This window comes from Campylobacter porcelli (assembly GCF_002139855.1).
Taxonomy (GTDB): domain Bacteria; phylum Campylobacterota; class Campylobacteria; order Campylobacterales; family Campylobacteraceae; genus Campylobacter; species Campylobacter porcelli.
In genome coordinates this window covers 173,015-230,685 of record NZ_CP018789.1, presented here as the reverse complement: position 1 = coordinate 230,685, position 57,671 = coordinate 173,015, and the positions used below count along the sequence as shown (strand labels likewise).

The window sequence follows — 57,671 nt, the reverse complement described above, 5'->3', positions numbered from 1 at the left end:
TCTACCATATTTTATTTGCCTAGATACTCTTGTAAGCTTTTTACCTCTAGGGCTGCTTCATTTGAGCTAATTGAGCTAGCGGCGACTAAGGCTGCGTTCATATTAGTAAAATATGGAATTTTAAATCTAAGCACGGCTTGTCGGATTTTCACAGCGTCGCTAGTGCTAGATTTGTTATCACTGGTATTGACAGCTAGAGCTATATCCCCATTTTTTAGCCTGTCTTCGATATTTGGGCGACCTTCGCTAATTTTATATACCATTTCGCACTTAACTCCAGCTTGAGACAAGGCTTTATAAGTGCCACCAGTAGCCACTATCTCAAAGCCTAGCTTATCAAATTCCTTAGCTAATAAAATTCCACGCTCCTTATCTGCATCAGCTAAGCTTATAAAGACCGCACCACTACTTGGGAGTATATTTTTAGCTGATATTTGAGACTTGACAAAGCTCTTAGCAAAGCTATCGCTAATCCCCATAACCTCGCCTGTGCTCTTCATCTCTGGACCCAAAATCAGATCGGCTCCGCTTAATTTATTAAACGGAAATACGCTCTCTTTTACACAAACTACCCCATTTAAATCTGGTTTATAAATTTGCCCATCAAATTTAACCACTTTAAATTGGTCATAAAACTCAAGCGCCTCTTTTAAATTCCCTTGCCACATAACGCGCGTGGCGACTTTTGCCATCGGAAGACCTGTAGCCTTACTTACAAATGGCACCGTGCGGCTAGCTCTTGGATTAACCTCAATAATATAAAGTTTATCATTATATACCGCAAATTGTATATTCATAAGCCCTATTACGCCAAGCTTTAGGGCTATATCTTTGGTGCATTTTTCTACTTGATCTATGATTTTTTGCGATAGATTGCGTGGTGGGAGTATGCTAGCACTATCGCCACTATGGATTCCAGCCTCCTCTATATGCTCCATAATAGCACCGATATAGACATCTTTGCCATCGCTAATTGCATCCACATCAAGCTCGGTAGCATCTTGTAGGAATTTATCTAAAAGCACTGGTGAGTTATTACTTACTTTAACTGCCTCCCCCATATACTCTTTTAGCTCAATTTGATTATGAACTCTTCTCATAGCTCGCCCACCTAAGACATAGCTAGGACGCACCAAAACAGGATAGCCGATTTTATTTGCTTTTTCCAAAGCTTCAGACTCGCTAGTAGCGGTATCATTCTCAGGCTGAGCCACATCGATTAAGCGTATAAACTCACTAAATTTCTTTCTATCTTCTGCTACATCGATTACTCTAGCACTTGTGCCTATTATCTTAGCTCCGATCATTGATAGGCGTTTGGAGAATTTAAGAGGGGTTTGACCACCAAAATGAACTATAACGCCATCTGGATTTTCACGCTCTATCACGGCTCTTAAATGCTCAAAATCAATTGGCTCAAAATATAAAATATCGCTAGTATCATAATCAGTTGAGACGGTTTCTGGGTTGCAATTATACATTATAGTTGTAATACCAAGGTCTTTTAGGGCATAACTCGCATGAACGCAACAATAATCAAACTCAATCCCTTGACCTATTCTATTTGCCCCCCCACCGATGATAAGAACCTTTTTATTAGCGCTATTTACTTTTAAACTTGGTAAATTTGGTGTGATATTTGTGCTACTATAAAGATATGGAGTAAGTGCTAAAAACTCGCCACCGCAAGTATCAACCTCATTATACTCTAAAGCGATATTGTGACGCATTCTAGCGTAATATATATCATTTTGACTTAATTCTAAATTATCTTTGGAGTTGATTAGATATGCTATCATCTTATCGCTAAAGCCCCAAGTTTTGGCTTTTCTTAAAAGCTCTTTATCATTTAAGATATCCATATCTACACTTTTTTCAAACTCAACTATCTCATAAATTTTATTTAAAAACCATCTATCAATCTTAGTTAATTCATAAACCTCATCAACGCTTTTGCCACTCCTAAAAGCTTGAGCGATATATAAAATTCTATTTTCATGAGCGTTTCTTAGCCCAAATACAAGCTCATCATCGCTTAGGCTTAGATGATTAAATCCGCTATAATCCTTCTCTAAGCTACAAAGGGCTTTTTGGATGCTCTCTTTAAAGCTTCTGCCAATTGCCATTACTTCACCCACGCTTTTCATCGCTGTGCCTAGATATGGATTAGAGCCTGGGAATTTCTCAAATGTAAATCTTGGAATTTTAGTAACTATATAGTCAATTACTGGCTCAAAACTAGCCGGAGTGCCTGTGATATCGTTTTTAATCTCATCAAGAGTAAAGCCCACTGCAAGCATAGTAGCAACCTTAGCTATCGGATAGCCTGTAGCCTTACTAGCTAAAGCTGAACTTCTGCTTACACGCGGATTCATCTCAATTACAGTCATTCTACCATTTTTAGGATTTATAGCAAATTGCACATTGCTTCCGCCTGTATCTACGCCAATCTCACGCAAGATTTTAAAACTCGCATCACGCATATATTGATACTCTTTATCAGTTAGAGTAAGGGCTGGGGCTATGGTTATGCTATCTCCAGTATGCACTCCCATCGGATCTAAATTCTCTATTGAGCATACGATAATGCAGTTATCAGCCCTATCTCTGATGACCTCCATCTCATACTCTTTCCACCCAAGAAGACTCTCTTCGATTAAAATTTCATTTATAGGACTAGCCTCTATCCCGCTTTCTGCAATATCTCTAAATTCATCAAGATTATATGCCACGCCACTACCAGCACCGCCTAAGGTGTAGCTAGCTCTAATTATAAGTGGAAATCCTATCTCATTAGCCGCATTTAAAGCCTCTTGCATATTATAAGCATACATTGACTTTGGCAAGTCCATACCTATCTTTATCATCGCCTCTTTAAAAGCTACTCTATCTTCGCCTTTTTTTATAGCTGCTGGATTAGCTCCTAGGAATTTAACATTGCCAAGCATATCATTCTCATATAGCTCCATAGCCACATTTAACGCTACTTGACCACCCATAGTAGGCAAGATAGCATCGACGCTCTCTTTTTTGATTATGCGACTTATGCTCTCTTTGGTAATTGGCTCTATATAGGTTGCATCGGCAAAATCTGGATCTGTCATAATCGTAGCTGGATTAGAATTAATAAGCACAACTCTATAGCCAAGCTCTTTTAGCGTTTTAGCTGCTTGAGTGCCACTATAGTCAAACTCACAGGCTTGACCGATGACTATAGGTCCGCTTCCTATAAGCAAAATTGTCTTGATATCTTCTCTTTTTGGCATACTCCACCTCTCTTATTTTCGCACTTTAAGGGATACTAAGATTACTTAATTTTTAGCAAATTTAAGTGTAATTATATTGAATAATAGATAAAAAACAGCATAAAAAAGGGATAAAATTCTGTTGTAAATTGTTGATTTATAGAAATTTGAATGAAATTTGAGTATTATTGATTTGTAACCACATATAGGTAGCTTGGAACTTGGATTTTTAGCATAGTCTCTACAACTGCACTCTTATATAACTCCTCTTCATAGACTTTAATAATTCTACCTACTGGCACTCCACCAAAAAATATCCCATCAAGTCCGCTAGTATAGACCTCATCGCCTACTTTTGGATTGAGCCATTGGGCTATAAATTTAACCGTGATATTCTTGCCATTTCCAGTAGCGATACCTGCTATACGCTGCTCTCCGATACTTACAGAAAATGTCGATTTGGGGTCAGTTTGAAGTAAGGCTAGCGGATTTCCATCTTTATTTACCACTATACCTGCCGTTTTACCTTGAGAGATTAGACCATAAATTTTATTCTCATCAAATTCATCAAAATCGATCCAAATTTTATCATGATCCCCAATATTCATATACGAAAGCGCCCTAACAAGCCTAATATCTGGGTTAAATCTAGTTGAATTTTGCTCGCTCAATAGTGTATCAAGCTTATAAGCAAACGCCGAAAGCAAGGTAGCTGAGTACTCCAGCTCAGCATTTTGCTCTCTAAGCGCTCTTATCTCATCTGCTTGGTTAAAATGCTCATCAATACTATTAACTATAAAATCCCTTGTATCTTGATATAGTGATAATATGAAATTTGTGCTATTTATCACTATACTTCTAGCATAATCGCTTAGATAAAATGATGTAAAACCCAAGCAAATAATTATTAAGATAAATTTAATTTTATTCATTTATTAATTGCTGTAATAAACCTATCTCTTCTAAGGCCTTACCAGTTCCTCTAGCCACTGCAAGAAGTGGCTCATCAGCTACATAAACTGGTAGTTTTACAATATCAGCCAAATACTTATCTAGCCCTCTAATCAGCGCTCCACCACCAGTAAGCACCACACCACGCTCTACTATATCTCCAGCTAGATCTGGTGGCATATTTTCTAAAACGGTTTTTAAAGCATCGGCAATCTCTTTTAAAGGCTCTCTCATCGCCTCTCTAATATCCTCGCTAGTAAGCTCTATACGGCTTAATAGTCCGCTTACTTGATCCCTACCTTTTACTACCATAGATAGCTCTTTAGGTAGCTGAATGGCTGAGCCAATCTTGATCTTAATATCCTCGCCATTTCTCTCGCCAATTAGCAAGTTATACTTCTCTTTTACATAGTTCATAATGCTAGCATCAAGCTTATCTCCAGCCGTTCTAATGCTTTTAGATATAACCAAACCACCCAAAGATACCACGCCAATCTCAGTTGTGCCACCACCAATATCCACTACCAAACTACCTTGAGGCTCACGGATTGGCAAATTCGCCCCAATGGCTGCAGCCATAGGCTCTTCTATCAAAAAGACCTCTCTAGCCCCAGCTGAAAGCGCACTCTCCCTAACGGCTTTTCTCTCGACTTGAGTTAAGCCATATGGGACAGAGATAATGATTCTAGGGCGTAAAAATGTCTTTCTTCTATGGGTTTTTTCGATAAAATGTCTAATCATCTTCTCAGTCATATCAAAATCTGCTATAACCCCATCTCTCATAGGCCTAATCGCCTCTATATCCCCTGGAGTTTTACCCACCATCTCCTTAGCATCATGCCCGACTGCTAGTATCTTTTGCTTACCATATTTCTCTCTTTGGACAGCTACAACACTTGGCTCATTTATCACAATGCCTTTATCTTTTACCAATACCAATGTATTTGCAGTGCCTAAGTCTATTCCCATATCGCTAGAAAATAGCCCTACTAATTGGTCTAAAATCATATATCTCCTTTACTTTGCTTTCATTAATAGTGGCTTTGCATCACCATCAATCACATTTTTTGATATTATCACATCATAGCCATTTAACTCTGGAAGATCATACATAATATCTATCATCACATCTTCCATTATACTCCTTAAACCTCTAGCTCCAGTTTTACGCTTAATGGCTTGATTTGCCACCTCTTTAATAGCCTCATCTTCAAATTTAAGCCTTGCTCCATCAATGGCAAAGAGCTTTTCATACTGCTTTAAAAGGGCGTTTTTAGGCTGGGTTAAGATATTTACCATATCATCAATTGTAATCTCATTTAGGGTTGTAATAGCGTGTAATCTGCCAATTAGCTCAGGAATTAGCCCAAAATGCACCAAATCATCAGGCTCTACAAGGCTTAGCAAATTTGACTTCTGGCTTTTACCACGCTTCTCTTGATTAAATCCTAAAACATTCTTACCAAGCCTACGCTCAATAATATCCTTAAGTCCATCAAAAGCCCCACCGCAAACAAATAAAATATTTGTAGTATCAATCTGAATAAAATCTTGATTTGGGTGCTTTCTACCGCCTTTTGGTGGGATATTTACCACGCTACCTTCTATTATCTTTAATAGTGCTTGCTGGACGCCCTCACCGCTTACATCACGAGTAATTGACCTATTCTCACCCATTCTAGCAATCTTATCTATCTCATCGACAAACACAATCCCCTGCTCAGCTCTTTTCACATCGCCACCGGCTGCATTTAATAGCTTTGTAAGGATATTTTCTACATCTTCACCTACATATCCAGCCTCAGTTAAGCTTGTAGCATCGCAAATAGCTATTGGAACATCTAAAAATCTAGCCAAAGTTTGAGCCATTAGCGTTTTACCGCTCCCTGTAGGGCCAATTAGCAAGATATTTGATTTTGAAATTTCAGTATCATCTTCAATGCTATGTTGCTTAAATATTCTTTTATAATGATTATAAACACCTACGCTAAAGACCTTTTTAGCTCTTTCTTGACCTATTACATAATCATCTAAAACAGATTTTAAAATCTTTGGAGTTATATCTTTATAATCTATAACCTTATGAGTATTTTGCCCTGTTTCATCGCCATGAACTGCACTATATGCTGCATCAACACAGAATTCACATATAAATGAACTATCACTCTCATTAGCTAAAAGTTTTCTATCATTTGCTTCGCTCTCACCGCAAAAACTACACTTTCTAGCCATTAATCTCTCCCCTTATCAAGCGGTATTCCTCTTTTTGTGTTTATGATAAATTCGCACATCTTCCTAGCCTCTAAAGTAGGATTTTGATCCAAAAGCTCTAATGCTCTATCTTTTAATCCGCCACCACTTCTAAATAGAAATTTATAAGCTTTATTGATCTGTTCTACTATCTCTTTATCAAATCTTCTGCGAATTCCAACTAAATTTAAACTTCTTATATAAGCCCTATTTCCTTCAGCTAAGCAAAATGGCACCACATCTTGACTAAGCGCTGATGCCCCAGCTATCATACAGCTCTCACCAATATGGACAAACTGATGCACAGGCGTAAGACCGCCAATCACAGCATAATCATCGATCACCACATGCCCTGCTAGCGTCACGCCATTGGCTAAAATAATCCCATCACCCAAGAGGCAATCATGAGCTATATGGGTATATGCCATTATAAAATTATTACTACCGATATTAGTGTATCCATCGCCCTTTTTGGTGCCTGAGTTTATGGTAGCAAACTCCCTGATGGTAACATTTTCTCCTACTCGAACTCCACCAGCATCCTCTATAGAGTAGCTAATATCTTGAGGGATATCGCCCACAATTGCGTAGCTATAAATTTTACTACCGCTACCAATATGCGTATCTCCGATAATCCTAGCACCTTGCTTGATTATAACATTATCACCCAAAACGCTCTTTGAGCTTATGAAAGCATATGGCTCAATAACACATCCATCACCTAAAATAGCACCATCTTCTACAACTGCTGTATTATGAATTTGCATATTTTGCTCTTAATTATTTATCTACAATCATCGCTTTTAGCTCAGCTTCAGCCACTAATTTCTCATCTACATAGGCCTTAGCACTCAAAGCCCAGATATTTCCCTTGCGCTTTAAAACCTCTAATCTATACTCTAATCTATCGCCCGGGCGAACAGGAGATCTAAATTTCGCCCCATCAATACTCATAAAATAGACTACCTTATTCTCTACGCTAATTTGCTCCTCTTCACCCAAGCTTTTAAAAGCTAAAATTCCGCCAGCTTGAGCCATTCCTTCAATAATCATAACGCCTGGATATATAGGATGACCTGGAAAATGACCTTGAAAAACCTGCTCGGCAATTGTAACATTCTTATACCCTTTAATATGCTTATTTGGCTCTAGCTCAACAACTCTATCAATAAGCAAAAATGGGTATCTGTGCGGTAATATCTTTTGAATTTCAACTACATCTATCATAAAATACCTTCTGAATACAAAGTGCTAGATTGTATCTAAAATTAGCAAAATATTAGTTGAATTTTTAAAAAATATCAATAATTTTATCTAAATTCAGATAGATATTAAATTTTTTCTACCACCTCTACGCTTGCTGGAAAGATTTGGCTATTTGCTTCTACTATGTATTTAGCCTTTTTAATCTCATCGACTACAATTATAGGGCTTAGATTAGATTTAGTAATCTTTTGACGCACCTTTAGCTCTTGCTTTAATTTTGGTGGATTATAGATTAATTCTAGGGTATTTTTATATTTAAATTTGCCAAGTTTATTAAATTTAGATAGGCTTATAAGCTTAATATCATCTTTATTTGTATTGATAAAATCTCCTTGCTTTTCAATGATAAATTTAGAGCTTAAAAGCCTAAAATGTGAGTAAAATAAAAAATAGCTAGGTATAGCGATATTATCCATCTTTACACGAGCAAATCTCAATCTATAATTTAGAATTTTCTCTCTAATTAAGCTAAATTTAATCTTTGATCTCTCAAGCTTTCTTACCTTTTTATATAGCTTTAATCTATAGCCTATGGAACCTGGCCAAATCTGCCCTCCAAGTGGCTCACAAAGCTCATCTATCACCTCTTCATTATGGCGTTGCTTAATAAGCCCATATATACAACCGCAATAATTTTGGTGATATAATTTATCATTTTTTGCTAGTTCAAACTGCTTTTGAGTGCCACCATTTTTTCTTAAATCCACAGCAACAGCTTCTAAATTCGTCCCTTTTATAGCATTATTTAAGGCATCTTCTAACTGGGTAAAATCTTTTTTAGGGCTCATTAGCAAGGTTGTAGTGATCTTTTTACACCCTAATTTTACGGCCTCTTTAGCACTATTTCCTACACGAAATTCAAAGCAATACGCACATCTTTTGCCCTTTTCAGGCTCATCTTCAAGCCCCTTAGTTCCCTTTAGCCACTCTTCATACTCATACTCACCGCAAATAACCTCTACACCAAGCTTTTTACAACTTCTTTTGACATCTTGAAATCTTAGCAAAAATTCACTATAAGGGTGGATATTTGGGTCGTAAAAATACCCTATAATACGCTCATTTGGATATAGCTTCTTAAGCTCGCCAATGAAATAGTGGCTATCAACACTACAGCATATATGAACTAGCAAATTCGCCTACTTTACAAGATCTGCTAGCACCTTAGCGGCGTGGCCAGCTGCTTTTACGCTCTTATAGACTTTTAGGATTTTTCCATCTTTATCTATGACAAATGTCGTGCGGACAATCCCTAAATACTCTTTTCCATAATTTTTTCTAACTTGCCAAACACCATAAGCTTTAGCTACCTCTTTATCTGGATCGCTAAGCAAAATATGCTTTAAATTTTGCTTATTTATAAATCCGGCGTGAGATTTAACGCTATCTGGGCTAATGCCTACAATCACGCAATCATTAGCGATAAAATCATCATAATTTTGACTAAATTCACAAGCCTCAGTCGTACAACCTGGAGTATTATCCTTTGGATAGAAGTATAAAACCACATTTTTACCCGCAAAATCTTTTAAGCTAATGCTTACTCCATCACTATTTTCTAAGGAGAAATCAGGTGCTATATCTCCAGCTGTTAAGGTAACTTTACGCTCTAAATCCTCTTGAGTGAAATTTGGATTTTTAGCCTCCATTATTTACCCTCTTTCATAGCTTGAACAGATTTAGCACCAAAATATGTCGCATCACTTCTAATCTCATCAAAATTTATAACCACACGCTCAGGCTTTTTACCTAGATCATTTACCATAATATCAGTGATTTTGACTGCGATTTCATCTAATTTTTGGCGACTTGGCATAGGGTCGGCTAGTTTAATATTTATAATTGGCATATTTTTCCTTTTAAATCAAATTAAAACCAAAATTATACTCAAATTTAAGTTAATATCATATATTTTTATATATTTACACTATTTTTCTCTCCCAAACAAGGGCTGAGGCGATGATGGTCTCTAGGCTATCTTTTTTAGGTTTCCAAGAGGTAAGACTTCTTAATTTTGATGAATCAGCGATCAACACAGCCGGATCACCTAGGCGTCTTGGTGCGTCCATAACCTCAAAATCTACCTTGCTTACCTTTTTAGCCATATCAATCACTTCAAGCACGCTAAATCCATGCCCATACCCAACATTAAATATATCACTATCACTGCTATCAAGATAATCAAGCACCGCTAAATGCGCATCTGCTAAATCCTCAATATGGATATAATCCCTTATACAAGTCCCATCTTTAGTATCATAATCCCTGCCAAAGATACTCATATTGGCTCTTTTTCCAGTTATTGTTTGCGTGGCTACTTTTATTAGATGGGTGGCGTTTGGATAGTTTTGGCCAATTAAAGAGTCGCTTGAAGCGCCTGCGACATTAAAATATCTTAAAATTCCATATTTAAAACTGCTATTTGCTGCGGCTGCATCTTTTAAAATTTGCTCGCTCATAAGCTTTGATCTTCCATATGGATTTATAGGATTTTGTGGGCTATTTTCGCACACTATGCCATTTTCAGGCTCGCCATAAGTAGCAGCTGTAGAGCTAAATATAAACTTTTTAATCCCAAATTTAATTGCTAAATTAATGAGATTTGCGGTATTTGCGGTATTGTTTAGATAATATTTTAGCGGATTTTGCATACTCTCAAATACCTCGATATAAGCCGCAAAATGTATAATCGCATCAAATTTATGCGTAGAAAAAATCTCTTCTAATAACGCAGTATCGGCTAAATCACACTTGATAAACTCAAATTTCCCCACACTCTCAAGCGCTATTAAAGCCTCTCTTGATCCGCTATAAAAATTATCAATTACGGTGATTTTATCACTATTTTTATGTAAAAGTGCCTTTAAAACATGTGAGCCTATATAACCAGCTCCACCGGTGATTAGGATATTCATTTTTACTCCTTAATTATAATCCAAATAATTTAAGCAATCTTAAAGATTTATAGCTAACATTATATTTATTTTATCGCAAGATTTTGCCTTCTTATCCCTTTAAATTTACTTAAGGTGGTAAAAATTTATGATAATAAATGCAGCTAAACAAGTTAAATTAAAAATTAATTTTTATTAATATTTAATTTACTTATGCTAGAATTGCAAAAACTATCACATAAAAAATGAGACTAATAATACCTAAAGAAAACAAGCAAGCAAAAGCAGCTAAGAGTGTGGTAGATAAACTAAAGCGCTCTAGCTCCCTCTTTGCTTACGCTATTAAAGATTTTGAGTATTTTGAGGGCAAGGTAGAGAACTACTACGCACTAAGAGAAGAAGCTTGGGAAGCTTGGCACGAATACAACAAAATAAGAAATAGGCTCATAGAAGCCATAGAACGCCTATAAAATCGCTTAAGTAGCCTAAAAAGAAATAAGAGTAGTAAATAGTATTAATAAGATTGTGTAGAAATGGCTTAAAAGGTTAAGCTAAGCTAGGGTTTAGTATAGAAATGGATTTTAGATAGCATTGCCATCCCAGAGTTAGCACTTGTCCCTTTGTGCCTAAAAGCTCACTTAACACCTTGCCACTTCTGCATATTTTATTTGAGTCATAGCCGTGAATATACGCAAATTATGTTTATTCTTTTAATTATTTTTTATTATATTTTGAAGTCTTCTCATTGCTATTTCATAGGCTCTATTTTGATAATCTGTGCTATGGAATTCCAAAGCTCTTAAAAACTCATCATAGAACCTAATTTCTGATTTATATTCACTAAAAAACTTAAAAAGTTTTTTATAGGTAATAATTTCGTATTCTTTATTAGCCACTTCTTTTTTGGCGTTATCATTTCTTAAAATATCGTGGTGATCTGGCACAAGTAAAATACATTTTACTTCTCTAGCTTCAGCACCTTTATCTTTAATCTTGGCAAAATCACGATACTTATCAAGCTGGTTTTCTATTTCTTCATTCATTTTTTCATCATATTTTTTGCCATTTACTCCAGATTTGATTTTATTTTCTATAACAATAGCATGTTTATCATCTTTTATATAAATATCTATATTTTCATCGGTTTCTCTTGTTATTACAGCCATTTTACTATCCATTTGAAATTTTGCGAATTCAAGGCAAAATTTAGCCAATAATTCTCTATCTTCATTAAGAACATAACTTATAATATTTGAAAATGCTAATTCATCATACTCTTTGCCTATCACTTCAAAAAAATTTACATCTTTTATATCTTCATTATTTTTCATTATTTCATCAACACTTTGGCAAGGTTTTTCATCCCAAAATTCTTTTTTATCTAAAAACTCTTGTAGTTTTGAGTCCTTAAGTTTTTCTTCATCTAAATACTCAATTAACGATTGTTTTGCTCTAAAATTAACATAACATTTATTATCGCTAACTTCGTTTTCATTTACAATATAAATTTTTTGTTTTGGCTTTTTAAAAGAACCAACCTTAAAAGTTACATAGACGGTATTTTCTTGTTCGTTAAATAACTCATTTAATGCTTTTCCACCATATTTTATTTTTTCTTCTTTAATGAGTTTTATTTGTTTGTCTTGTTCTTCATCCATAAGCTTATTTCTAGACCCTTTCATAAACTCATCGCTAATCAAACATTCCAAATCGCTGGCATATCCCAAAATTTCCATATGCCCTTGTCCAACACTACGCACCATAAGAACAGCAGCAGCATTTTTTGCTTTAATATTTATTTTTCCATAAGGTGTTATGTAAATATAATGCTCACCATTGTCAGCTTTAAAAAAATTTATAACTTCATGTCCTAGATTATCATTTAGATAGCCACCACTAAAAACTCTGTTTAAAATTATCATTTTTACCTCTTTTGATTTTTAAAGAATTTTTGAACTCTATCCTTAGTTTTTTAATATAATTTTATCTCACTAAAAACCGCCTATTTTAAAAGTAGGAATTTTAGTAAAACTAGCATTTTATGTTGTATTGTTAAATTTAAAAAATTTTTCAAAACAAAGGAATAAAAATGAGATTTTTACAATCAATCTACGAAAGTGAGCAAAAGATAGCGATATAAACATTGATTTAAAAGACTTTAACGAGTTTTTAGGGATTGGTAAGATATCTTTAGAGTAACTTGATGGTTGCGAGAGAGGGACTTGAACCCCCGACCCTCGGGTTATGAGCCCGATGAGCTACCACTGCTCCATCTCGCGTCATAAGAGGTGGATGGGGTAAGAGGATTCGAACCTCTGAATGACAGGACCAAAACCTGTTGCCTTACCGCTTGGCGATACCCCAATATAAAAATGAGTTGGAATTATACTATATCTTTTGCCTTTTGTCAAGCATTTTGGCAAAAATTACTCAAAATTATCAAATTTATAATAAATAAATTTGCTTAATATCATAAAAGTTTTTGATAAATGTAATTTTCATTTATTGTAAAGTTAGTTTAAGCAGACCATAAAATATGATCTGCTAAATTTTAGAATTTATAGTTATATCCTAAATATAAGCCGTAGTTTGTCTCTTTTACATCTTTTAATTCAAATTTCGATACTTTTTTGTAATCTGTTCTGTCTGTTTTGAAGCCAAACTCTAGCTCGTTATTTTTATCGATTGAGTAAATTCCACCTAGTTTTGCACCTATTATCCAGCCATTTGTGTTAGCTTTGCCTTCGCCTTCAGGTTTTAATGTCAATCTAGAATAGCCAGTATATGGACCAACTGCTAGTTTAAAATTATCTGTTATAGATGGAGTATAGTCAGCTCCAACGATAAATTTATGAGTTAGCCATTTTAGTTTAAAATTGTCTCCATCTTCATCGACTTTTGTTTTGCTAGTTTGAAAATCATAAACATAAGAGCCATAAACTCTATACATATCAAAATCATAACCGCCTTTTATGCCAATTCCAGTTTGAGCTTTTTTGAAAGTTTCTTTTTCACCATCATTTAATTTCATTTTTAAATTTGATTTAAAAGAGTAATCACTCTCAACACCGATAAATGCACCCTCAGCAAGTGCAAACGAGCAGGCCATAGAGGCAACAAGACAAATTTTTAAAGTAGAATTTATCATTCTATCTCCTTATTTTAAAATATTGAAATGTAATTATACCCCCCCCATTAATCTAAGCTTAAATTATATAAATTGCTTTAAATTTTTTACGAAAATATTAATTTTTGTATTTAAAAATTTGAAATAATCATAAATTGATTTATCTCTTCTAAATTTTAGTATTAATTATGGATTTAATTTTCTTAATATTACAAAGATGAATTTATAAAAATTGTTTATAGGTAAGATTTAGAGCGAATTTGCCCTAAATCTTTAGCGGTATTAGTGTAATTTAGACCAAATTTTGCGTTTCCAAGCCCAAGCAAATACGCTAAGAATAGCAAAATAGATCATGATATAAATACCAGTTGTCTCTCGCTCATCTTTTTTACTATCACCAGACTCTCTCATATACTCAATAACTTGCTTTTGTGCTTTCTCATTTAAGCCAACACGAGGCATAGATGTGCCCGGAAGCATTTTTTGAGTATCGTTGATAAAATTATTTAAATATAATTCATCTCTTGATCTAATATACATAGATAGATCTGGTGGGGTCATTCCTAGATAGTTTGATATGCTTTGTTTATTACCATTTGCAAATACATTTACATATTTCATATCATGGCATCTAGCACAAGACTCAACAAACACATCTCTATCGCTCATCTCTTTTGGTGCTATGCTTTTAAAGTATGCTACTAAATCGGCAACTTCTTGATTTAGATCGCCACCAGCACCATAGAATGCTGTCATAGGAAATGGATTTGTATCATTAAATTTATGCGTAACCTTTAATGTCATAGCTGGATCTTTGATAAGAGCAGCTAAGAATTTACCATCATAAAGATAACCAATATTGCTTAAATCTGGTGGAGCAACGCCATAAGCTTCACTAGCACTCTTATCATCCATAGCTGGTTCAAATCCTGCTGATTTTATACTATGGCACGCTGTACAGCCAGCTGCTACTACTAGATTTTGACCTGAAGTAGCATCGCCCTTAGCAAGATCAATGCTATTTATATCAGCCCAAAAAGAGCTATATTTTTCTAATTGAGCTTTAGCACTCTCTAAAGTCTTAGAAGCACCATCGATCGCAGTGGCATCACCGCTAGCTTGAGCAGCTTTTAAGGCGGTTTCAGCTTTTTCTACATTAGTCTTTGCTAGATTTATATCCTCTTTAGCAAAATCAAAATTTGCCGGTTCAACATGAGGGTGTAAAACTGAGTGCGCATAAGGCTCAACACCCCAATAAATAGCACCCGTAACAATGACTACAATTAAAAACGCTTTTAATTCTTTCATCTATTTGCCTTTCTTTCCTTGATTGTGATGATAGGAAGCACTACAAGTAGCAACACAAGGAAGCCAACTGATGAGAAGAATCCTATCCAAGCATTAAATCCTGTTGGAGGAAGTTTGCCATATACTGTTAGGATAATTAAATCAATTATAAGTAGCCAAAACCATACAAAAAAGCCTTTTCTTTTGTGAGCTGGCGCTACAACATCACTTCTATCATATAAAGGCATAAATAGTAGTGAAATTCCGGCAAAAGCCATAGCCAAAGCACCTATATCAGCCGCTTTTAAAGGTCCAATATCAAAGAAAAATCCACGCAAAATTTCATATTGCCATAAGAAATACCACTCAGGATAGATATGAGTTGGTGTTTTAGCTGCGTTAGCTGGATCGAAGTTGATTGGATCCATGGCAAAATTAAAATGGAAACTCACTAAATAGAAGAAGAATATCATAAATAAAGATACATAAAAGAAATCTTTACTTAAAAATCCTGGCCAAAATGGGATAACTTTTGAATTTATAGTATCGCCTTTTAGATATTTTTCAGCTTCAAGCTCAAAATCTATCTCTTCACCTTCGAGGTTATTTACATGTGGAACTCTAAGAGTATAAAAATGAAGCCCTATAACCATGATAATAACAATAGGTAATAAACATACATGAAGCATAAAAAATCTTGTAAGTGTAGGATCGCTAACTGCGTAATCCCCCCTAATCCACTCAACTAACGCACCGCCAATAAATGGAATTCCGCCAAATAGTTGAGTGATAACTTGCGCTGCCCAGTAGCTCATCTGTCCCCATGGTAGCATATATCCACTAAATGCTTCAGCAGAGAAAATCAAGAAAAGCAACATACCGCTAATCCATATCATCTCACGGCCTTTTTTATATGAACCATAGTAAATTCCAACAAATGCGTGAATATAGATAATTAAGAAAATCACAGATGCCGCAACTGCGTGAATATGTCGCCATAACCAACCATACTCAACCTCTTTCATAATAGTGTAATTCACACTATCAAATGCCAAATTCGCATCTGGTTTATAATACATTAAAAGCAATAAACCACTGATAAAAAGCAAGGTAAATAAGACGGTTAAAATCACGCCCATTGCCCAAAGAAAATTGATATTTTTAGGTATCCAGTATTGCCCTGCTAGGACATTCCATAATTTTGTAAGAGCTATACGCTGATCGAACCAATCTCTTACGCTTGTAGCTTTTGTAATATGTGCCATAGATCCTCCCTTACGCTGTAGCGACTAATTTTTTGTACTCAGGGCCTTCTTCGCCTAGTACAAGCTTAGTCCCATCAATTTTAAATGGTGGAATATCTAGTGGGCGTGGCGGCGGACCAAATACATTCATACCATCAGAATTAAACTCTCCACCATGACAGGCACACTTAAACATCTTATCACTAGCACTCCAGCTAGGTATGCATCCAAGGTGCGTACAAAGACCGATTGTAACTATATAATTCTCATTACCTACCACTACATCTCTTGAAGGATTAGCCTTCATATTCTCATCTTTTTTAATGATAAAAATAGGCTTTTTACGCCACTCTACTTGGCGGAATTCGCCAGGCTGCATAGGGCTTAGATCTACTGTGGTAAAACCCGCTGCTTTAACGCTAGGAAGTGGATCCCAAGACTTTTTCATTCCAACCAAAGCAAAAGCACCGCCCACAGCTGCGACAGCACCAAATGCCATTCCGATGAAATCGCGTCTTTCTTGCTTTTGAATAGACATTTTTTTCCTTTCTATATATTTTGATTATTGCCACTAAATTTAAGCTAACTTTTATATTATAAAAGCGAAACTAAACCCATAATTCTACCATTTTAAAGTTAAAATTTTATTTAATTAGAATTAATTTTAGTAAAGAAATTAGCTAGGCTCAAAGCTTAGCTAAATTTATGATGTTTAATAGCAATATGCAAAATATCTATGGCTGCTGGGGTGATTCCGCTGATATTTGAAGCTGCCGCAAGAGTTGGTGGAGTAAATTTAATAAGCTTTTCAACCACCTCATTACTCAACCCGCTAATTGATTTAAAATCCAAATCGCTTGGGATTTTAATATCCAAAAGCCCTTTCATCTTCTCAACTTCTATGTGTTGCTGGGCGATGTAATGGTAGTATTTTGCCTCTGTTAGAATTTGATTTATAGACTCTTTGCTTAAATTTTCAAAGAATAAATCAAGCTTTCTAAGCTTATCTTCATCAAAGCTCTTTCTAGCTACCAATTTTTGTAGCGTTATCTTCTCATTTATTGGCTCTTCGCCCATATCTGCTAAAAACTCAAGAGTATCTTTATTTGGCGTAATCTCATTAGTAAGCAAAAGCTCCATCGCTTTTTGCAATTCATCTTTTAAAGCCACAACCTCATCATAAGCCTCTTTTGGTAATAATCCTATATCAAATCCATATTTGCTAAGTCTTAAATTTGCGTTATCTTCCCTTAAAAGTAGCCTAAATTCCGCCCTACTAGTAAACATTCTATATGGCTCTTTTGTCCCTTTTGTGACTAGATCATCTATTAAAACACCTATATAGCTCTCATCTCTGCGAAGTATCAATGGCTCTTTATTTTGTAAATTTAAAGTAGCATTAATCCCAGCCATAAGCCCTTGAGCCGCAGCCTCTTCATATCCTGTAGTTCCATTTATCTGCCCGGCTAAATATAGCCCACTAATCTTTTTTGTCTCTAGTGTGTGCTTAAGCTCGGTTGGATTGACATAATCATATTCTATAGCATATCCATGACGGACAATAATCGCATTTTCAAAGCCCTTAATCGACCTTAGCATTGCTACTTGCGCATCATATGGAAGTGAGGTTGAAAAGCCGTTTATATAGTATTCAGTAGCCTCTAGAGTTTGAGGCTCTATAAATAGATGATGGCGCTCCCTATCTCCAAAGCGATTTATCTTATCTTCGATGCTTGGGCAATACCTTGGCCCTACCCCTTCTATCTGTCCTGTAAATAGCGGAGCCCTATCAAAATTGGATCTTATAATATCATGCGTGGTTTCATTGGTATAAGCTATATAGCATGGGAGCTGCTTTTTGCTCCAATTTTTACTTCTAAAGCTAAATGGCTTTGGATTGGTATCGCCATCTTGAATTTCCAAAACGCTAAAATCAATCGAATTTGCTAATACCCTTGGGCAAGTTCCAGTCTTTAATCTACCCATTTCAAGCCCAAGAGATGATAGTGAGCTTGATAGCTCTTTTGAGCTTAATTCCCCTACACGACCAGCTTCAAGCTTATTTGTGCCCACATGGATTAAGCCATTTAGAAATGTCCCTGTTGTTATGATGAGTTTATCACAGCTATACTCATTATCTAAGTGAGTTTTAACTCCTATAATTTTTGAATTTAATGTTAAAATCTCAGTAGCGATCTCTTGAGTGATCTGTAAATTTGGAGTATTTAAAAGCAAATTTCGCATATAAATTCTATATCTATCCATATCGATTTGAGCTCTACTACCACGCACGGCTGGACCTTTGCTCTCATTTAAGAGGCGAAATTGTATCCCGCACTCATCAGTAGTAAGACCCATTTGACCGCCTAAAGCATCTATCTCTTTAACCAAATGCCCCTTAGCTAATCCTCCAATAGCTGGATTACAACTAGCTGCGCCTATTTGCTCTGCTAAGATGGTTATAAGTAGGGTTTTAGCTCCCATTTTAGCCGCAGCTAAGGATGCCTCAATCCCAGCGTGTCCTCCACCAACTACGATAATATCATACTTCATAATTTGCCTTGTGATTTTTAGGGGCGATTTTACCTAATTTATAGTAAAAGATTTATAAAATTAGACTATAATTTATCAATTTAAATTTGGGGAAATTATGTTTAATGGTCTAATTCGTGAGATTGGCATTGTGCGTAGCTTTGATGGTAAAAATCTAAGCATAAAGGCTACTTATAAGCCAAATTTAGGTGATAGTATAGCTGTAAATGGCGCTTGCTTGAGCGTAACAAACATTGATAAAGATGGATTTGTAGTAGAATTAAGTAGTGAAAGTGCTAATATATTAGCCTTAGAAAATTATAAAGATAGGGTTCATATAGAACCAGCTATGAGGATTGGCGATAGGATTGATGGGCATTTAATGCAAGGGCATATAGATGCAATTGGGGTGATAAAAAGCATTAAGAGATTACAAACTGGGGTGGATTTTATCATAGAATTGCCAAATGAAATTTTACATTTAGTCGCTAATAAAGGGGCTATTGGAGTTGAGGGTGTGAGCTTAACCATTAATGATATTAGCTCAAATTTAATGCGTCTAACCCTAATCCCTATAAGTATGAAAGATACGCTATTTGGAGAGTTTAAAGTAGGTAGGAGAGTTCATATAGAAAGCGATATTTTAGCTCGTTATATTGATAGAATTTTAAACTCAAAAAGCCAAGCTCTCACTTGGCAAAAGGCTGATTTTTATGCTAGTATCTATTGATGATGATAAAATAATTGCTGGATTTACAACTAAATTTGGCGGAGTTAGCAATGGCGTTTATGGGAGTTTGAATTTAGCTTATCATGTCGGCGATAGTAGCCAAAATGTAAGGCAAAATAGAGATACTCTAGCTAGTAAAATTGGGGCTAAAAATTTAATTTTTATGGAGCAGATACACTCTGATTTTGTGATGGAGTATAGTGGATTAAATTTGCCACCTTGTGATGCGATTTTTACCCATTTAAAGGGCGTTGGGATTTGTGCTATGGTGGCTGATTGTGCTGCGGTTTTGCTCTATGATAAAAAGCTAGGTGTAGTTGCTGCTATCCACGCTGGCAGGGCTGGAGTAGTATCAAAAATAGTTAGCAAAACTATTGATAAAATTGGCTCAAACCCTAAAAATATCAAAGCCATAATCGGACCAAATATCAAAAAAAATTGCTATGAGATAGGGGATTTGGATCTTGGGGAATTTAATAAATTTAAAGATAATGCTAAATTTGATATAAATGGGGCTTTGAGAGCTGAGCTTAATACTCTTGGGGTGGTAGATTATGAATTTAGCGATATTTGTAACCATTGCAATGAGAGATTTTACTCATATAGAAGGGATAAAATCACAGGTAGATTTGCTGGATTTATAATGTTAAAGGGGTGAAAATGTATGAGAGATATACAGATATAGAGCTTTTAAAAATTTCGCAAAATGCTAGAAATTATGGATTAGAATTTGGAGAAAATATCGCACTTTTAGAGCTATTTTTCAAGGCTAAAAATTTTGAAATTCAAGGCTATGATTTAGAAAAAATCGCCCAAATATTTAACTCATTAGAAAATATAAAAGAGAAATTCCAACTCAGCAAATAATAAGTTAAATTTAGATAGAATGCCACCTTCATTTCACATATGCTAATCCTTGTTTAGTTGCAGCAAATGCCGCTGTTAAGGAGCGTAGAGGGAATAAACTAAATTTAATTTTAAGGAGAAACTCATGGTAACTATGAGAGATTTACTAGAGTGCGGTGTGCATTTTGGTCACCAAACAAGACGCTGGAATCCAAAGATGAAAAAATTCATTTTTGGCGAGAGAAAAGGCATTTATATAATAGATTTACAAAAAACTATTAGATATTTTAGATACACATATAATATAGTAAGAGACGCCGCAGCTGAAGGCAAAACTATACTATTTGTCGGCACTAAAAAACAAGCTGGTATCGCAGTAAAAGAGTATGCTGAAAAATGCGGTATGCCATATGTAAATCACAGATGGCTTGGCGGTATGATGACGAATTTTGGGACAATTAGACAATCTATAAGAAAGCTTGAAGTTATAGAAGCTATGGAAGAAGATGGCTCTATAAATTTATTAACTAAAAAAGAAGCCCTAATGCTTCGCCGTAAAAAAGAGAAATTAATCGCAACTCTAGGCGGTATTAGAAATATAAAAACACTTCCTGATATGATATTTGTAATCGATACAGTAAAAGAGAAGATCGCCGTTGCAGAAGCTAACAAATTGAAAATACCAGTTGTAGCACCAATCGATACAAACTGCGACCCAGATATTATCGACTACCCAATTCCAGGCAATGATGATGCGATAAGGAGCGTTCAACTATTCTGCCAAGAGATGGCTGAAGCGATAAATGAAGGTAAGGCTCTAAGAGATCAAGATGAGACCGCAGAAGAGATAGAAGCTCCAACTCAAGAAGAGAAAGATGAAGTATTAGCAGAAGCTATGTTTGAAAGCGAGGAAGAGTAATGGAAATTAGCGCAGGTATGGTAAAAGAGCTCCGTGAAAGCACCGGAGCTGGTATGATGGACTGCAAAAAGGCTCTTCAAGAAGCTAATGGAGATATGGAAAAAGCAGTTGATATACTAAGAGAAAAAGGTCTTGGTAAGGCTGCTAAAAAGGCTGATCGCCTAGCTAGTGAAGGTCTTGTAAGTGTGGTTGTAAGTGATGATAATAAAACAGCAACTATCACAGAGATTAACTCTGAAACTGACTTTGTGGCTAAAAATGCAACCTTTGTCGATCTAGTTAAAAATACAACTCTTCATGTACAGACAAACTCAATCACTACAGTTGATGAGCTAAAAGAGTCTAGCATAGGCGGAGTTAAATTTGAAGAGTATTTCCAAAGCCAAATCGCAACTATCGGCGAAAATTTAGTTGTAAGAAGATTTGAAACTATCAAAGCTAGTAAAAATGGGATTGTAGCTGGATATATCCACTCAAATAGCCGTGTGGGCGTTCTTATTGGTGCGGCTTGTGATTCTGAAGAGACAGCTAGTAAAATCCACGATTTCTTAAGAAATCTTTGTATGCACGCAGCTGCTATGAAGCCTCAAGTCATCAGCTATAAAGAGTTTGACCCTGAATTTATAGAAAAAGAGTATCTAGCTCTTAAAGGTGAGCTTGAAAAAGAAAACGAAGAGCTAGTTCGCCTTAAAAAGCCACTTCACAAAATACCAGAATTTGCTAGCCGTGCTCAATTAAGCGATGAAGTAATAGCTAAAGCAACTGAGAATTTAAAAGAAGAGCTAAGAAAACAAGGCAAACCTGAAGCCATCTGGGATAAAATCCTTCCAGGTCAAATCGATAGATATATAGCAGATAATACTCAATTAGACCAACGACTTACTCTTTTAGGGCAATTCTATGTAATGGATGATAAAAAAACTATTGAGCAAGTTATCACTGAAGAGGCTAAAAAACTTGGCGGTCAAATAGAAATCGTAAGCTATGTAAGATTTGAAGTAGGTGAAGGTCTAGAGAAAAAGAGCGAAGACTTTGCAGCTGAAGTAGCCGCTCAAATGGCTTAATAATGCTAAAAGCGTTGAATTTATCTCATAAATTTGACTATCAGCTTTTTAATAATATAAACTTAGATATAAAACCAGCTACCACCACCGCTATTATGGGGGTAAGTGGTAGCGGTAAATCTACAATTTTACACATTCTATCCACCCTTTTAAAACCAGTTAGCGGTGAAGTTATATACAATGATAAATCGCTTTATAATCTAACTAGCGATGAGCTTTTAAAAATTCGCAGATATGACTTTGGCATTATCTTTCAAGCACACTATCTATTTAAGGGGTTTAATGGGTTTGAAAATATCGAGCTTGCTACAATACTAAGCGGTCAAAACATAGAGACAAAACTATTAAAAGCTCTAAATATAGATAAGGTAATAAATCAAAAAATAGGCGAACTTAGCGGCGGACAGCAACAAAGAGTTAGTATCGCTAGAGTTTTAGCTAAAAAACCTAAAATAATATTTGCAGATGAGCCAACTGGAAATTTAGATCAAATAACCGCTAAAGAGGTAATGAGCGTAATATTTGACTATGTAAAGAGCAATGAAGCTGCTTTGGTATTAGTAACTCACGATGAAGATATGGCTAAATTATGCGATGATAGCTATCAATTAGCCAACTACACTCTAACTAAAATTTGATAATTATTAGGTTTATTTATAATTTTTAATAGAAATATAATGTATCCTTTATTAATTCTTAAATATATTTTTAAAATCTATATATTTTAAGTATAATTTAATATATAAATAGATAATATTGTAAAAACTATTTTTAAGGATATAAAATGGTAAGAATGACAATGCTTCAACATGCTTGTGTGCCAAAGGAGCTTCATCAAACATATGATCTATTAAAAATACTAGAAAAACAAGAGGAAGGGAAAAAAGATAATAAAGATGATAAAATCAAAGTTGAACTTAGTAGTAGTACGATAAATCAAACTACTATTAATAGCGATAATAAGCTAGATATTTTGGCTTAATATATAAATTTATAATTTATAGCGATTATCTATCTATAAATTATAAGATTTAAATTAGCAATATTATAAATTTTATTTATAAAGCTTTGTAAAAAATAGAGCTAAAAGCTTGGATTACCAAACCCAATAATCCAGCCTAAGCTACCAAATAGATTAAATCACGCATAAATTTATCTTTTTACTACCCTGCATGGATTTCCATACGCTAAGCTACCTTCTAAAATATCTTTAACTACGATACTTCCAGCACCTATGATTATATCTTGCTTTATTTTGATCCCTTGAATTACGCTACTTCCTATCCCTATCCACGATCGTTTGCCAACGCTTACAGCACCGGCTATAGCTACTCCAGGGCAGATATGAGCAAAATCATCTATTAGACAATCATGCTCTATTATAGCACCGCTATTTACGATAACTCCACTTCCAATTACGCTATTAGCATTTATTATCGCTCCTGGCATAACCACGCTTCCAACGCCGATTTGAACGCTATTAGATATGATGGCTGTAGGGTGGATTAGCGTAATTAACTCAAATCCGCTTGATAAAACCAAATTTTGTACTCTCGCTCTAGCCTCAGCATTGCCAATAGCGATTATAACTGGATATTTTGGTAGATTTGGGCTAAATTTCAACCCATCATTATCATCTAAAAATATTAAATTCCCATATCCATTTGCCATAGCAATATCAGCTACGACCTTAGCATGGCCGCCATTGCCATAGATATAAAGGCTAGTTGCAGCCATTGAATTTCTCCGTAGTTGCCATACCATCTTTATTTACCCCATCTTTTTTTATCACCTTTTTGATGGTTTGTATGGCGATTTTTATATCTAAAAATAAGCTTAAATTATCAGCATAAAATGTATCAAATTTAAATTTCTCCCCCCAGCTTATAGCGTTTCGCCCATTTACTTGAGCTAGACCTGTGATACCTGGACGGACATTATGGCGGCGTTTTTGCTCCTTTGAGTATAGCGGTAGATACTCTACTAAAAGCGGTCTAGGCCCTATAAAGCTCATATCGCCTTTTAATACATTAAAAAGTTGTGGTAGCTCATCTATGCTAAGCGCTCTAATCTTTTTGCCAAATTTGCCAAGGCGAATCTCATCGCTTAGCAAATTCCCATCACTATCTCTCTCATTACTCATTGAGCGAAATTTGTAAATTTTAAATATCTTTTCATCCTTGCCAGGACGAGACTGGGTAAATATCACAGGAGAGCCAAGCTCTCTTTTGATAGCAAAACAGGCCCATATCATCACAGGTAAGGTCAAAATAATCAAAATCAAAGCACCTAAAATATCAAATACTCTTTTAAAAAAATATCTATACACCTGCTAATGCCTTATAAAATTTAATATATTTTGTTGTTATAAGAGGTTGATTATAATTAGCCAATACTATATCTCTAGCATTTTTACCCATCTTAGTAGCTAATAAGCTATCATCTAAAAGAGTTGCTATCTTATTTGCTAAATCGACTGGATCTCTTATCTTGCAAATTAAGCCACTAACGCCATCATCTATAGCCTCTATGCAGCCATCGCAGTTGCTTACAACTGATGGTTTAGCCATACTCATAGCCTCTAAAATAGTGCGAGGAAATCCCTCTTTATAACTTGGCAAAACAAACATATAGCAAGATGCTAGCATATTTGCTATCTCATCACTCCAGCTTATGTGGGTTACATTGGTGCTAGATAAAAAGCTCTCATCAATGCTTGATGGATTATTAGGGTCGCTTGAGCCTACAAATACAAATTGACAATCATCTCTATCTTTTAATATCCTAGCTGCTTGGTAAAACTCCATAACACCTTTATCTTTTAATGCTCTAGCTACCATTAATATAATTTTTTTATCGCTGTTAAAGTTATATAGATTGAGAATTTGCGGATTAAATTTATTTGCATCCACGCCTACGCTTTTTATGCGAATGACCTTACTCTTTGGGATTAGATGATGATTTAGCATATAGTTTGGATCTGAATCATTAACAAAAATTGTAGCATTTGAGAGTCTAAAAGTGATAAAATATAGGATTTCAATAATATATCTAACAGCTATATTTTTAAATGAATTTGATGTGTAAAAGCTACCTAGCCCTTCAACTAAATTTACTATATATTTTATACCAGCTCTTTTAGCGGCTAGTGTGCCAAATATATTTGATTTGTGAGCTGAAGTTTGGATTAAATCCAAATTTAATGATTTTAATAATTTTGTTAAATTTTTTGTATCTTTAAACACCCTAAATGGATTTAAACTAGCCTTATCAATATCATAATTTATAAGCCTAAATTCCGCTTTAATCAGCTCATTATAACTACCCTTTGGCACAATAGCGATTACCTCATGCCCTAAATCTTTTAAAGCTCGCATAATAGGCAATCTAAAGTGATATATACTCATATCTGAATGGGATAAAAATCCTATTTTCATAGTGCTACCTTTTTAATTTATATACCTTAGCAGTTGGGTCTAATATCACAGGCTCAAATGGCGTTTTTTCATAATTCTCAAGCACATAAAGCTGGATAAAAGTGCTATTAAACATCTCCTTATCAAGCAAGATAAATCGCCCATAATCAACCATATAAATCAGATAAATATCAGCTAGATTATCTATATTGTGTATGCTCTTACTAAGTTTCATATTCTCATCATATTTGGTTTCTATGTAGCTATTTACTCTAAATTTTTGACCATTTAAATCGATATATGTGGCGTCATTTGAGATTATTATCCCATTATTTAGAGCAATTCCATCTTTTACTTGAGTGAAATTTGTAGCCACTACAAAGAACGGATCGGCCCACTCCTTGCCATTTAATAGATCCAAACGAGAAAATTTGCTAACTATAGGGAATATTCCTAGCATTCTATCTGGCAAAAAGTAGTATATATCACGACTTTTTTGTGGTAGATTAAATTTATCACTTTTAATATCGCTTAAAAATTTAGTTAAATCACTATAGTTATAATCTTTTAAGATTTGCTCTAAATTTTTGCCACCATAATCCTTCTCATAGCCCATTTGTGTATATTCTACCTCAAGTCTAGCCATATTGGCTGAGCTACTTGGTGGCATAGTTAGAGCATAACTAACTGCGTAATTCTCCCTGCCTAAATGCTTTCCACCATCAATTAGCGTCTTTGTATCGCTATAATATCTAATCACATATCCATAATCCCACCAAGCTAAGGTATAATCCTCCCTATCAGCTACCTTGCCTAATCTATCTAAAACGCTTACTTCTGTATTAAATAGCACACTTGATGGCTTATAATAATATATGTGTATAAGCGATGGGATTAGGGCTAAAACGCTTATAATCCCAGCTATTAAATTTAATCTTTTAACTTTTAATCTCTCAAGCATATAAAAAAGCAAAAATCCAAATCCCATAGCTATAATCGGAACCGCATAAATAGTAAATCTCAACCCACCCTTAAGAGCTAAAAAGCCAAGTCCAACCATAGGAATAGCTACTAAAAAAATCTTAAATTTCCTACAAAGAAGTATATACCCTATCACCCCAGCGATAAATATAATCCAATGTCCGCTAATCCTTTGAGTAAATAGCCCTAAATCTATTCTACCTGATTCCATAATAGTCTGATTGACATTATAAAAATAAAATTCAACCGAACTACTATCTCCAAGACTTCTAAATAGATAAAATTTAGCTTGAAACCATATAGGATTTAATCCACCAAAGATCACAAAAAGCGATAAAACCACCACAAAAAGCAAGCTCATCACCCTAAAATTTAGCAAATTTGACCTAAAATATATAAGCCCAAATAGCCCCAAAATCAAAGCCAATCTAAGTATATACCAAGCCGCACTAATAGCTAAAATCATAAATAAAATAGCCTGGTAATTACGCAAATTTTTACGCTCAAAAATCAGAGTATAAATAGCATAAAATATACTCATACCAACGCATAAAGTATAGCTAGATGGATACCACCAATTATACACTAGCATTGAAAAAGCGATGATTAAAAAAGATATTAAATCCCCTTTAAAGTGTAGCCTAATTAATCCCCAAATAGTAAAAAGCGGTAAAACGATAACAAGCATATCCGTATCATAATACCCAGCCATTGTGCGATTATAGTAGCTATTTGCGATAGAGCCAAGCAAACTAGCGACAAAAAACGCCTTAGCATAGCCAAATTCCCTACCTATTAATATCATCGGAATTACAATAAGTGAAGATAAAAATATACTTAAATACAATATAATTGTCTCTAGGCTAAATGGCAAAATTTTAGCTAATAAAAAAGTCAAGGTAGAAAGCGGTGCTCCATAGTAGCTAAGGTCATTTGGCTGATGAAAACCAGCTATCATATCCCTAGCACCCTCAGCATAAGCGTAGCCATCATTTGTGCTTATCATTAATTGGTTATTCCATATAAAATCGCTATAGCTACTTGCCCATATCACCCACTCCATTCTGCATAATAAAGCAAAGAAATAGGCTATTAAAATAAATATTGTAATTTGGTATCTATTTAAAATTTGCATATATTGCCTCTAACTCATCTATAAGATTTTTTGCTACTATCTTTTTATCAAATTCTCTAGCCCTTATAATAGCGTTTTTTTCATAATATTTGACAAAATCTGGCTCATCGATCGCCCTTTGCATAGCCTCTTGCGTTGCTTTTTGATCGCCAGTAGGCACAAGATAGCCCCATTGATTATCCCCAATTAGCTCTCTAGCACCGCTTTTATGATCGCTTGAAATTACTAATTTTTCACACGCTAAGGCTTCTATTAAAGCATTTGAAAATCCTTCAAATAAGCTTACAAAGACAAAAGCATAGCATTTTGCCATATATTTATATGGATTGTTATCAAATCCTAGCAAAAATACTCTATTTTCTAAATTCAACTCCCTTATCAACGCTTCTAATTTACCCCGTAAAACTCCATCGCCTAAGATAATTAGCGATTTATCGCAGTTTTTTAATCCCGCATAAGCTTTGATTAAAAGCTCATGATTTTTCCCACTATCTAATCTTCCCACACTTAGGAAAAACTCCTCCTTAAACTCAACTAACTCACTAGCTTTTTTTTGAATATCTTCAATGTCAATTGCGTTATAAAGCACTTTCATCTTATCCTTGCTAATGCCAAAATTATCGCTTAAATCGCTTAAATTCCCAAGGCTATTTGGATAGATGAAATCCGCCTTTGGATATAGCCATCTAAGTAAAAATTTGCTTATTTTAGACTTTAGAGTATTACTCGCATACAACACAGATGGGGTGGAGCACTCATTTAATACCAAGGGCTTTTTATCCCCAAAAATCCTAGCCAAAGCCGCTACATAGCAGGGGCGATTCATCCATACAAAGTGCAAGTTAGTCCCAAGCTCATCGCATAATTTTTTATATTTTAAAGCCAAAAATGGAAGTTTAGCAAATTTCAAAAATCCATTTTCAAATGGCTTTGAATTCTCCAAATAACAGATTTTAACAGAGTGAGGAATTTTATATGATATTGTATTATTCATCAAAACCAGATATACCTCATATCGCTTTATAAGCTCATTAAGTAGATTTGAGACCACTCTTTCAGCCCCACCGCCAGCCATTGAGTAGATAAATAGAGAGATTTTTTTCATTATTTTCCTTTTAACTCTTTGATTAGCTCCTCCCATTTAAGGACTATGCTTTGTGAGGAAAACCTATCTAAATTTATATTTTTTACTAAATTTTCTCTTAAATTTTCATCTTTAATCGCCCTTATGATAGAGTTGCTTAGTGCCTTTGGGCTAAAATCTTTAGCTATTAAAGCATCTATGTTATCACGCAATATCTCTAAAGCCCCAGCCGTTGGAGTGCTAATCCTAACTACTCCATAAGCTCCAGCCTCATTTAATACATTACCAAATGCCTCGCTAAGGCTAGGCAAAACCAAAATCTCTGCTCTTTGATATAGCTCTTCTATCTTGCTAATATGCCCTAAAAATTCAATATCTAGCCCCAAATTTTTAGCCTTTAGCTCAAGCTTTTTACGCTCACTACCATCTCCAGCGATTATAATCTTATACCCATTTAAAAGATTTTTATCTATTAAAGCAAGTGCTTCTAAATATAAATCATACCCCTTTACAGGCTCAAGCCTTCCCACGCTTAGGATTAGTTTCTCCTTTTTAATGCTATTTTGAGCTTTGAGATATAGCGGATTATATATAATTTTGCAATTTTTAACAAAATTATAATACTCCTTATCTACCTTGCTAAGCACTACTAAAGCATCGCAAAATCTATAGCTAATATCTCGTATTTTACGCCAAATTCGTGATTTTAGCAGATTATAACTAACATGCTCAGTAGCTATAATTTTAGGCTTTAAAAAGATAGTTGAGATAATCAAATTTATATTTGTTTGATCCATAAATGAGATGATTATATCAGGATTGCTCTTTTTTACATAGGCTCGGATTTTTAAAAATTTGCTAAATTTGCTTAGATAACTTCTATTTTCATAGATATTTAAATGCGTTAATTTACCGCTAATTTTATATAAATTTAAGTTCTCTTCAAAATAAATAGTCTCTATTTGATGATTTTTGCCAAGCTCACAGCTTAAAAGCTCCACCACCCTCTCAGCACCGCCATTTCTAAGGGCTGATATTACTAGCATTATTTTCACTTTATCGCCTTATTTATGAGATTTAGCCAATCTTGATAGATATTTTCTAAGCCAAATTTCGCCCTACTATTAAAGCCATTTTTTGCTAATTTATCTCTTAAATTCTCATCATTTATAACCAAATTTAACTTCTTAGCTAAGCTTTTAGGGCTAAAATCATCACTTATCAATCCATCTTCGCCATCGCAAATTAGCTCACAAGCCCCGATTGTAGGCGTAGCAACTCTAGCAACTTTATAAAAACAAGCCTCTATCAAAGCATTGCCAAGTCCTTCATTTCGTGAGCTAGATACTATGATTTTAGCTCGTTTATAGTGGCTTTGAATATCGCTAATTCTACCTAAAAATTTAATTTTATCACTACTAAACTCATCTTTTAATCTCTTAAACTCACCGCCATCGCCACAAATCTCAACTGCGTAATTGCCCAAATTACAATATTTAAGCGAATTTAAAAATATATCGCACCCCTTTATATTTTCCAATCTCCCTACAAATAGTATTAAATTCTCCTTTCTATCTTGACTTTTCCCATCAATATCGCCAAAAAATGGATTATATATCACAGATCTATTTTTCACATAGCTATAATATTGATAATCACTCCTACTAAGCACAGATAGCCCATCGCAAAGCGGATATAAGAGTCTTTTAGCTATTTTCCACTTCCAAGACAAAAGGCTATGATGGCTATGCTCGGTGATTATTAATCTTTGCTTTGAGCCTAAATTTGCCATCAAACAAAGCAAATTTGTGCTATCCATAAAGCTTATTATAATATCATACTTACTACTTTTAAAAATCTTTCTAAGAGCAAAAATCTTGCTAAATCGCTTTTTTAAATTTACCAAAAATCCGCCATTTAAAGCGGGTAAATTTATAATTTTAATACTTTTTTCAATCTCATAAAATGGCTTTTGATTATCAAATTTAATAATATCCACGCTATACTCATAGCTTAAGCGATTTGCTATTAGGCTAAGCACCCTCTCAGCACCGCCAAATCCAAGCGTAGTTATAACAAATCCAACTCTCAAAATCTCCCCCTAATCTTGCTTATCAAACTCGCCCTTTCCTTGCTACTAAGTATCATCACAAAAGCGATTAAATATCCAAAAATCAAAATAAAACCAAAATATAGTAAAAAATCAAACCAATTAGCAATATTTATCATATTTGAAACCGGATAGATAATAGCTACAATCAAAGCAAATACCATAAGATTTTTAAAATAAATAGGATAAAATGAGCCTAGCTTAAGACCTAAATTTGCCCCAGCATTAGCAATGTCAAATAGCGTAATCTTAAGCACAATTCCAACACTAATAGATATAGCTATCTCCTTTAACCCAAACTCAAAAAATATTAATCCAATAATTTGAATGCAAAATACACAAATAGCCATAAATAGCGTTACTAAAGCTGGTCGCTTAAGCTTATCTGTGATTAAATTTATACTAATTAGTGGTCTAGAACTAGCAAAAACAATAGATGGTAAAAGCGATATTAATACCAGCTCATAGATATACTCTATCTGGCTTAAACTCTTAAAAGGTAGCCAAAGCCTATAAAACTCATCAGCCAAAACCATAAAAACCGCAATCGGTGGCAACGCTATAAAACTTATGCTTTTAAGGGCTAAAATCACCTCATCTCTAAGCGGTTTATTATCTGAGTGTAGCTTAATAAATCGTGGATTCCAAGCCACTGCTGTTGTGATGACAAAGCTCTCAATAATCATAGTTACAGACCTTGATAGAGCCAAAATCCCCATACTAATAGCACTAATAAAGATATTAACTAAAAGCAAACTAACCCCGCTTAATAGCACCTGACTAAGCATATTTAAGCTATTAAATAGCCCACTTCTAACTAGAACTTTGATGAATTTAATCCTAAAATATTTAGGGGTAAATTTCAGATTTAATCCAAATTTGCGGTTTAAAAATAGAGCGCTAAAAAATACAAAAATCGATGATATTAAAGCCGCCACCGCAGTATAATATATCATCGCATCAAATAGCCAAAATAGCCCAAGAACAAAAACGGCGTATATAGCCGTAGAGATCGCATTTCTAATCGATATTAGATACATTTGGTTTTTGATAAAGGCATGAACGCTAAAAATAGCATTAAATAACCCAATACTAAAATTGACAAAATATATCGCCATAGTCATTCTAACATCGCTTAAAAGAGCATTTGAGATATTTATTATGGATTGAATTTCAATCAAAAATATAATTGATATAAAAGCTATAATAAGACTAAATCCAAAATTAGCCATCAAAACAGAGCTATAAAATTTAGAAGCTTTGATGAAGTTGCCCTTATGATATTCACAAGCGATAAATCTACTAGCTACGGAGTTGATTACAAGAGCAAGGATAAATCCGTAATTTACAAGCGAATTTGCCAAAGCTAAAAATCCATACGCCTCATCGCCTAAAACCTTTAAAATATACGGGGTTAAAAAGAAATTAATAGCCGTTTGCAAAGCAAAAACGACTATGGTAGTTAGCAAATTTAAATACATCTATTTAAGCGATATTTGCGAAATAAAATAAAATTTAACTGCCATAATTTTCCTTAAAAATTTATCTTTTGCATTTTAGCTAAATTTAGATAATTGATTGCTTATAATATTAATTTTAAAATCTTAATTTCATTTAAAGAGATGGTAAATTTAAGCCAAAATCCACATTTGATTTAAAAAGATTAATTTTTTACAATTATATATTAGATTTGGTCTTAAATTTAAGCCAAGATTAGATAATATTGTAAATTCTAAAATTTCCAAGGGATTAGATATGGATTATTTGGCACTAGCTAAAAAGTATAAAACTCCGCTTTATATATATGATTTTGATCATATTACCGCTCAATATAATAAGCTAAAAAGAGAATTTAACGCTAGAAAGTCGCTCATTTGCTACGCTGTAAAGGCTAATTCAAATTTAAGTATTTTAAAGCATATTGCCACCCTTGGGGGCGGATTTGACTGCGTAAGTATCGGAGAAGTAAAAAGAGCCTTATTAGCAGGTGCTAGTAACTATAAGATAATCTATAGTGGCGTTGGCAAGAGCGATGAAGAGATCAAAGAGGCTTTAAATTTAGATATTTTAATGATAAATTTAGAGAGTTACGCAGAGATGCAAAGGGTGGAGATAATAGCTAAAGAGTTAAATAAAAAGGCTAGAATTTCAGTGCGAGTAAATCCAAATGTAGATCCAAAAACCCACCCATATATCTCCACAGGATTAAATAAAAATAAATTTGGCGTTAGCATAGATGAAGCTAGAAAAATCTACTTACACTCCCATAAAAGCGATCATTTAGACCCAGTTGGTATCCACTGCCATATAGGAAGTCAGTTAAGTGATATAAGCCCTGTTATAGAAGCAGCAAATATCGTTAGCAGCTTGCTTAGCGAGTTAAGAGTAGCTCAAATAGATATTAAATTTTTTGATATTGGTGGAGGGATAGGAATAAGATATAAAGATGAAAATGAGCCAAATTTATATGAATACGCTCAAGGGATTTTAGCCGCTTTAAAAGGACAAGATACCACAATAATCTGCGAACCAGGTAGATTTATAGTAGGAAATAGCGGCGAATTACTCACTAGCGTATTATATGAAAAAAGCAATGTAGATAAAAATTTTCTCATCGTAGATGCTGCGATGAATGATCTACTCCGCCCAAGTCTATATGATGCTTATCACGAGATAGTAGCCTTAAAAGATGGAGAAAAGAGAGTTTATGATGTGGTAGGCCCAATTTGTGAAAGCGGGGATTTTCTAGCTAAGGATATAGAACTTCCAAAGTTACAGCACGGCGATTTATTAGTTATCAAATCAGCTGGAGCATATGGATACTCAATGTCTAGCAACTACAACACAAGAGGTCGTGCCGCACAAATTGCTATAGAAAATGGCATAGATCGCTTAATAGGCAAAAGAGAGAGCTTTGAAGATATGATAAGAAGTGAGAAGGAATTTATATAATGTATTTTATAGATGTGCAAGGTACATTAATTAGCGATAGCGATAAAAGCCCTATTAATGGTGCTTGTAAGCTGATTGAGAGTTTGAATTTAAATCAAATTCCATATGTCGTTATCACAAATAATACTAAAGTTAAAAGCGATGAGTTTTTAGGCTCATTAAGAGCTAAAGGCTTAGCTATAAAAGATGGCGCCTATCTAGATCCATTTTGCGTGCTAAATGAGAGTATATCGCCTTGTAATGTCGCTTTATTTGGCGCTATGGAATTTATAGATACTATGCAAAATCTAGGCTACACTCAAGATAAAAATAGCCCAAAAGCGATTTTGATTGCTAGTTGGGATAAATTTAGCTTTGATGATTTTGCTACTATTAATGAACTTGCCTTAAAAGGCATTAAAATCATTGCAATGCATGAAACTAGCATTTATAAGAAAAATGGGAGATTATATCCTGGTGTTGGAGCCATTGCTGCTATGGTCTCTTATGCTACTGGGGCTAGTTTTGATAGTATTGGTAAGCCAAGCTTGGGATTTTATACAGCTGCACTTAAGCTACTAAAAGCACAAAATAGCAAAGCAGAATTTAAAAATATCACTATAATAAGCGATGACGCAACTGGGGATTTATATGGGGCTAAAGAGCTTAATATGAAAACTAGCCTAGTATTAAGTGGTAAGATAAGCAAAGATAATATATCAAATTTAAATCGTGATAAAATCGATAATATCTATGATGATGTAAGCCAAATTTTGGAGATTGTGCGATGAGTATCGATGATTTAAGAGTTAGTATTGATAAGATAGATGATGAAATTTTAAGCTTATTAAATCAAAGAATGGAATTTGTAAAAAAAATAGGTGAATTAAAAATCAACTCAAACACACCAATCTACCGCCCAGAGCGTGAAAAAGCCATACTAACAAGGCTAAAATCTAACCCCCAAAACAACCTAAGCCACAAGGCAATTGATGCTATATATCTAGAGATTTTCTCTGTTAGTAGAAATCTTGAGCTACCTCAAAAGGTAGCCTTCCTAGGCCCAGTTGGAACCTACACTCATCAAGCAGCTCAAAGCAGATTTGGGGCAACTAGTAGCTATGTGGCTATCAGCTCCATTGAAGGGGTTTTTAGAGAGCTTAGCAATAAAGAGGCAAAATATGGAGTTGTGCCGATAGAAAATAACACCGAAGGCGCAGTAGGAGCTACCCTTGATTGCCTTAGAAAGTATGAAAATGTCAAGATTGTAGCTGAAATTTATATGGATATTCACCATAGTTTTGCTAGTTTAAGCCAAAATTTAAGCAGTATAAATAAAATCTACTCCCATCCGCAAGGCTACAATCAATGCCACAATTTTTTAGATGATCATACTCTAACTTCAGTTGAGTTTATACCGACTAAATCAACGGCTCAAGCGGCACTTTTAGCCTCGCAAGATCCAAATTCAGCCGCCATTTGCTCCAAAATAGCTGCTTATATAAACAAAATACCAATAATGTTTGAAAAAATTGAAGATAATCTAGCAAATAAAACAAGATTTTTTGTATTAAGTGATTTTAAAAACATTAAAAGTAGGTGCGATAAAACCAGCATTTTAGCACTCACGGCTCATCGCCCAGGCGGACTTGTAGAGCTTTTAAATATGTTTAAAGATGGCGGAATAAATCTAACTAAGCTTGAGAGCAGACCGATAAAGCAAAAGGATTTTAAAACCATATTTTATATCGATTTTGAAGGTCATATAGATGATGATAATGTAAATTCTGTTTTAAAAAATGCTAGTAAAAACGGCCATGAGATCACCTGGCTAGGTAGCTACTTAAATCAAGAAGGACAAGAATGAATTTCAACCCACAAATATCAAATTTACCAATATATGAAGCTGGAAAGCCAATTGAGTTAGTCATTAGAGAATTTGGTATAAATCCAAAGGATATAATCAAATTAGCAAGTAATGAAAATCCACTAGGCTGCTCGCCACTTGCCTTAGAAGCTATGGAAAAATCGATACAAAAAGCAAATTTATATCCAGATGATAGCTACTATGAGTTAAAGGACTCTTTAGCAAATTTATATAATATAAATAGCAAAAATATCGTCATAGGAAGCGGAAGCGATCAAGTAATAGAGTTTATAATGCATGCTAAATTAAACCCTAGCCTCGCTATGCTGTGCGCTGGAATTACCTTTGCAATGTATGAAATTTATGCTAAACATATAGGAGCTAAAATCTATAAAACTCAAAGCCACAAACACGATATAAATGAGCTAAAAGAGCTATATAATCAGCATAAAGATGAGATTAAAGTTATATTTTTATGCTTACCAAATAATCCACTTGGAGAGTGCTTAGATGCTAGTGATGTCTATGAGTTTATCTCTAGCGTGGATAAGGATACGCTAGTAGTAATCGATGGAGCTTATATGGAATTTGCTAAATTCAAAGATAGCAAAAAAGCCATAAATCCAAAAGATATAGTATCCTTGCCAAATGCGATCTACCTAGGCACATTCTCTAAAGCTTATGGCCTTGGCGGAATGAGAGTTGGATATGGGATTGCAAATGAGCTAATAATCACCGCAATTAGTAAGCTTAGAGCACCATTTAATATCACAACCCCAAGCCTAGCTGCGGCTATAGCAGCTATAAAAGATCAAGACTTCATAGCTCAAACTCTAAAAAACAATCTAAAAGAGATGAGCGTATATGAGAAATTTGCTAAAGATAATGATATAGAGTTTATCCCAAGCTATACAAATTTCATAACATTTATATTTGATAATAGCAAAAATTCAACCCAAATTTGCGATAATCTCCTAAAAAAGGGGATAATCTTGCGTAACTTGCAAAGCTATGGCTTAAACGCTATTCGCATCACAATTGGCACAAGTATGCAAAATACAAAAGTCTTAGAAGCACTTAAAAAGGAAATTTGATAGATTATGGATTTTAAAGCTCTATTTCAGCAAATCAGTCAAGTAGTCCAAAATCTAAGCCTAAAGCAAAAAATAGTAGTTGCTAGTTCTATTGTTTTAGTGATTGGATTTTTGGTATTTTTGACACTATATAGCAGCAACAAAGACCCAGAGGCACAATTTGAAGGCTATAGCGTATTATTTCGTAATATAGACCCAGCCACATCAGCTCAAATCATAAATGAGCTTGAGACGCAAGGAATTGCGTATAAATTAGCAAATGAAGGCACAATATTAGTGCCAACTAATGATGTTTATCGCCAAAGAATCGCAATAGCAAGCCTTGGCATAATGGATAATAAAAAGGGCTTTGAAATTTACGATACTCAAGACTTTGGTGCTACTGAAAATGAGCAAAGAGTCAAATTTCAAAGAGCTATTCAAGGTGAATTATCAAAAACCATAGAGAGCCTAGAGCCGATAGAAAGGGCTAGTGTATATATCGCATTCCCAAAAGATAGCGTATTTACCGAGCGTCAAGTCCCTCCTACTGCTTCAGTCGTTGTAAAAATAAAAGATGGCTCAAAGCTAAATCGCAGACAAATTGAAGGGATAAAACGAATAGTATCTGGATCTGTGCCAAATTTAAAATTAGAAGATGTCAAGATAGTTACTCAAGATGGAGTATCTTTAGGCGATGATGATATAGCATTAGAAAATGAGCTTGTAGCAGCACAGATTAAATATAGAAGTGAATTTGAAGACTCATATGAGCAAAAAATTATCGATATGATCGGCAAATTTATCGGCGGTAAAGATAAGGTTACGGCTAAAGTTAGTATTGAGTTTGACTTTTCAACTAAAGATAGTATAAATGAAATTTATGATCCAAACTCAGTTATTAGAAGTGAGCAAAATATCGAAGAAAAACGAGAAGGAAAAGAGCCAAAAGATGTAGGTGGAGTGCCTGGGGCTGTTAGCAATATTGGTCCAGTTCAAGGTATAGAAGATAATAAACCAACTGAGCTATACTCCAAAAATGTAGCCAATACTAACTATGAAATTTCAAAACAGACTATAAAAGTCAAAGACCAATACGCCACGATAAAAAGAGTAACCGCAGCTGTAGTCGTAGATGGAAAATATGAGTTTCAAACACTTGAAGATGGCTCAAAATCTGATATTCTAACCTACATTCCACTAAATGAAAATGAAATAAACTCCATCAAAAGCCTAGTTCAACAAGCCATTGGCTATAATGCAAATAGAGGAGATGAGGTTACAGTAAGTAATTTTGAATTTAGAAATACTGGCACAATCATACAATTAAGCCCATTCCAAAGAGTGGTAGATACATACTTTAAGCCAATTATGCCAATTTTAAAATATCTAATAGTTCTACTTATCTTATACCTATTTTATAAAAAAGTTATTACTCCATTTCTTAATAAAATGCTCGAAGATGCCAAAGATGATGATCTTGAGCCTATAGCAGATGAGCCAGATATTCAAGAAGAAGCAGAGGATACACTAGAGAAATTTAAAGCTGCTAGAAAAAGGGTTGAAGATGAGCTTGGCATTGGAGATAACTTCGATGAGAGTGAGCTTAAATATGAAGTTATGCTAGAAAAACTCAAATTAATCGCAAGCGAAAAGAGCGAAGAGATCGCTACTTTATTACAAACTATGCTTAAAAATGATAGCGGATATAACTCCGGTAAGGATTTTTAATGAAATTAAATGAACAACAAAAGATGATTTTTGATGATCTTAGTATGGCTGAAAAGGTAGCTATATTGCTTATTCAATTAGGCGAAGATATTACCACTTTGCTATTTTCTCATATGGAGATTGATGTCATCACTGAAATTTCAAAATACATAGCCACGGCCAAAACAATCGATAAGAGCGTAGCGGCTGCTGTTTTGGAGGAATTTTACGCAGTTAGCCAATCCAATCAATATCTACGAAGTGGCGGTATTGAGTATGCTAAAGAGATTTTATTTAGAACTTTTGGCCCAGAGATAGCGCAAAAGATTATGGATAAGCTACAAAAATCTATGGAGACTACCAAGTCATTTGGCTATCTAGGTCAGGTTAGACCTCAACAACTTGCTGATTTTATCGTAAAAGAGCACCCTCAAACCATCGCCTTAATAGTAGCTCATATGGACGCAACTAGCGCAGCTGAAACTTTGGTTTATTTCCCAGATGATATAAGAAGCGAAGTTATAATCCGTATGGCAAATTTAGGCGATATAAGCCCTTCGGTGGTTAAACGGGTATCAACCGTGCTTGAATCCAAGCTAGAGAGCCTTACAAGCTATAAAGTCGAAGTCGGCGGTCCAAGGGCTGTTGCAGAGGTGCTAAACCGCCTTGGTCAAAAAGCTAGTAAATCCACAATTGATATTATTGAGAAAAATGACCCAAGCCTTGCTACAATGATTAAAGAGCTTATGTTTACCTTTGAAGATATAAATTCACTTGATAATAACGCTATTAGAGAGATTATCAAAGTTGTTGATAAAAAGGTTTTGATGGTTGGTTTAAAGGGCAGCGGAGAGGAGCTAAAACGCAAATTCTTATCCAATATGAGCCAAAGAGCAAGCGAAGCATTTGTAGAAGAGATGCAGTTTTTAGGTGCGGTGCGTGTAAAAGAGGTTGAAGATGCACAAAGAAAGGTTGTAGAATTAGTCCAAAAATTAGCCGAAGATGGAGTATTCCAAGTAGGCGTAAGCGATGAGATGATAGAATGATACTAAGTAGCATAATAGACAAGACAAAAGGCGAACACACAGTAGAGCCATATAGATTTAAAGTCTTAGCACTTCACTCGGTTGAACCAAAAGAGATAACCAAAGAAATATCAACGCCTATAGAGTCAAATAGCGATGATGAAGTGATCGATCAAGTAAATTTAGAGCCACAAATAAATCCAGTCAATGAAGCACCAAATAGCGTAGAATCCACATTTATAGAAGAGCTTTTGAAAAAAACTGATGATTTAAGCGGTAATATTGTTAAACTCCAAATGCAAATAGAAAATCAAGAAAATGAGTTTAAAATTCGCTTAGAAAATGAGATTATAAGAGCTAAAGAAGAGGGGTTAAGAGAGGGGCTAGAACAAGCCAAAGCTCAATATGAAACCCTACTAAATGAAAATAGCAAAAACTACACTTCATCAATTCAAAAGCTTGATGAAGAGACCTCAAAGCTTGAATCTCTTTTAAGCTCAAGCCAAGGCGAGATAGCTGCTACAGCAATTGATATTGCCAAAGAGGTGGTATTAAAAGAGATCAAAGATAGCTCCGCTCAAATCGCTTCAAATATCGCCAAAAGCCTAATAGATGAACTAAGTCAAGCCACCTCTATAGAGATTAAGGTTAGCCCAAAAGATTATGAGTTTTTAAAATCAAATTTCACTCAAAAATCTCACATTAAGATTACTAGCGATGATGCGGTTTTGGCTGGTGGGGTAATAGTATTAAGCGATATAGGCAATATAGATGGTAGCGTGATGACTAGATTTAATAAAATCAAAAAAATATTGAGCGAATAACATGGATATAAAGTCTTTCACACTAAGCCAGTTAGAGACTCTAGCAGATGATATTAGAAAGAAAATATTAAGCGTTGTAAGCACTAATGGCGGGCATTTAAGCTCAAATTTGGGAGCTGTGGAGCTTAGCATTGCGATGCATCATGTTTTTAATCCCCCAAGCGATCCATTTATTTTTGATGTAAGCCACCAAAGCTACACTCACAAACTCCTAAGTGGGCGTTGGGATAAATTTGATAGTTTGCGTAAATTTGGCGGTATTAGCGGATATACAAAGCCTAGTGAGAGTGAGTATGACTACTTCATCGCCGGTCATAGCTCTACTTCTATTAGCCTTGCTGTTGGAGCTGCGAAGGCTATTAAGCTAAAAAATGAAGATCGCCTCCCAGTAGCTCTAATCGGCGATGGCGCCCTAAGTGCTGGCATGGCTTATGAGGCATTAAATGAGCTAGGAGATCTTAAATACCCATGCGTTATTATCTTAAATGATAATGAAATGAGTATCTCAAAACCAATTGGTGCGATGAGTAAATACCTATCACAGATGATGGCTGGGCCATTTTATCAAAAATTTAAAAGTAGGATTAATCAGTTTTTAGAGCTTATGCCAGACTCAGCAGCATATATGGCTAAAAGATTAGAAGAAGGAATTAGGCTTATAACCCCTGGAATGTTCTTTGAAGAGCTTGGACTTGAGTATATCGGACCAGTAAATGGGCATAATATCAAGGATTTAATCTCAGCTTTTAATGTAGCCAAAAATATGAAAAAACCAGTAATAGTCCATGCCCAAACGATAAAAGGCAAAGGCTATGAAATCGCTGAAGGCCCCCAAGAGAAATGGCACGGAGTAAGTCCGTTTAATCCACAAAATGGAATATCTTTGAAAAAATCCACCCAAAAGAGTGCTACTGAAATTTTTAGCAATCTACTCTTAGAGTTTGCTAGTAGGTATGATAATATCGTGGGTGTAACTGCTGCGATGCCTAGTGGGACGGGGCTTGGAGCGTTGATAGAGAGATTTCCAGATAGATTTTGGGATACGGCCATTGCAGAGCAACACGCAGTTACATCTATGGCAGCAATGGCAAAAGAGGGATTTAAGCCATATATCGCCATATACTCTACATTCATGCAAAGGGCTTATGACCAAGTTATCCATGATTGTGCGATTTTAAATTTGCCTGTTGTATTGTGTATGGATAGGGCTGGGATTGTCGGCGAAGATGGGGAAACTCATCAAGGGGCTTTCGATATTAGCTTTTTAAATGCCGTGCCAAATTTTAGCTTAGTTGCCCCAAGAGATGAGGCGATGTTTAGACAGATTATGGAATTCTCATATAATTTTAACTCCCCTCTTGCTATTAGGTATCCTAGAGGCAATTTTGGGCTTTGTGATGAGTTTGAGCCAGTTAAAATAGAGCTTGGCAAATCTCAAATTCTATCACAAAATGATAGTGATATAGCATTTATCGGGTATGGCAACGCAGTAGCAAAAGCGTTTAAAACAGCTGAAATTTTAAATATCAATCCTACAATTATAGATCTCATATTCATAAAACCGCTTGATAAAAATATGCTTTTAAATCTTACCAAAACGCATAAAAAGTGGTATATCTTTAGCGATAGTGCTAAGCGTGGTGGAGTGGGTGAGATTTTGGCTGGATTTTTACAAGAAAATGGCATTAATGGCATTAGCATTACTAGCTTTGAGTATGAAGATAAATTTATCACGCACGGAGCTACAAATTTAGTAGAAGATAGCCTTGATATCAGCGTTCAAAAGATTGCTGAAAAAATTACACTTGAAAATAGTTTAAAAGATAAAAAATATTAATTAATAAAGTTAAATTTAATTATTTTTTTGATAAAATTATCCCATTTGAATTAAGAGGAAAAAAGTATGAATTGCATAGAACTTTTAAAACAAGCCAAGCTAAAAGCTACCCCACAAAGACTTTGCGTCCTAAAGATATTAAGCAACCACACACATCCAACTATAGAAGAGCTATATGAGCAGATAAAAGTTGAATATCCATCTATATCTCTTGCGACTGTGTATAAAAATTTAAATACTCTTATAAATGAAAATTTAGTAATAGAGGTAAATAGCCCAAATCAAAAGGCAAAATACGATATTTACGAGCGTCCGCATATCCATCTAGTGTGTAGTAATTGTGGAAATATTGAAGATATTAGTGCTAATGACGCACAAATGCTCTCATACCAAACCCACCTAGAGCAAAAGATTGGCAACTTAATTAATAGATTAAATATTGTAGCAAATATCTCAAATTGCTCGAAGTGTTGTTAAATTTAAAAGTTTTAATATAGGGGTTTTAAAGCTATATTTTAGTAGTTTTAGTGTAAAATTTACCACTTTTATTTAAGGATAAATTTTGCAAAATATCAGCTACTTAGAGATAACTTCTAAACTCCCCAAGCTAGGCAGTAAAAAGCTATATTTCGGCGTGGATATTACTGCTTATGATGGCATTAGATTGCTGATTTTGCAAAGACTATTTTTGATAGATAATCTTAGAAAGCTATATTTAAAAGATAGAGATATAGGATTGTTAATCAAAATTAATGAGAACCTAATAACCATAAATCTACTCATTAATAGCTTTGATTTTATCTTTGATAAGCTCATTGTGGCTAAATTTAGTAAGCTTTTAAGTGAGATTTTATCACTACTTGGCCAGATTAAGAGCAGTGAAAATCAACAAGATATTAAATTTAAAGAGCTTTTAACTCAAATCGAAGGCTATTTTGATAAAAAATTTGAATCGCTTTGCTTTGAATTTGAGATTTTTTTGTATGATACGCACTCATTTTACTGCGTTTTAGATGATTTAATGCCTAGTTGTGCTGCATATGCGATTCGTAAAAAGATTGTGAATTTAAGGCAAAGCATTAGAGATAGCATAAAATCAGATTTATTCCAAGAGCTTTTAACTCTTACTCGCATATTTTTAGAGCTTTTTAATATGGGTAAATTTGAGTTGAAATTAACCAAAATTATAAATCTAAAATCCAAATATCAAAACGCTAATCAAAGAGATATTAAGGTGGCTTTAAAAAAAGAATTAGAGAAAAAAGTTAAAAAATTTGATAAAAAATTATCAAAAATGTCTAAAAAGCTAAAACCACACTACAAAAAGGAAATATAAGTGCAAAATCAAGAGAAAATTATAGATATGTTTAATGAAATTGCCCCTACATATGATAAGGCTAATAAAATTTTAAGCTTTGGGATAGATGCCTCTTGGAGAAGCACAGCGTGTGATTTAGTGCTAAAGAATTACAACTCTTCGTTAAATATTATCGATGTGGCTTGTGGGACTGGAGATATGATTAAGGCTTGGATAAATAGTGCTAAAAAAGCCAATTTAACTATTAACAAAATCACTGGCATAGACCCAAGTGTTGAAATGCTAAAAGTAGCCAAAGAGAAGATTAAAAATTGCGAATTTATAGAGTCTAAAGCTGATAAAATGAATATCCCATCAAGCACTCAAGATATACTTAGCATTAGCTATGGCATCAGAAATGTAGTAGCTAGGACACATGCTTTGCGTGAGTTTAATAGAGTGTTGAAAATTGGGGGATATTTGGTAGTTTTAGAATTTACCAAAAGACAAAAAAGTGGTCTAATAGCCAAAATTAGGGATTTTTATCTCCATAAAATTTTACCTACAATCGGCGGAATGATAAGCAAAAATAAAGAAGCATATGAGTATCTGCCAAGAAGTATTGATGGCTTTTTGGACTCTAATGAGTTTTGCTCTGAGATTAAAAATAGCGGCTTTGAGATCGTGATGGTTAAGGGATTTAGCATGAATATTAGCACAATGTTTATTGCTAAAAAGGTAAAAAATATATGACCGTAAGCGATCTAAATGAATCAGCTAAGGCTCTATTAGAATCTCATTTTAACTCTATAGAGGTTCAAGGCGAGATTAGCCGCCTTACTAAGCATAGTAGCGGTCATTGGTATTTTACCTTAAAAGATGAAAAATCAGCCATTAGCGTTGTGATTTATAAATTCTCTAATCAAAATATTAAATTTGATATCAAAGATGGAATGGAGGTTACTCTAATTGGTAAATTATCAATTTATAGCCCAAATGGGAGCTATCAATTTATCGCTAATCGCATAATGCCAATTGGAGTTGGAGAGTTAGAGCTTGCTTTTAATCAGCTAAAAGAGCGTCTATCGCCACTTTTTGACCCAGCACATAAAAAGCAACTACCAAAATATCCAAATAGAGTTGGGATTATCACAAGTGCGAGCTCTGCGGCATTTGCTGATATGCAAAGGGTAATTAGCAATAGATATATATTGCCTAAATTTTATCTATTTAATTCCCTAGTTCAAGGAAATAAAGCCGCAGATAATATCATTAAAATGCTAAATATCGCTGATAATATGAATCTTGATGCGATTGTAATTGCTAGGGGCGGCGGATCAAGAGAGGATCTTTGGTGCTTTAATGATGAGAAGTTGGCTTATGCAATTTATGAGGCCAAAACTCCTATTATTTCAGCTATTGGGCATGAGATTGATTATAGCATTAGCGATTTTGTAGCTGATCATAGATCACTTACTCCTACTGCTGCGATGGTCGATCTACTTCCTGATAGTAATGAGCTTTATCAAAAATTTGATATTATCCAAAATAGCTTAATATCTTTAATATCAGCCAAATTTAGTAGATATGAGGGCTTTTTAAATCTATCCAAAGCACAGATAAAATCCAAAGCCATAGAGCAAAAACTCAATCTAGCTACTTTGACTTTAGATAAATTTAAGTCAAATTTGGATAATTTTTTATATAAAAAGTTAAATTTAGCTCAGTCGAAAATTGAGAAATTTGAGTTGATTTTAAAAAAACAAGAGCACTTTTATAAAGTAACAAAAAATATGGCACAAATAGTAAAAGATTCAAAAATAGTTTCACTATCTAAGCTTAAAAGCAAAGATGAAATCACTATTATTTCACAAGATTTATACAAAGAAGCAATCATAAAATAAGGGGATAAAATGAGTAGAGTTTTAAATTTCAGTGCTGGACCAAGTGCGATTCCACTACCTGTATTAGAACGAGCTAAGGCTGAATTTACCGATTATCACGGCTTTGGATATAGCATTATGGAAGTAAGCCATAGAGGCAAGGTTTTTGAAGAGTTGCACAATAATGCAATTGCTAAGGTAAAAGAATTTTACAATATTGGCGATGATTATGCGGTGCTATTTTTACAAGGTGGGGCAACTTTACAATTTGCTCAAATTCCTATGAATTTATACACTGGTGGCGTGGCTGAGTATGCAAATACAGGCGTTTGGACGCAAAAAGCAATCAAAGAAGCAAAAATCCAAAATATCAATTATAAGGTCGTAGCAAGTAGCGAAGATAGCAGATTTGACCACATTCCAAATTTTAATTTTAGCGATGATGCTGATTATGGCTATATCTGCTCAAATAATACAATTTATGGCACTCAATACGCCACACTACCAAGCCCTAAATGCCCTTTGGTGATTGATAGTAGCTCTGATCTTTTAAGTCGCAATATTGATTTTAAAGCACATAATATTGGGCTATTTTATGGTGGAGCGCAAAAGAATGCCGGCCCAGCTGGAATTACAATAGTAATTATCAAAAAAGAGTTAGCTAATCGTGTCAAAGATAGCGTCCCAACACCGCTTCGCTATACTACGCAAATTGAGGCAAATTCGCTATCAAATACCCCGCCGACATTTGGGATTTATATGTTTGATCTAGTTTTAGACTGGATAAAAGATCAAGGTGGATTGGATGCTATAAATAGCATAAATCAGAAAAAAGCTGCCATATTGTATGATTTAATCGATAACTCTGATTTTTACACCGCATTTGCAAAACCAGGCTCAAGAAGTATAATGAATGTTAGCTTTGCTACGCCTAGTGCTGAGCTAGATATGAAATTTGTCAAATTAGCAGAAGAAAATGCGATGATAGGTCTAAAAGGCCATAGAATTCTAGGAGGTCTAAGGGCTTCTATATATAATGCCGTAACCATACAAAGCGTCCAAACTCTATGTGAGTTTATGAAAGAATTCCAAAGAACACACGGATAAACTATCCTAAGCAAGCGCTTTTTGTAACTCTAAAATCCTAGCACTTATAGTTGTGATTTTGGTTATTAAATCAGTAGCTTGCTCTGTTAAACTCATTAGCATATTTTTAGCATACTCATTTGGAATACTAGATAGAGCTTTTATTTTTTCTTCAACCTTAGATAATTGCTTTTTTAATCTTTCTAGTTGCTCCTCTAAAAGCTCTATAGTCTCTTGAATCATAGCAGTTGGACTTTTACTTTCTTGAGTATCCATATTACCATATTTTTTATTAATTGAAATCTTTTTTGTATTGCTAAAATCTTGTGAAGTTATACCTATTGGATTGATTTGCATCTATTACTCCTATATTAATTTACTAATATCGGAATAAATATTTAAATTTAAAGAAGTTTTAAAGCCCCAAATGGAGCTTTAGATAAATTATAGTTTATCACCATCAGTTGATAGATAGCTAGCTACACCTTCGGTTGTAGGTTTCATACCTTTATCACCTTTATTCCAGCCAGCTGGGCAAACTTCGCCGTGCTCATTTGTAAATAGCATTGTATCTACCATTCTTACCATTTCATCGATATTTCTACCAAGTGGAAGGTCATTTATAACAGCGTGGCGAACTGTGCCATCTTTATCTAATAAGAAGCTACCTCTTAGAGCAACTGCTTCATCAAATAATACATCAAATCCTTTTGCCCACTCTTTTTTAAGGTCAGCTACTAGAGGGAATTGTACTCTACCGATACCGCCTTGTTTTACATCAGTTTCTCTCCAAGCAAAGTGGCAATATTCATTATCAGTGCTAACGCCGATTACTTCAATGCCTCTTTCTTTGAATTCTCTATATCTGTGATCAAAAGCTATAATTTCGCTTGGGCAAACAAATGTAAAATCTTTTGGATAGAAAAATACAACCGCACCTTTTGGTCCAATGTTTTTATATAGGTCGAAATTCTCTTCAATTTGACCATTGCCTAGAACTGCTGTACCACTTAATTGTGGTGCTTTATTAGTAACTATCATACTAAATCTCCTTAATAATTTTTATGAATTGCGAAATTGTATCTTTGTAAATTTAACTATAATTAAATGCGGATAAAATAATATACAATGATTAAGAAAAATATAAATTTAAAGAAAAATTTGATATAATCGCCCAATTTTTTATCAAAGGAAAAAAATGCTAGGTGATTTTTTTTCAAAAATGCGTAAAAAGCAATCCCACCCAAGCGAGGCACCAAGCCACTGGGTAAAGTGCAATAGCTGTAGCTCTTTGATGTATTTTAAAGAGGTTGAAGCTTGCTATAATGTATGCCCAAAATGTGGGTATCATATGAGACTTAGCGCTCAAAAAAGAGTAGAATTAATAAGTGATGTTGGAAGTTTTATTGAATTTGATGCAGATTTAAAGCCTATTGATCCACTAAATTTCGTAGATAAAAAATCTTATAAAAAAAGAATCGAAGAGAGCCAAAGCAAAAATGGCAAAACAAGCTCAGTCATATCAGGAGAAGCTACCATTGATGGACAACAAATTCAGCTTGTGGTTTTTGACTTTAGCTTTATGGGTGGGAGCTTAAGCTCTGTTGAAGGGGAGAAGATTACTCGTGCAGTTCGCAGAGCCATAGAAAAAAGAAATCCGCTAATCATAGTAAGTGCTAGTGGTGGAGCTAGAATGCAAGAGAGCACATTTAGTCTTATGCAAATGAGTAAAACTAGTGCGGCCTTAAAGCTCTTAAGCGATAATAGACTGCCATATATTTCAGTGCTTACAGATCCTACGATGGGTGGGGTTTCGGCCTCTTTTGCTTGGCTTGGAGATTTGATAATTGCTGAGCCAAAGGCGCTCATTGGCTTTGCTGGTCAAAGGGTAATAGAGCAAACCATTAAAGCTAGTTTGCCAGAGGGCTTTCAAAGAGCGGAATTCCTACTTGAGCATGGACTCATCGATGCTATCATCTCTAGAGATGAGCTTAAAAAATATCTTAGCGATATGATAAGATTTTTTATGAAAAATGATAGCTTTTATAATCCGATTAATGAGGCTATTTAGTGCAAATTTTAGTCCATTGCCTGCAAAAACTTGATGATGATAATTCATTAAAAGATTATATAAAAATGAGTAGCAAATGGGCTAATATCAAAGAGATTAATAAATTTAATTCTCAAATTGCCAAAGCTCAAACTCAAGGTCAAATTGCGTCATATAAAGCCTATGAAGATGCTTATACTCCACATTTAAATGGCTATTGCGTTGGGTTAGATGAGCGTGGGGATATGCTTGATAGTTTTGAGTTTGCCAAACTCTTAAAAGACAAAACTCAAATTTCATTTTTTATCGGTGGGGCTTATGGTCTGGGCGATAATTTAAGGGATAAAATGGATAAGCTTGTAAGTCTCTCTAGGCTAACTTTAGCCCATAAGATTGCTAAGCTTGTTTTATATGAGCAGATTTTTCGTGCTCTGTGTATAAATTTCAACCACCCTTATCATAAATAAAGGAGTTATATGAAACAAAGCGAGTTAAATTATTTTAAAGAGCTGCTTTTAGCAAGAAAAGAGCAAATTCAAAAAAACATCAATGACGCAGCAAATGAGATTGATGGGCTTAGACAAAGCGGTGCTACTGATGAGTTTGATTTTGCTAGTATTAGTGCTGATGAGGAGCTAGAGCACTCTATATCAATCAAGCAACAACAAGAGTTAAACGAGATAGAGCAATCTTTAAACAAAATAGAATCTGGCGTTTATGGAATTTGCGATATGTGTGAAGATGATATTGATATTGAGCGTCTAAAGGTCAAACCACATGCTAGATATTGTATCACATGTCGTGAAATTGCTGAAAAAACGATAATAAAATAGGAGCTATAATATGAAAACTAGGCGATTTTTTCTATATTCGATTATCTATATTGGACTGATTTGGCTAGCTGTTTTTTCATTTGTTAATCAAAATTACGCCGTAAATTTGTTTGGATACAATCTTGATATTCCTATTGCAACTTGGGTGATTTTGCCTTTAGTGCTATTTGCTATTTTAGCTCTTTTCCATATGAGTTATTATGGATTTAAGATCTATTTAGATGGTAGAGCAATGAGAAATGATGCACAAATTTATAACACTTTAGCAAAAGAGATTTATCTTGGCTTAGAGTCAAATAAGGATTTTAAAACAGATATTTTCAATGCCTCTAGCGAAGTTACAAAATCGCTATCTCCATGGCTAAATTTAGGTAAGCCAAATTTACAAAATGATGATTTAAGACTTGCTTATGAGCTTTATTGCGATGTTAAAAGTGGCAAGGTTTGCGAATTAAAGAAATTTAAGCTTTTAAAGACAAATCCGCTTTATATCCAAAATGAGAAAAATAAGATCAAAGCTGATTATAAATACGCTATTAGTGTACTCTCAAATAAAGAGACAAATGATGAGCTCATATCAGCAGCTTCTAATGCTTTGATTGAAAATGGCACATTTTTAGAGCTATCTAAATTTAATCCAACCTACACAAATAGCGATATTTTTATATTAATAAATAGATATGTTAAGGATAATTTTGAGATTAGTACAAATGATATTTTTGCTACTATTAGCAAGGTTAAATTTACCTCAGATGAGTATATTCAAATTGCTAAAATTTTAAAAAGCAAAATTGAGCCTGATCTTTTAATATCAATGTTTGATCGCTTAAGAAATGAAGAGCCATCTGCGCTTGAAGCGTATTTATATCTACTTTATGACTTTGGAATGATAGATCAATTAAGAGAGATTATAGCAAGTGAAAATAGCAAATTTGAACGCATAGAAACCTTAATATTTTTAAGAGATCACGGCAAAATCACTAGAGCGGATCTATTTTATTAATGATAGATTTTAGCTCTAAACCGCTATTTTTAGCTCCATTAGCTGGATTTTCTGATCTGCCACTTCGCACTCTAGCTAAGAGATTTGGGTGTGATTGTACTGTTAGTGAGATGATTAGCTCTAATGCCCTTGTATATGAGCATGATAAGACCCTATCAATGATCGAAAAATCCCCACTAGAATCCCCATATATTATCCAAATTGCTGGAAGCCAAAAGGATATAATCGCGAAGGCTGTGGATATTTTAAATGAATTTGATGGGATAGATGGGATAGATTTAAACTGCGGATGTCCTGTGCCAAAAGTAGTCAAGCAAAATGCCGGCTCAGCTCTTTTAAATGACTCAAAACTGCTTTGCACCCTTGTAGAAACGATCAAAAATAGATCAAATAAACGCTACACTTCAGTTAAAATTCGCCTAGGATTTAATACCAAAATGGCTCATGAGATAGCACAAGATCTAGCTAATGCTGGGGCTGATTTCATCTGTGTTCATGGTCGCACAAGGGCTGGTGGATATAGTGCTTTGGTTGATTATGAGGCCATAGCAATGGTTAAATCATCTACTAATATCCCAGTTATTGCTAATGGCGATATTAATATAAATAATTATAAAGAGGTTTTAAAGATAACTAATTGCGATGGCTTGATGATCGGTCGTGCTAGTATCGGCTCACCTTGGATATTTCAAGAGATAAAAAATAATCAAAGCATAAGCCCATATGAGAAAAAAGAGATAGTAAAAGAGCATTTTGAATTAATGCTAAAAACTTACGGCAAACACGCTATTAGCATATTTCGTAAGCATTTACACGAATACTCCAAAGGGATTAGTGGCGCTAGTGAGTTTAGATCTAGTGTAAATCAAATTCAATCAATAGATATGATGAAAGAGCAAATTGAGCAGTTTTTTGATCCATGCAAGGCTATATCTTAAAGGTTCAAAAAGTCAAAGATGAGGATTGTCTAGTTACGATTTTATCATCACACAAACAGATAAAATGCTATAGATTTTATGGAGCTAGACACTCTATTATCACTCAAGGCTTCAAGCTTGATTTTGAGCTAATTGAGAGTAAGGCATTCTTACCGCACCTTCGCTCGACTATGCATTTGGGATTTAGCTGGTTAATCGATAGAGAAAAGCTCTTGATTTGGCAAAATTTTATGAGGCTTTTAGCCGATCATCTGCGTGATGTAGAAGATAGCGATGAGTTTTATTTTGAATTAGTTGAGAGTTGTGCGAAGAAATTTCATCGCCAAAACCCTATTAGAGTGATACTTGAGGCGTATGCTAAGATTTTGAAATTCGAAGGTCGGTTGCATCTAGATAACTACTGCTTTATCTGCGATAATCCTTTAAGCGATGAGATTAGCCTTGGTAGGGCATTTTTAGCCGCTCACCCAATATGCATTAATAAATATATATTAAACAAAGATGATATTATGAAATTCCTATCTACAGGATCTACGGCCCACTTAGATGATAACACTATAAAATCGTTATATTTAATCTTGCTTGAAGGATTTTAAAATATAGATAAATTGAGTAAATATCTCCTTTTTAGCTAATATTTATTAAATTTAAGCTAAAATAATACCCAGACTTTCTAAGGAAAACAATGGAAGATAATATTTTTAACTCAAATCAAGATGTTACGGCTATAGATGTAGAAGACTCCATAAAGGCTAGTTACCTAGACTACTCTATGAGCGTTATCATAGGTCGTGCATTACCAGATGCTAGAGATGGATTAAAGCCAGTCCATAGAAGAATTTTATATGCTATGAATGATTTAGGCGTAGGAAGTCGCAGCCCATATAAAAAGTCAGCCCGTATAGTAGGTGATGTAATCGGTAAATACCACCCACACGGCGATACAGCTGTGTATGACGCACTTGTTAGAATGGCTCAGAGCTTCTCTATGAGAGTTCCAGCAGTAGATGGACAAGGAAACTTCGGCTCAGTAGATGGTGATAATGCTGCTGCGATGCGTTATACTGAGGCTAGAATGACAATCTTAGCCGAAGAGCTGCTAAAAGATTTAGATAAAGATACGGTTGATTTTATCCCAAACTACGATGATAGCATGGTCGAGCCAGATGTACTACCAGCTAGAGTGCCAAATTTACTACTAAATGGCTCAAGCGGTATAGCAGTGGGTATGGCGACAAATATTCCGCCACATAGTCTAGATGAGCTAGTAGATGGTCTTTTGGTTTTATTAGATGATAAAAGTGCTACATTAGAAGATATAATGGCACATATCAAAGGGCCAGACTTTCCAACTGGTGGTATAATCTTTGGTAAAAAAGGGATAATGGAGGCTTACCGCACCGGTAGGGGTAGGATAAAATTAAGAGCTAAAACACATATAGAAAAAAAGCCAAATAAAGATGTAATAGTCGTAGATGAATTGCCATATCAAGTAAATAAAAGCAAACTCCACTCTGATATAGCTGATTTAGTCAAAGATAAGCAAATAGAAGGCATCAGCGAAGTCCGTGATGAGAGCGATAGAGATGGAATTCGCCTTGTTATCGAGCTTAAGCGTGATGCGATGAGCGATATTGTATTAAATAATCTATTTAAATCTACCCAAATGGAGGTTACATTTGGGGTGATTATGCTAGCGATTAATAATAAAGAACCAAAGATATTTTCGCTAATTGAGCTATTAAAATTATTCTTAAATCATAGAAAAACGGTAATTATCAGAAGAACTATCTTTGATTTGCAAAAAGCAAGAGCTAGGGCTCACATCTTAGAAGGGCTGAAAATAGCTTTAGATAATATAGATGATGTAATCGCTTTAATCAAAACAAGTGCCGATACAAATAGTGCTAGAGATGGCTTAATGAGTAAATTTGGCTTAAGTGAGTTACAAAGCAATGCAATCTTGGATATGAGATTAAGCAAGCTTACAGGCTTAGAGCGTGAAAAGCTAGAAGCTGAATTAAAAGAAATTTTAGAGCTTATAGAGAGATTAGATGCGATCTTAAAAAGCGAAGAGCTAATAGAAAATATCATTAGAGATGAACTTTTAGAGATTAAGTCTAAATTTAAATGCCCTAGAATTACTGAGATAGTCGATGATTACGATGATATCGATATTGAAGATCTTATACCAAATGAAAATATGGTAGTTACAATCACACATAGAGGCTATATCAAACGCGTCCCAAGCAAAAATTATGAAAAGCAAAAGCGTGGTGGCAAGGGCAAAGTAGCAGTAACTACATATGATGATGACTTTATAGAGAGTTTCTTTACTTGTATGAGTCATGATACGCTGATGTTTGTAACTGACCGCGGTCAATTATACTGGCTAAAAGTCTATAAAATCCCAGAAGGAAGTCGCACCGCCAAAGGAAAAGCAGTAGTCAATCTAATCAATCTCCAACCAGATGAGAAGATAAAAGCTATTATCCCGACTACGGATTTTTCGCAAACCAAATCTTTAGCATTTTTCACCAAAAATGGATTAGTAAAAAGGACAAATTTAAGCGAATACCAAAATATACGAAGTATTGGTGTAAAGGCTATAAATTTAGATGAAAATGATGAGTTAGTAACTGCTGTGATCGCTACAAGCCAAGATTATGAAAGCTCAAATTTAAATAACAATCCAGATATTGTAGTAGAAAATGAGGTTGAAGAGAGCGGATATTACGCCTTAGAAGAGGTAGTTGATAGCGATATAGAAGCCATATCTGAGCTTAAAGAGAGCGAGATAGAGCATATCTTAGATAGTATTGATGAGCTGCCTGAGTCAAATGATGAAAAAATGCTATTTGTAGTTACTAAAAAAGGTATGTGTATCAAATTCCCATTAAGCAAAGTAAGGCAAATTGGTCGCGTAGCTCGTGGTGTAACTGCCATTAGATTTAAAGAAAAAGGCGATGAAGTCGTAGGTGCTGTAGTGATAGAAAATGATACTCAAGAGATACTAAGTGTAAGTCAAAAAGGTATAGGCAAACGCACTACCGCAGATGAATATAGACTCCAAAGCCGTGGCGGTAAAGGCGTAATCTGTATGAAGCTAACATCAAAAACCAAAGATCTAGTCGGCGTAGTAATGGTAGATGAGAGTATGGATTTGATGGCTCTAACAAGTAGTGGCAAGATGATTAGAGTAGATATGCAAAGCATTAGGAAAGCAGGTCGCAATACAAGTGGCGTAATCGTTGTAAATGTAGATGGCGATGATGTAGTAAGCATAGCAAGATGCCCAAAAGAAGATAGCGATGATGAGGATTTTGACATCATTGATGATGATTTTATAGCCGAACAGATGGCTAAAATCACAGAAGTGGAATGAGATTTGCTTTAATCAATTTAGAATTCAATTTAAAAGGTTGTAAGGTATGAAAAGAGTTTTATCAGTATTAATTGTAGGATTGGTGCTTAGTGGTTGTGCAAATACTATCTCTAGCTTAAATCAGCAGCCAACAGAGGTAGTAGTGCAAAAAGTGGATAAAGATGATATTAGAGATATTATCAAAAACGACAAGATGCTTCCTACTATGGATTTAGATAGTGAAGCTGTATTTACGGCTGTAGGAGAAGGAATTCCGCCTATGGATACAGTTAGCCCAGCTCAAGCTAGAGCTCTAGCTAAGCGTTCAGCTATAACAGATGGTTATAGACAGCTTGCTGGCAAACTATATGGCGTTAAAATCAACGCTAAAGAGACCGTAAAAGACGCAATGCTACAAAGCTCTGTGATCGAAGCTAGAGTATTAGGACTGATTAAAAATGCTTCAGTAATCAACCAAGATTTTAAAGATGGTCTATACAGGGTTGAAATGGAGCTAAAAATAGATCAAGAAAAGTGGCAAGAGCTCTTTGCTTATTAATAATTACTCTAAATACTCTATTTGGAAGTGATGAGTTTATCTTTTGGGCTAAGCTCATCGTCTCCAATGGGGTTATTAGTAGTGATAATATCGCTATCTCAAGCTCTATGGTAAAGGGCTATGATAGTAAGCAAATTATCTGCACCATTAAATCTGATAAACCATCAAATTTAAGCTCATTAGAGTATTTAAATTTACATAAAAATGAGCTATTTGAGTGCTTTATCAAAGAGCAAGTTAAAATCTTAGAAAATTCAATAACTAATTTAAATTCTGCTAATTACACCACAGAATTAACCATCATTCCACTTCGCTTTATAGTGGAATTTAAGCCAGGTAGTGCTACAATAAGCAAAATCATAAGGTAAATCATGAATGTTGTAATTGTAGAAGATGATATAAATATGCGAAAATCTCTTGAAATAGCTCTTGGAGATTATGAAGAATTTAGCGTAAAATCATACAAAAGTGCCACAGAAGCCCTTAAAAAGTTAAGTAGTGATACTGATATAATCGTAACTGATATAAATATGCCTGGCATGGATGGGCTAGAGTTTATCAAAGAGTTAAATGGAAAATATGATGTTATAATTATGACTGGAAATGCTACCTTAAATAGAGCTATTGAGAGCGTTAGACTTGGAGTAAAGGACTTTCTAACCAAGCCATTTGATATTGACACTTTAGCTACAGCTATTAAAAGAACAACTTTAATCACTCAAAAAACCAAAAAGCCAAATATCACAACACAGATTAAAAATAGCAATTTCTTATCAGCGTCTGCAAATTTAGATAAAACCTTAAATATCGCCAAAAAGGCAGCTCAAACAGATGTAAGCGTAATGATAATGGGAGAGAGTGGAGTTGGTAAGGAGCTATTTAGCAGATATATCCATGAAAATTCAAAACGAAAAGATAATCCGCTAATGGCTATAAATATGGCAGCCATTCCTGAAAATCTGCTAGAAAGTGAGCTATATGGGTATGAAAAGGGTGCCTTCACTGATGCTACAACGACTAAAAAGGGGCTTTTTGAACTTGCTAGTGGCGGAACGCTATTTTTAGATGAAATAGGCGAAATGCCACTAAATTTACAACCAAAGCTACTACGAGCTATTCAAGAGCGTGAAATAGTCCGCGTAGGAGCTAGTAAGCCTATCAAAATAGATGTAAGGATAATTAGTGCTACAAATGCAAATTTAGAGCAAAAGGTAGCTAATGGAGAGTTTAGAGAAGATCTATTTTATAGATTAAATACCATTCCGCTTAAAATTCCACCGCTTAGAGAGCGTAAAGATGAGATCGAAGGGATAGCCGCTGCGACTTTAAAAAGAGTTTGTGCTGAGTATGAACTAGGCCAAAAAGAGTTTAGCAAAGAGGCCATTAAAGAGCTTTTAGATTACAATTATCCTGGAAACATAAGAGAGCTTATTAGCATTGTCGAGCGTGCTGCGATATTAAGCGAAGAAAAAAGCATTAGCAAAGAAGATCTATTCATCTATGCTAAAAAATAACCTTGCTATCTAAATTTGCCTTATATTAAGTTAAATTTAGATAAAATTGCGAGTTAAATTTAAATCTAAGGCGTAGTATGAGAAAGTATAGTATAGCAGTAGTCGGAGCTACTGGGGCTGTAGGCGAAGAGATTTTTCGTGTTTTAGAAGAGATGAATTTTCCAGTTGGCGATATATTGCCACTTGCAAGTGCTAGAAGCGTTGGGAAAGAGATTGAATTTAAAAGCAAGAGCTATCCTATTGTCGAGCTTACTGATACTGTATTTGAAGAGCATGAGATAGATATAGCATTCTTTAGTGCTGGTGGAAGTATATCTGCTCATTTTGCACCGCTGGCTGCGGCTAGCGGGGCTGTAGTTATCGATAATACTAGCCACTTTAGAATGGATCCAGAAGTGCCTTTAGTGGTGCCAGAGTGTAATCCAGAGGATATTTCTCAGTGGCATAATAAAGGTATAATAGCCAACCCAAATTGCTCCACAATCCAAATGGTTCAAATCCTAAAACCTCTTGATGATGCCTTTGGTATCCAAAGGGTGGATGTAAGCACATATCAAGCTACAAGCGGAGCTGGTAAAAAGGGTATGGAGGAGCTAGTTTTACAGATGCAAAAGTTTTTTGAATTCAAGCTTGATGAGTGTGAGCCAAGTGCTTTTAAGCATCAAATCGCTCTAAATGTAATCCCACATATTGATATATTTTTAGAAAATGACTACACAAAAGAAGAGATGAAAATGGTTAATGAAACCCAAAAAATCCTTCACAAAAATATACAAGTTAGTGCTACTTGCGTTCG

The 57,671-nt window shown here is 34.7% G+C and carries 59 protein-coding genes and 2 tRNA genes (2 of these 61 running past the window's edge); 32 read left to right on the top strand and 29 right to left on the bottom strand.

The annotated features are described in order from the left end of the window. The 11 genes from CSUIS_RS08425 to galE all read right to left on the bottom strand — a co-directional run. On the bottom strand, nt 1–8 hold the 5' portion of the coding sequence (locus CSUIS_RS08425; RefSeq protein ID WP_192940195.1) for a hypothetical protein. 145 nt of this gene lie to the left of the window's left edge; 8 of the gene's 153 nt are visible here — the first part of the coding sequence; the start codon lies at nt 6–8; its stop codon lies off the left edge, out of view. A 3-nt stretch (nt 9–11) separates the two neighbouring features. Then, nucleotides 12–3,266, bottom strand: a complete 3,255-nt coding sequence (gene carB, locus CSUIS_RS01145; protein WP_086296772.1) for a carbamoyl-phosphate synthase large subunit — start codon at nt 3,264–3,266, stop codon at nt 12–14. Between the two features lie 164 nt (nt 3,267–3,430). Further along, nucleotides 3,431–4,177 (bottom strand): rod shape-determining protein MreC, encoded by a 747-nt coding sequence (mreC, locus tag CSUIS_RS01140; protein ID WP_086293655.1) that lies wholly within the window; start codon nt 4,175–4,177, stop codon nt 3,431–3,433. Continuing rightward, nucleotides 4,170–5,204: a rod shape-determining protein gene (locus tag CSUIS_RS01135; RefSeq protein WP_086236994.1), complete on the bottom strand. Its 1,035-nt coding sequence runs from the start codon at nt 5,202–5,204 to the stop codon at nt 4,170–4,172. Before CSUIS_RS01135 ends, mreC begins: the two co-directional genes overlap by 8 nt. 9 nt (nt 5,205–5,213) lie before the next feature. Then, nucleotides 5,214–6,428, bottom strand: coding sequence for an ATP-dependent Clp protease ATP-binding subunit ClpX (gene clpX, locus CSUIS_RS01130; RefSeq protein ID WP_086296771.1), 1,215 nt, complete (start codon nt 6,426–6,428; stop codon nt 5,214–5,216). Continuing rightward, the gene (gene lpxA / locus CSUIS_RS01125) at nt 6,428–7,213 is read right to left on the bottom strand and encodes an acyl-ACP--UDP-N-acetylglucosamine O-acyltransferase (RefSeq protein ID WP_086236996.1); all 786 of its coding nucleotides are present in this window, start codon (nt 7,211–7,213) and stop codon (nt 6,428–6,430) included. Before lpxA ends, clpX begins: the two co-directional genes overlap by 1 nt. Before the next feature lie 13 nt (nt 7,214–7,226). Then, complete coding sequence (fabZ, locus tag CSUIS_RS01120; RefSeq protein ID WP_086296770.1) at nt 7,227–7,673, bottom strand: 3-hydroxyacyl-ACP dehydratase FabZ; 447 nt, start codon at nt 7,671–7,673, stop codon at nt 7,227–7,229. Nucleotides 7,674–7,777: 104 nt separating this feature from the next. Beyond that, nucleotides 7,778–8,845: an epoxyqueuosine reductase QueH gene (locus tag CSUIS_RS01115; protein WP_086236998.1), complete on the bottom strand. Its 1,068-nt coding sequence runs from the start codon at nt 8,843–8,845 to the stop codon at nt 7,778–7,780. A 6-nt stretch (nt 8,846–8,851) separates the two neighbouring features. Continuing rightward, nucleotides 8,852–9,361, bottom strand: coding sequence for a thioredoxin-dependent thiol peroxidase (gene bcp, locus CSUIS_RS01110; RefSeq protein ID WP_086296769.1), 510 nt, complete (start codon nt 9,359–9,361; stop codon nt 8,852–8,854). Continuing rightward, nucleotides 9,361–9,561 carry a tautomerase family protein gene (locus tag CSUIS_RS01105; RefSeq protein ID WP_086236999.1) on the bottom strand — a complete coding sequence of 67 codons (201 nt, stop codon included), beginning with the start codon at nt 9,559–9,561 and terminating at the stop codon, nt 9,361–9,363. Before CSUIS_RS01105 ends, bcp begins: the two co-directional genes overlap by 1 nt. A 73-nt stretch (nt 9,562–9,634) precedes the next feature. Continuing rightward, nucleotides 9,635–10,627, bottom strand: a complete 993-nt coding sequence (gene galE, locus CSUIS_RS01100; RefSeq protein ID WP_086296768.1) for a UDP-glucose 4-epimerase GalE — start codon at nt 10,625–10,627, stop codon at nt 9,635–9,637. A gap of 224 nt (nt 10,628–10,851) precedes the next feature. Between galE and CSUIS_RS01095 the strand changes: the two genes are divergently transcribed. Next, a complete protein-coding gene (locus tag CSUIS_RS01095; RefSeq protein ID WP_086293659.1) occupies nt 10,852–11,076 on the top strand; it encodes a hypothetical protein in 225 nt (74 codons plus the stop codon). 240 nt (nt 11,077–11,316) lie between these two features. Here the strand turns inward: CSUIS_RS01095 and CSUIS_RS01090 are convergent, their stop codons facing one another. The 8 genes from CSUIS_RS01090 to mnmG all read right to left on the bottom strand — a co-directional run bounded on the left by CSUIS_RS01090 (nt 11,317) and on the right by mnmG (nt 18,817). Next, the gene (locus CSUIS_RS01090; protein ID WP_086296767.1) at nt 11,317–12,528 is read right to left on the bottom strand and encodes a PDDEXK-like family protein; all 1,212 of its coding nucleotides are present in this window, start codon (nt 12,526–12,528) and stop codon (nt 11,317–11,319) included. A 282-nt stretch (nt 12,529–12,810) separates the two neighbouring features. Continuing rightward, nucleotides 12,811–12,885, bottom strand: a tRNA-Met gene (locus tag CSUIS_RS01085). A gap of 10 nt (nt 12,886–12,895) precedes the next feature. Then, nucleotides 12,896–12,970, bottom strand: a tRNA-Gln gene (locus tag CSUIS_RS01080). A 187-nt stretch (nt 12,971–13,157) separates the two neighbouring features. Continuing rightward, a complete protein-coding gene (locus CSUIS_RS01075) occupies nt 13,158–13,754 on the bottom strand; it encodes a TonB-dependent receptor (RefSeq protein ID WP_086237016.1) in 597 nt (198 codons plus the stop codon). 261 nt (nt 13,755–14,015) lie between these two features. Beyond that, entirely contained in the window at nt 14,016–15,041 is a 1,026-nt protein-coding gene (locus tag CSUIS_RS01070; RefSeq protein WP_086296766.1) for a c-type cytochrome, read from the bottom strand. After that, nucleotides 15,038–16,285, bottom strand: a complete 1,248-nt coding sequence (locus CSUIS_RS01065) for a cytochrome b (protein WP_086296765.1) — start codon at nt 16,283–16,285, stop codon at nt 15,038–15,040. Before CSUIS_RS01065 ends, CSUIS_RS01070 begins: the two co-directional genes overlap by 4 nt. A gap of 10 nt (nt 16,286–16,295) precedes the next feature. Then, nucleotides 16,296–16,802 (bottom strand): ubiquinol-cytochrome c reductase iron-sulfur subunit, encoded by a 507-nt coding sequence (petA, locus tag CSUIS_RS01060; RefSeq protein WP_086296764.1) that lies wholly within the window; start codon nt 16,800–16,802, stop codon nt 16,296–16,298. A gap of 155 nt (nt 16,803–16,957) precedes the next feature. Then, the gene (gene mnmG / locus CSUIS_RS01055) at nt 16,958–18,817 is read right to left on the bottom strand and encodes a tRNA uridine-5-carboxymethylaminomethyl(34) synthesis enzyme MnmG (protein ID WP_086296763.1); all 1,860 of its coding nucleotides are present in this window, start codon (nt 18,815–18,817) and stop codon (nt 16,958–16,960) included. A gap of 97 nt (nt 18,818–18,914) precedes the next feature. Between mnmG and ribE the strand changes: the two genes are divergently transcribed. The 7 genes from ribE (at nt 18,915) to CSUIS_RS01020 (ending at nt 23,337) form a co-directional block, all read left to right on the top strand. Further along, nucleotides 18,915–19,526, top strand: coding sequence for a riboflavin synthase (ribE, locus tag CSUIS_RS01050; RefSeq protein WP_086237273.1), 612 nt, complete (start codon nt 18,915–18,917; stop codon nt 19,524–19,526). Beyond that, nucleotides 19,510–20,184: a peptidoglycan editing factor PgeF gene (gene pgeF, locus CSUIS_RS01045; RefSeq protein WP_086296762.1), complete on the top strand. Its 675-nt coding sequence runs from the start codon at nt 19,510–19,512 to the stop codon at nt 20,182–20,184. The genes ribE and pgeF overlap by 17 nt, the downstream gene beginning before the upstream one ends. 2 nt (nt 20,185–20,186) lie before the next feature. After that, complete coding sequence (locus CSUIS_RS01040) at nt 20,187–20,393, top strand: hypothetical protein (protein ID WP_086242354.1); 207 nt, start codon at nt 20,187–20,189, stop codon at nt 20,391–20,393. A 124-nt stretch (nt 20,394–20,517) separates the two neighbouring features. Next, nucleotides 20,518–21,291: a 30S ribosomal protein S2 gene (rpsB, locus tag CSUIS_RS01035; protein WP_086296761.1), complete on the top strand. Its 774-nt coding sequence runs from the start codon at nt 20,518–20,520 to the stop codon at nt 21,289–21,291. Beyond that, a complete protein-coding gene (gene tsf / locus CSUIS_RS01030; RefSeq protein ID WP_086296760.1) occupies nt 21,291–22,355 on the top strand; it encodes a translation elongation factor Ts in 1,065 nt (354 codons plus the stop codon). Before rpsB ends, tsf begins: the two co-directional genes overlap by 1 nt. A gap of 2 nt (nt 22,356–22,357) precedes the next feature. Beyond that, complete coding sequence (locus CSUIS_RS01025) at nt 22,358–22,993, top strand: ABC transporter ATP-binding protein (protein WP_086296759.1); 636 nt, start codon at nt 22,358–22,360, stop codon at nt 22,991–22,993. Between the two features lie 146 nt (nt 22,994–23,139). Continuing rightward, a complete protein-coding gene (locus tag CSUIS_RS01020; RefSeq protein WP_086293435.1) occupies nt 23,140–23,337 on the top strand; it encodes a hypothetical protein in 198 nt (65 codons plus the stop codon). Nucleotides 23,338–23,507: 170 nt separating this feature from the next. On the opposite strand, the gene pglD is transcribed toward CSUIS_RS01020, so the two are convergent. The 8 genes from pglD to CSUIS_RS00980 are packed head-to-tail and all read right to left on the bottom strand — an operon-like array spanning nt 23,508 to nt 32,562. Further along, nucleotides 23,508–24,092 carry a UDP-N-acetylbacillosamine N-acetyltransferase gene (pglD, locus tag CSUIS_RS01015; RefSeq protein ID WP_086296758.1) on the bottom strand — a complete coding sequence of 195 codons (585 nt, stop codon included), beginning with the start codon at nt 24,090–24,092 and terminating at the stop codon, nt 23,508–23,510. Beyond that, nucleotides 24,079–24,684: an undecaprenyl phosphate N,N'-diacetylbacillosamine 1-phosphate transferase gene (gene pglC / locus CSUIS_RS01010; protein WP_086242352.1), complete on the bottom strand. Its 606-nt coding sequence runs from the start codon at nt 24,682–24,684 to the stop codon at nt 24,079–24,081. The genes pglD and pglC overlap by 14 nt, the downstream gene beginning before the upstream one ends. Next, on the bottom strand, nt 24,677–25,792 hold the full coding sequence (gene pglA, locus CSUIS_RS01005; protein ID WP_086296757.1) for a N,N'-diacetylbacillosaminyl-diphospho-undecaprenol alpha-1,3-N-acetylgalactosaminyltransferase: 1,116 nt from the start codon (nt 25,790–25,792) through the stop codon (nt 24,677–24,679). Before pglA ends, pglC begins: the two co-directional genes overlap by 8 nt. 4 nt (nt 25,793–25,796) lie before the next feature. Continuing rightward, nucleotides 25,797–27,887: an STT3 domain-containing protein gene (locus CSUIS_RS01000; RefSeq protein ID WP_086296756.1), complete on the bottom strand. Its 2,091-nt coding sequence runs from the start codon at nt 27,885–27,887 to the stop codon at nt 25,797–25,799. Continuing rightward, a complete protein-coding gene (gene pglJ / locus CSUIS_RS00995; RefSeq protein WP_086237031.1) occupies nt 27,871–28,992 on the bottom strand; it encodes an N-acetylgalactosamine-N,N'-diacetylbacillosaminyl-diphospho-undecaprenol 4-alpha-N-acetylgalactosaminyltransferase in 1,122 nt (373 codons plus the stop codon). Before pglJ ends, CSUIS_RS01000 begins: the two co-directional genes overlap by 17 nt. Then, the gene (locus CSUIS_RS00990; protein ID WP_236845283.1) at nt 28,992–30,017 is read right to left on the bottom strand and encodes a glycosyltransferase; all 1,026 of its coding nucleotides are present in this window, start codon (nt 30,015–30,017) and stop codon (nt 28,992–28,994) included. Before CSUIS_RS00990 ends, pglJ begins: the two co-directional genes overlap by 1 nt. A gap of 5 nt (nt 30,018–30,022) precedes the next feature. After that, nucleotides 30,023–31,063 (bottom strand): glycosyltransferase, encoded by a 1,041-nt coding sequence (locus CSUIS_RS00985; protein WP_086237033.1) that lies wholly within the window; start codon nt 31,061–31,063, stop codon nt 30,023–30,025. Further along, nucleotides 31,060–32,562: an MATE family efflux transporter gene (locus CSUIS_RS00980; protein ID WP_086296755.1), complete on the bottom strand. Its 1,503-nt coding sequence runs from the start codon at nt 32,560–32,562 to the stop codon at nt 31,060–31,062. The genes CSUIS_RS00985 and CSUIS_RS00980 overlap by 4 nt, the downstream gene beginning before the upstream one ends. Nucleotides 32,563–32,836: 274 nt before the next feature. Between CSUIS_RS00980 and lysA the strand changes: the two genes are divergently transcribed. The 13 genes from lysA (at nt 32,837) to serC (ending at nt 46,635) form a co-directional block, all read left to right on the top strand. Beyond that, a complete protein-coding gene (gene lysA, locus CSUIS_RS00975) occupies nt 32,837–34,033 on the top strand; it encodes a diaminopimelate decarboxylase (protein WP_086242349.1) in 1,197 nt (398 codons plus the stop codon). Then, the gene (locus CSUIS_RS00970; protein ID WP_086296754.1) at nt 34,033–34,803 is read left to right on the top strand and encodes an HAD-IIA family hydrolase; all 771 of its coding nucleotides are present in this window, start codon (nt 34,033–34,035) and stop codon (nt 34,801–34,803) included. The genes lysA and CSUIS_RS00970 overlap by 1 nt, the downstream gene beginning before the upstream one ends. Then, on the top strand, nt 34,800–35,879 hold the full coding sequence (gene pheA / locus CSUIS_RS00965; RefSeq protein WP_086242347.1) for a prephenate dehydratase: 1,080 nt from the start codon (nt 34,800–34,802) through the stop codon (nt 35,877–35,879). Before CSUIS_RS00970 ends, pheA begins: the two co-directional genes overlap by 4 nt. Continuing rightward, nucleotides 35,876–36,973 carry a histidinol-phosphate transaminase gene (gene hisC / locus CSUIS_RS00960; protein ID WP_086296753.1) on the top strand — a complete coding sequence of 366 codons (1,098 nt, stop codon included), beginning with the start codon at nt 35,876–35,878 and terminating at the stop codon, nt 36,971–36,973. The genes pheA and hisC overlap by 4 nt, the downstream gene beginning before the upstream one ends. 6 nt (nt 36,974–36,979) lie before the next feature. Further along, entirely contained in the window at nt 36,980–38,683 is a 1,704-nt protein-coding gene (fliF, locus tag CSUIS_RS00955) for a flagellar basal-body MS-ring/collar protein FliF (RefSeq protein ID WP_086296752.1), read from the top strand. Continuing rightward, nucleotides 38,683–39,708 carry a flagellar motor switch protein FliG gene (gene fliG, locus CSUIS_RS00950; protein ID WP_086237040.1) on the top strand — a complete coding sequence of 342 codons (1,026 nt, stop codon included), beginning with the start codon at nt 38,683–38,685 and terminating at the stop codon, nt 39,706–39,708. The genes fliF and fliG overlap by 1 nt, the downstream gene beginning before the upstream one ends. Next, on the top strand, nt 39,705–40,511 hold the full coding sequence (fliH, locus tag CSUIS_RS00945; RefSeq protein WP_086293425.1) for a flagellar assembly protein FliH: 807 nt from the start codon (nt 39,705–39,707) through the stop codon (nt 40,509–40,511). The genes fliG and fliH overlap by 4 nt, the downstream gene beginning before the upstream one ends. A gap of 1 nt (nt 40,512) precedes the next feature. After that, a complete protein-coding gene (gene dxs / locus CSUIS_RS00940; protein WP_086296751.1) occupies nt 40,513–42,348 on the top strand; it encodes a 1-deoxy-D-xylulose-5-phosphate synthase in 1,836 nt (611 codons plus the stop codon). Nucleotides 42,349–42,414: 66 nt separating this feature from the next. Beyond that, nucleotides 42,415–42,825, top strand: coding sequence for a Fur family transcriptional regulator (locus CSUIS_RS00935; protein ID WP_086237043.1), 411 nt, complete (start codon nt 42,415–42,417; stop codon nt 42,823–42,825). An 85-nt stretch (nt 42,826–42,910) separates the two neighbouring features. Then, nucleotides 42,911–43,684 (top strand): hypothetical protein, encoded by a 774-nt coding sequence (locus tag CSUIS_RS00930; RefSeq protein ID WP_086296750.1) that lies wholly within the window; start codon nt 42,911–42,913, stop codon nt 43,682–43,684. Next, entirely contained in the window at nt 43,685–44,398 is a 714-nt protein-coding gene (ubiE, locus tag CSUIS_RS00925; protein ID WP_086237045.1) for a bifunctional demethylmenaquinone methyltransferase/2-methoxy-6-polyprenyl-1,4-benzoquinol methylase UbiE, read from the top strand. It begins immediately after the preceding gene. Beyond that, a complete protein-coding gene (gene xseA / locus CSUIS_RS00920) occupies nt 44,395–45,549 on the top strand; it encodes an exodeoxyribonuclease VII large subunit (RefSeq protein WP_086296749.1) in 1,155 nt (384 codons plus the stop codon). Before ubiE ends, xseA begins: the two co-directional genes overlap by 4 nt. A gap of 9 nt (nt 45,550–45,558) precedes the next feature. Further along, nucleotides 45,559–46,635, top strand: coding sequence for a 3-phosphoserine/phosphohydroxythreonine transaminase (gene serC / locus CSUIS_RS00915; protein ID WP_086296748.1), 1,077 nt, complete (start codon nt 45,559–45,561; stop codon nt 46,633–46,635). A gap of 6 nt (nt 46,636–46,641) precedes the next feature. Here the strand turns inward: serC and CSUIS_RS00910 are convergent, their stop codons facing one another. Together CSUIS_RS00910 and CSUIS_RS00905 are read right to left on the bottom strand one after the other, a co-directional pair. Next, nucleotides 46,642–46,971, bottom strand: a complete 330-nt coding sequence (locus CSUIS_RS00910) for a hypothetical protein (protein WP_086296747.1) — start codon at nt 46,969–46,971, stop codon at nt 46,642–46,644. An 87-nt stretch (nt 46,972–47,058) separates the two neighbouring features. Then, nucleotides 47,059–47,655: a peroxiredoxin gene (locus CSUIS_RS00905; protein WP_086296746.1), complete on the bottom strand. Its 597-nt coding sequence runs from the start codon at nt 47,653–47,655 to the stop codon at nt 47,059–47,061. Nucleotides 47,656–47,812: 157 nt separating this feature from the next. On the opposite strand from CSUIS_RS00905, the gene accD reads away from it, so the two are divergent. The 11 genes from accD to CSUIS_RS00850 form a co-directional block, all read left to right on the top strand. After that, complete coding sequence (accD, locus tag CSUIS_RS00900; RefSeq protein ID WP_086296745.1) at nt 47,813–48,685, top strand: acetyl-CoA carboxylase, carboxyltransferase subunit beta; 873 nt, start codon at nt 47,813–47,815, stop codon at nt 48,683–48,685. Further along, nucleotides 48,685–49,131: a 23S rRNA (pseudouridine(1915)-N(3))-methyltransferase RlmH gene (locus tag CSUIS_RS00895; protein ID WP_086296744.1), complete on the top strand. Its 447-nt coding sequence runs from the start codon at nt 48,685–48,687 to the stop codon at nt 49,129–49,131. Before accD ends, CSUIS_RS00895 begins: the two co-directional genes overlap by 1 nt. Nucleotides 49,132–49,140: 9 nt before the next feature. After that, complete coding sequence (gene dksA, locus CSUIS_RS00890) at nt 49,141–49,497, top strand: RNA polymerase-binding protein DksA (RefSeq protein ID WP_086237052.1); 357 nt, start codon at nt 49,141–49,143, stop codon at nt 49,495–49,497. A 10-nt stretch (nt 49,498–49,507) separates the two neighbouring features. Then, nucleotides 49,508–50,500, top strand: coding sequence for a hypothetical protein (locus CSUIS_RS00885; protein ID WP_086296743.1), 993 nt, complete (start codon nt 49,508–49,510; stop codon nt 50,498–50,500). Beyond that, the gene (locus tag CSUIS_RS00880) at nt 50,500–51,438 is read left to right on the top strand and encodes a tRNA dihydrouridine synthase (RefSeq protein ID WP_086296742.1); all 939 of its coding nucleotides are present in this window, start codon (nt 50,500–50,502) and stop codon (nt 51,436–51,438) included. The genes CSUIS_RS00885 and CSUIS_RS00880 overlap by 1 nt, the downstream gene beginning before the upstream one ends. Beyond that, nucleotides 51,420–52,034, top strand: a complete 615-nt coding sequence (gene recO, locus CSUIS_RS00875; protein WP_086237055.1) for a recombination protein RecO — start codon at nt 51,420–51,422, stop codon at nt 52,032–52,034. Before CSUIS_RS00880 ends, recO begins: the two co-directional genes overlap by 19 nt. A gap of 89 nt (nt 52,035–52,123) precedes the next feature. Further along, nucleotides 52,124–54,823, top strand: coding sequence for a DNA gyrase subunit A (gene gyrA / locus CSUIS_RS00870; protein ID WP_086296741.1), 2,700 nt, complete (start codon nt 52,124–52,126; stop codon nt 54,821–54,823). A 46-nt stretch (nt 54,824–54,869) separates the two neighbouring features. Beyond that, nucleotides 54,870–55,361, top strand: coding sequence for an LPP20 family lipoprotein (locus CSUIS_RS00865; protein WP_086237057.1), 492 nt, complete (start codon nt 54,870–54,872; stop codon nt 55,359–55,361). Continuing rightward, nucleotides 55,337–55,729, top strand: a complete 393-nt coding sequence (locus CSUIS_RS00860) for a hypothetical protein (protein WP_086296740.1) — start codon at nt 55,337–55,339, stop codon at nt 55,727–55,729. Before CSUIS_RS00865 ends, CSUIS_RS00860 begins: the two co-directional genes overlap by 25 nt. A gap of 3 nt (nt 55,730–55,732) precedes the next feature. After that, nucleotides 55,733–56,875 (top strand): sigma-54-dependent transcriptional regulator, encoded by a 1,143-nt coding sequence (locus CSUIS_RS00855; RefSeq protein WP_086237059.1) that lies wholly within the window; start codon nt 55,733–55,735, stop codon nt 56,873–56,875. A 77-nt stretch (nt 56,876–56,952) separates the two neighbouring features. After that, nucleotides 56,953–57,671, top strand: partial view of an aspartate-semialdehyde dehydrogenase gene (locus CSUIS_RS00850; protein WP_086242343.1) — the 5' portion only. It continues 316 nt past the right edge of the window; only the first 719 of its 1,035 coding nucleotides appear in the window; the start codon lies at nt 56,953–56,955; its stop codon lies off the right edge, out of view.

Excerpts from the sequence above, each read along its gene's own strand:
- carB (WP_086296772.1), bottom strand. The coding sequence starts at position 3,266 with ATGCCAAAAAGAGAAGATATCAAGACAATTTTGCTTATAGGAAGCGGA.
- mreC (WP_086293655.1), bottom strand. The coding sequence starts at position 4,177 with ATGAATAAAATTAAATTTATCTTAATAATTATTTGCTTGGGTTTTACA.
- CSUIS_RS01135 (WP_086236994.1), bottom strand. The coding sequence starts at position 5,204 with ATGATTTTAGACCAATTAGTAGGGCTATTTTCTAGCGATATGGGAATA.
- clpX (WP_086296771.1), bottom strand. The coding sequence starts at position 6,428 with ATGGCTAGAAAGTGTAGTTTTTGCGGTGAGAGCGAAGCAAATGATAGA.
- lpxA (WP_086236996.1), bottom strand. The coding sequence starts at position 7,213 with ATGCAAATTCATAATACAGCAGTTGTAGAAGATGGTGCTATTTTAGGT.
- fabZ (WP_086296770.1), bottom strand. The coding sequence starts at position 7,673 with ATGATAGATGTAGTTGAAATTCAAAAGATATTACCGCACAGATACCCA.
- bcp (WP_086296769.1), bottom strand. The coding sequence starts at position 9,361 with ATGGAGGCTAAAAATCCAAATTTCACTCAAGAGGATTTAGAGCGTAAA.
- CSUIS_RS01105 (WP_086236999.1), bottom strand. The coding sequence starts at position 9,561 with ATGCCAATTATAAATATTAAACTAGCCGACCCTATGCCAAGTCGCCAA.
- galE (WP_086296768.1), bottom strand. The coding sequence starts at position 10,627 with ATGAATATCCTAATCACCGGTGGAGCTGGTTATATAGGCTCACATGTT.
- CSUIS_RS01095 (WP_086293659.1), top strand. The coding sequence starts at position 10,852 with ATGAGACTAATAATACCTAAAGAAAACAAGCAAGCAAAAGCAGCTAAG.
- CSUIS_RS01090 (WP_086296767.1), bottom strand. The coding sequence starts at position 12,528 with ATGATAATTTTAAACAGAGTTTTTAGTGGTGGCTATCTAAATGATAAT.
- CSUIS_RS01075 (WP_086237016.1), bottom strand. The coding sequence starts at position 13,754 with ATGATAAATTCTACTTTAAAAATTTGTCTTGTTGCCTCTATGGCCTGC.
- CSUIS_RS01070 (WP_086296766.1), bottom strand. The coding sequence starts at position 15,041 with ATGAAAGAATTAAAAGCGTTTTTAATTGTAGTCATTGTTACGGGTGCT.
- CSUIS_RS01065 (WP_086296765.1), bottom strand. The coding sequence starts at position 16,285 with ATGGCACATATTACAAAAGCTACAAGCGTAAGAGATTGGTTCGATCAG.
- petA (WP_086296764.1), bottom strand. The coding sequence starts at position 16,802 with ATGTCTATTCAAAAGCAAGAAAGACGCGATTTCATCGGAATGGCATTT.
- mnmG (WP_086296763.1), bottom strand. The coding sequence starts at position 18,817 with ATGAAGTATGATATTATCGTAGTTGGTGGAGGACACGCTGGGATTGAG.
- ribE (WP_086237273.1), top strand. The coding sequence starts at position 18,915 with ATGTTTAATGGTCTAATTCGTGAGATTGGCATTGTGCGTAGCTTTGAT.
- pgeF (WP_086296762.1), top strand. The coding sequence starts at position 19,510 with ATGCTAGTATCTATTGATGATGATAAAATAATTGCTGGATTTACAACT.
- CSUIS_RS01040 (WP_086242354.1), top strand. The coding sequence starts at position 20,187 with ATGTATGAGAGATATACAGATATAGAGCTTTTAAAAATTTCGCAAAAT.
- rpsB (WP_086296761.1), top strand. The coding sequence starts at position 20,518 with ATGGTAACTATGAGAGATTTACTAGAGTGCGGTGTGCATTTTGGTCAC.
- tsf (WP_086296760.1), top strand. The coding sequence starts at position 21,291 with ATGGAAATTAGCGCAGGTATGGTAAAAGAGCTCCGTGAAAGCACCGGA.
- CSUIS_RS01025 (WP_086296759.1), top strand. The coding sequence starts at position 22,358 with ATGCTAAAAGCGTTGAATTTATCTCATAAATTTGACTATCAGCTTTTT.
- CSUIS_RS01020 (WP_086293435.1), top strand. The coding sequence starts at position 23,140 with ATGGTAAGAATGACAATGCTTCAACATGCTTGTGTGCCAAAGGAGCTT.
- pglD (WP_086296758.1), bottom strand. The coding sequence starts at position 24,092 with ATGGCTGCAACTAGCCTTTATATCTATGGCAATGGCGGCCATGCTAAG.
- pglA (WP_086296757.1), bottom strand. The coding sequence starts at position 25,792 with ATGAAAATAGGATTTTTATCCCATTCAGATATGAGTATATATCACTTT.
- CSUIS_RS01000 (WP_086296756.1), bottom strand. The coding sequence starts at position 27,887 with ATGCAAATTTTAAATAGATACCAAATTACAATATTTATTTTAATAGCC.
- pglJ (WP_086237031.1), bottom strand. The coding sequence starts at position 28,992 with ATGAAAAAAATCTCTCTATTTATCTACTCAATGGCTGGCGGTGGGGCT.
- CSUIS_RS00990 (WP_236845283.1), bottom strand. The coding sequence starts at position 30,017 with ATGCTAGTAATATCAGCCCTTAGAAATGGCGGTGCTGAGAGGGTGGTG.
- CSUIS_RS00980 (WP_086296755.1), bottom strand. The coding sequence starts at position 32,562 with ATGTATTTAAATTTGCTAACTACCATAGTCGTTTTTGCTTTGCAAACG.
- lysA (WP_086242349.1), top strand. The coding sequence starts at position 32,837 with ATGGATTATTTGGCACTAGCTAAAAAGTATAAAACTCCGCTTTATATA.
- CSUIS_RS00970 (WP_086296754.1), top strand. The coding sequence starts at position 34,033 with ATGTATTTTATAGATGTGCAAGGTACATTAATTAGCGATAGCGATAAA.
- pheA (WP_086242347.1), top strand. The coding sequence starts at position 34,800 with ATGAGTATCGATGATTTAAGAGTTAGTATTGATAAGATAGATGATGAA.
- hisC (WP_086296753.1), top strand. The coding sequence starts at position 35,876 with ATGAATTTCAACCCACAAATATCAAATTTACCAATATATGAAGCTGGA.
- fliF (WP_086296752.1), top strand. The coding sequence starts at position 36,980 with ATGGATTTTAAAGCTCTATTTCAGCAAATCAGTCAAGTAGTCCAAAAT.
- fliG (WP_086237040.1), top strand. The coding sequence starts at position 38,683 with ATGAAATTAAATGAACAACAAAAGATGATTTTTGATGATCTTAGTATG.
- fliH (WP_086293425.1), top strand. The coding sequence starts at position 39,705 with ATGATACTAAGTAGCATAATAGACAAGACAAAAGGCGAACACACAGTA.
- dxs (WP_086296751.1), top strand. The coding sequence starts at position 40,513 with ATGGATATAAAGTCTTTCACACTAAGCCAGTTAGAGACTCTAGCAGAT.
- CSUIS_RS00935 (WP_086237043.1), top strand. The coding sequence starts at position 42,415 with ATGAATTGCATAGAACTTTTAAAACAAGCCAAGCTAAAAGCTACCCCA.
- xseA (WP_086296749.1), top strand. The coding sequence starts at position 44,395 with ATGACCGTAAGCGATCTAAATGAATCAGCTAAGGCTCTATTAGAATCT.
- serC (WP_086296748.1), top strand. The coding sequence starts at position 45,559 with ATGAGTAGAGTTTTAAATTTCAGTGCTGGACCAAGTGCGATTCCACTA.
- CSUIS_RS00910 (WP_086296747.1), bottom strand. The coding sequence starts at position 46,971 with ATGCAAATCAATCCAATAGGTATAACTTCACAAGATTTTAGCAATACA.
- CSUIS_RS00905 (WP_086296746.1), bottom strand. The coding sequence starts at position 47,655 with ATGATAGTTACTAATAAAGCACCACAATTAAGTGGTACAGCAGTTCTA.
- accD (WP_086296745.1), top strand. The coding sequence starts at position 47,813 with ATGCTAGGTGATTTTTTTTCAAAAATGCGTAAAAAGCAATCCCACCCA.
- dksA (WP_086237052.1), top strand. The coding sequence starts at position 49,141 with ATGAAACAAAGCGAGTTAAATTATTTTAAAGAGCTGCTTTTAGCAAGA.
- CSUIS_RS00885 (WP_086296743.1), top strand. The coding sequence starts at position 49,508 with ATGAAAACTAGGCGATTTTTTCTATATTCGATTATCTATATTGGACTG.
- CSUIS_RS00880 (WP_086296742.1), top strand. The coding sequence starts at position 50,500 with ATGATAGATTTTAGCTCTAAACCGCTATTTTTAGCTCCATTAGCTGGA.
- recO (WP_086237055.1), top strand. The coding sequence starts at position 51,420 with ATGCAAGGCTATATCTTAAAGGTTCAAAAAGTCAAAGATGAGGATTGT.
- gyrA (WP_086296741.1), top strand. The coding sequence starts at position 52,124 with ATGGAAGATAATATTTTTAACTCAAATCAAGATGTTACGGCTATAGAT.
- CSUIS_RS00865 (WP_086237057.1), top strand. The coding sequence starts at position 54,870 with ATGAAAAGAGTTTTATCAGTATTAATTGTAGGATTGGTGCTTAGTGGT.
- CSUIS_RS00855 (WP_086237059.1), top strand. The coding sequence starts at position 55,733 with ATGAATGTTGTAATTGTAGAAGATGATATAAATATGCGAAAATCTCTT.